Annotated in this window: 53 protein-coding genes and 1 riboswitch (2 of these 54 cut by a window edge); of the genes, 27 read left to right on the top strand and 26 right to left on the bottom strand. The window is 51.7% G+C overall.

What is annotated here, in order from left to right; all coding sequences use genetic code 11:
• Positions 1 to 128, bottom strand: partial view of a TonB-dependent vitamin B12 receptor BtuB gene (btuB, locus tag ETV65_RS22870; protein WP_129955345.1) — the 5' portion only. 1,750 nt of this gene lie to the left of the window's left edge; only the first 128 of its 1,878 coding nucleotides appear in the window; its start codon is at positions 126 to 128; its stop codon lies beyond the left edge, outside the window.
• A 70-nt stretch (positions 129 to 198) separates the two neighbouring features.
• Positions 199 to 472: riboswitch (cobalamin riboswitch) on the bottom strand.
• Positions 473 to 613: 141 nt separating this feature from the next.
• Here btuB and trmA point away from each other — a divergent pair.
• The gene (gene trmA / locus ETV65_RS22865; RefSeq protein WP_129955343.1) at positions 614 to 1,714 is read left to right on the top strand and encodes a tRNA (uridine(54)-C5)-methyltransferase TrmA; all 1,101 of its coding nucleotides are present in this window, start codon (positions 614 to 616) and stop codon (positions 1,712 to 1,714) included.
• Positions 1,715 to 1,779: 65 nt separating this feature from the next.
• Here the strand turns inward: trmA and ETV65_RS22860 are convergent, their stop codons facing one another.
• The 4 genes from ETV65_RS22860 to fabR form a co-directional block, all read right to left on the bottom strand.
• On the bottom strand, positions 1,780 to 2,919 hold the full coding sequence (locus ETV65_RS22860; protein ID WP_129955342.1) for a glycoside hydrolase family 88 protein: 1,140 nt from the start codon (positions 2,917 to 2,919) through the stop codon (positions 1,780 to 1,782).
• Between the two features lie 24 nt (positions 2,920 to 2,943).
• Positions 2,944 to 4,530 carry an MFS transporter gene (locus ETV65_RS22855; RefSeq protein ID WP_129955340.1) on the bottom strand — a complete coding sequence of 529 codons (1,587 nt, stop codon included), beginning with the start codon at positions 4,528 to 4,530 and terminating at the stop codon, positions 2,944 to 2,946.
• 274 nt (positions 4,531 to 4,804) lie between these two features.
• Entirely contained in the window at positions 4,805 to 5,164 is a 360-nt protein-coding gene (locus ETV65_RS22850; protein WP_129955338.1) for a YijD family membrane protein, read from the bottom strand.
• 20 nt (positions 5,165 to 5,184) lie between these two features.
• On the bottom strand, positions 5,185 to 5,820 hold the full coding sequence (gene fabR, locus ETV65_RS22845) for an HTH-type transcriptional repressor FabR (protein WP_165383770.1): 636 nt from the start codon (positions 5,818 to 5,820) through the stop codon (positions 5,185 to 5,187).
• Between the two features lie 212 nt (positions 5,821 to 6,032).
• Between fabR and sthA the strand changes: the two genes are divergently transcribed.
• Positions 6,033 to 7,433 carry a Si-specific NAD(P)(+) transhydrogenase gene (gene sthA, locus ETV65_RS22840; RefSeq protein WP_015699169.1) on the top strand — a complete coding sequence of 467 codons (1,401 nt, stop codon included), beginning with the start codon at positions 6,033 to 6,035 and terminating at the stop codon, positions 7,431 to 7,433.
• Here the strand turns inward: sthA and oxyR are convergent.
• The gene (gene oxyR / locus ETV65_RS22835) at positions 7,416 to 8,339 is read right to left on the bottom strand and encodes a DNA-binding transcriptional regulator OxyR (RefSeq protein WP_129955334.1); all 924 of its coding nucleotides are present in this window, start codon (positions 8,337 to 8,339) and stop codon (positions 7,416 to 7,418) included. The genes sthA and oxyR overlap by 18 nt on opposite strands.
• Before the next feature lie 160 nt (positions 8,340 to 8,499).
• Here oxyR and ETV65_RS22830 point away from each other — a divergent pair, with 160 nt between their 5' ends.
• Positions 8,500 to 9,261 carry a glutathione peroxidase gene (locus tag ETV65_RS22830; protein ID WP_129955332.1) on the top strand — a complete coding sequence of 254 codons (762 nt, stop codon included), beginning with the start codon at positions 8,500 to 8,502 and terminating at the stop codon, positions 9,259 to 9,261.
• A gap of 113 nt (positions 9,262 to 9,374) precedes the next feature.
• On the opposite strand, the gene argH is transcribed toward ETV65_RS22830, so the two are convergent.
• The 3 genes from argH to argC all read right to left on the bottom strand — a co-directional run bounded on the left by argH (position 9,375) and on the right by argC (position 12,762).
• Positions 9,375 to 10,748: an argininosuccinate lyase gene (gene argH / locus ETV65_RS22825; RefSeq protein ID WP_129955330.1), complete on the bottom strand. Its 1,374-nt coding sequence runs from the start codon at positions 10,746 to 10,748 to the stop codon at positions 9,375 to 9,377.
• Between the two features lie 104 nt (positions 10,749 to 10,852).
• A complete protein-coding gene (gene argB / locus ETV65_RS22820) occupies positions 10,853 to 11,626 on the bottom strand; it encodes an acetylglutamate kinase (RefSeq protein WP_129955328.1) in 774 nt (257 codons plus the stop codon).
• A 131-nt stretch (positions 11,627 to 11,757) separates the two neighbouring features.
• The gene (gene argC / locus ETV65_RS22815) at positions 11,758 to 12,762 is read right to left on the bottom strand and encodes an N-acetyl-gamma-glutamyl-phosphate reductase (protein WP_129955326.1); all 1,005 of its coding nucleotides are present in this window, start codon (positions 12,760 to 12,762) and stop codon (positions 11,758 to 11,760) included.
• Between the two features lie 137 nt (positions 12,763 to 12,899).
• Between argC and argE the strand changes: the two genes are divergently transcribed.
• Together argE and ppc are read left to right on the top strand one after the other, a co-directional pair.
• Positions 12,900 to 14,051, top strand: coding sequence for an acetylornithine deacetylase (argE, locus tag ETV65_RS22810; protein WP_129955325.1), 1,152 nt, complete (start codon positions 12,900 to 12,902; stop codon positions 14,049 to 14,051).
• 305 nt (positions 14,052 to 14,356) lie between these two features.
• Positions 14,357 to 17,002 carry a phosphoenolpyruvate carboxylase gene (gene ppc, locus ETV65_RS22805; RefSeq protein ID WP_129955323.1) on the top strand — a complete coding sequence of 882 codons (2,646 nt, stop codon included), beginning with the start codon at positions 14,357 to 14,359 and terminating at the stop codon, positions 17,000 to 17,002.
• A gap of 71 nt (positions 17,003 to 17,073) precedes the next feature.
• Here the strand turns inward: ppc and metF are convergent, their stop codons facing one another.
• The 3 genes from metF to metB all read right to left on the bottom strand — a co-directional run bounded on the left by metF (position 17,074) and on the right by metB (position 21,860).
• Complete coding sequence (metF, locus tag ETV65_RS22800; RefSeq protein ID WP_129955321.1) at positions 17,074 to 17,982, bottom strand: methylenetetrahydrofolate reductase; 909 nt, start codon at positions 17,980 to 17,982, stop codon at positions 17,074 to 17,076.
• A 279-nt stretch (positions 17,983 to 18,261) separates the two neighbouring features.
• Positions 18,262 to 20,697 (bottom strand): bifunctional aspartate kinase/homoserine dehydrogenase II, encoded by a 2,436-nt coding sequence (locus tag ETV65_RS22795; protein ID WP_129955319.1) that lies wholly within the window; start codon positions 20,695 to 20,697, stop codon positions 18,262 to 18,264.
• 2 nt (positions 20,698 to 20,699) lie between these two features.
• A complete protein-coding gene (metB, locus tag ETV65_RS22790) occupies positions 20,700 to 21,860 on the bottom strand; it encodes a cystathionine gamma-synthase (protein ID WP_129955318.1) in 1,161 nt (386 codons plus the stop codon).
• Between the two features lie 329 nt (positions 21,861 to 22,189).
• On the opposite strand from metB, the gene metJ reads away from it, so the two are divergent.
• On the top strand, positions 22,190 to 22,507 hold the full coding sequence (metJ, locus tag ETV65_RS22785) for a met regulon transcriptional regulator MetJ (RefSeq protein WP_004392248.1): 318 nt from the start codon (positions 22,190 to 22,192) through the stop codon (positions 22,505 to 22,507).
• A gap of 152 nt (positions 22,508 to 22,659) precedes the next feature.
• Here the strand turns inward: metJ and rpmE are convergent, their stop codons facing one another.
• Positions 22,660 to 22,872, bottom strand: a complete 213-nt coding sequence (rpmE, locus tag ETV65_RS22780; RefSeq protein WP_129955316.1) for a 50S ribosomal protein L31 — start codon at positions 22,870 to 22,872, stop codon at positions 22,660 to 22,662.
• A 201-nt stretch (positions 22,873 to 23,073) separates the two neighbouring features.
• On the opposite strand from rpmE, the gene priA reads away from it, so the two are divergent.
• The 7 genes from priA (at position 23,074) to rraA (ending at position 31,158) form a co-directional block, all read left to right on the top strand.
• Positions 23,074 to 25,269, top strand: a complete 2,196-nt coding sequence (gene priA / locus ETV65_RS22775) for a primosomal protein N' (protein WP_129955314.1) — start codon at positions 23,074 to 23,076, stop codon at positions 25,267 to 25,269.
• Positions 25,270 to 25,472: 203 nt separating this feature from the next.
• On the top strand, positions 25,473 to 26,501 hold the full coding sequence (cytR, locus tag ETV65_RS22770; RefSeq protein WP_129955312.1) for a DNA-binding transcriptional regulator CytR: 1,029 nt from the start codon (positions 25,473 to 25,475) through the stop codon (positions 26,499 to 26,501).
• 99 nt (positions 26,502 to 26,600) lie between these two features.
• Entirely contained in the window at positions 26,601 to 27,536 is a 936-nt protein-coding gene (ftsN, locus tag ETV65_RS22765) for a cell division protein FtsN (RefSeq protein ID WP_129955310.1), read from the top strand.
• A 115-nt stretch (positions 27,537 to 27,651) separates the two neighbouring features.
• On the top strand, positions 27,652 to 28,182 hold the full coding sequence (hslV, locus tag ETV65_RS22760; protein ID WP_015699184.1) for an ATP-dependent protease subunit HslV: 531 nt from the start codon (positions 27,652 to 27,654) through the stop codon (positions 28,180 to 28,182).
• 11 nt (positions 28,183 to 28,193) lie between these two features.
• Complete coding sequence (hslU, locus tag ETV65_RS22755) at positions 28,194 to 29,528, top strand: HslU--HslV peptidase ATPase subunit (RefSeq protein ID WP_129955308.1); 1,335 nt, start codon at positions 28,194 to 28,196, stop codon at positions 29,526 to 29,528.
• A 97-nt stretch (positions 29,529 to 29,625) separates the two neighbouring features.
• Positions 29,626 to 30,552 carry a 1,4-dihydroxy-2-naphthoate polyprenyltransferase gene (locus tag ETV65_RS22750; protein WP_129955307.1) on the top strand — a complete coding sequence of 309 codons (927 nt, stop codon included), beginning with the start codon at positions 29,626 to 29,628 and terminating at the stop codon, positions 30,550 to 30,552.
• A 120-nt stretch (positions 30,553 to 30,672) separates the two neighbouring features.
• Positions 30,673 to 31,158, top strand: a complete 486-nt coding sequence (gene rraA, locus ETV65_RS22745) for a ribonuclease E activity regulator RraA (RefSeq protein WP_129955306.1) — start codon at positions 30,673 to 30,675, stop codon at positions 31,156 to 31,158.
• A gap of 64 nt (positions 31,159 to 31,222) precedes the next feature.
• Here rraA and zapB read toward each other — a convergent pair whose 3' ends face one another.
• Positions 31,223 to 31,462, bottom strand: coding sequence for a septal ring assembly protein ZapB (gene zapB, locus ETV65_RS22740; RefSeq protein WP_129955305.1), 240 nt, complete (start codon positions 31,460 to 31,462; stop codon positions 31,223 to 31,225).
• A gap of 577 nt (positions 31,463 to 32,039) precedes the next feature.
• Between zapB and ETV65_RS22735 the strand changes: the two genes are divergently transcribed.
• The 3 genes from ETV65_RS22735 (at position 32,040) to glpX (ending at position 35,613) form a co-directional block, all read left to right on the top strand.
• Positions 32,040 to 32,888: an MIP/aquaporin family protein gene (locus tag ETV65_RS22735; RefSeq protein WP_129955304.1), complete on the top strand. Its 849-nt coding sequence runs from the start codon at positions 32,040 to 32,042 to the stop codon at positions 32,886 to 32,888.
• 45 nt (positions 32,889 to 32,933) lie between these two features.
• Positions 32,934 to 34,457: a glycerol kinase GlpK gene (gene glpK / locus ETV65_RS22730; RefSeq protein WP_129955303.1), complete on the top strand. Its 1,524-nt coding sequence runs from the start codon at positions 32,934 to 32,936 to the stop codon at positions 34,455 to 34,457.
• Between the two features lie 145 nt (positions 34,458 to 34,602).
• The gene (gene glpX / locus ETV65_RS22725) at positions 34,603 to 35,613 is read left to right on the top strand and encodes a class II fructose-bisphosphatase (protein WP_129955302.1); all 1,011 of its coding nucleotides are present in this window, start codon (positions 34,603 to 34,605) and stop codon (positions 35,611 to 35,613) included.
• 54 nt (positions 35,614 to 35,667) lie between these two features.
• Here the strand turns inward: glpX and emrD are convergent, their stop codons facing one another.
• Positions 35,668 to 36,861, bottom strand: a complete 1,194-nt coding sequence (gene emrD, locus ETV65_RS22720) for a multidrug efflux MFS transporter EmrD (protein WP_129955301.1) — start codon at positions 36,859 to 36,861, stop codon at positions 35,668 to 35,670.
• Positions 36,862 to 37,170: 309 nt separating this feature from the next.
• Here emrD and fpr point away from each other — a divergent pair, with 309 nt between their 5' ends.
• Entirely contained in the window at positions 37,171 to 37,917 is a 747-nt protein-coding gene (fpr, locus tag ETV65_RS22715) for a ferredoxin--NADP(+) reductase (protein ID WP_129955300.1), read from the top strand.
• Positions 37,918 to 37,931: 14 nt separating this feature from the next.
• Here the strand turns inward: fpr and ETV65_RS22710 are convergent, their stop codons facing one another.
• Positions 37,932 to 38,354, bottom strand: a complete 423-nt coding sequence (locus ETV65_RS22710) for a DUF805 domain-containing protein (protein WP_129955299.1) — start codon at positions 38,352 to 38,354, stop codon at positions 37,932 to 37,934.
• Positions 38,355 to 38,512: 158 nt separating this feature from the next.
• Here ETV65_RS22710 and ETV65_RS22705 point away from each other — a divergent pair, with 158 nt between their 5' ends.
• Both ETV65_RS22705 and tpiA read left to right on the top strand, forming a co-directional pair.
• Positions 38,513 to 39,121, top strand: coding sequence for a DUF1454 family protein (locus ETV65_RS22705; RefSeq protein WP_129955298.1), 609 nt, complete (start codon positions 38,513 to 38,515; stop codon positions 39,119 to 39,121).
• A gap of 127 nt (positions 39,122 to 39,248) precedes the next feature.
• On the top strand, positions 39,249 to 40,016 hold the full coding sequence (gene tpiA, locus ETV65_RS22700) for a triose-phosphate isomerase (protein WP_129955297.1): 768 nt from the start codon (positions 39,249 to 39,251) through the stop codon (positions 40,014 to 40,016).
• A gap of 66 nt (positions 40,017 to 40,082) precedes the next feature.
• Here tpiA and ETV65_RS22695 read toward each other — a convergent pair whose 3' ends face one another.
• From ETV65_RS22695 to cpxP, 3 genes are all read right to left on the bottom strand, one after another.
• The gene (locus ETV65_RS22695) at positions 40,083 to 41,072 is read right to left on the bottom strand and encodes a sulfate ABC transporter substrate-binding protein (protein WP_129955296.1); all 990 of its coding nucleotides are present in this window, start codon (positions 41,070 to 41,072) and stop codon (positions 40,083 to 40,085) included.
• 183 nt (positions 41,073 to 41,255) lie between these two features.
• Positions 41,256 to 42,242 (bottom strand): 6-phosphofructokinase, encoded by a 987-nt coding sequence (pfkA, locus tag ETV65_RS22690; RefSeq protein ID WP_015699196.1) that lies wholly within the window; start codon positions 42,240 to 42,242, stop codon positions 41,256 to 41,258.
• A gap of 346 nt (positions 42,243 to 42,588) precedes the next feature.
• Entirely contained in the window at positions 42,589 to 43,098 is a 510-nt protein-coding gene (gene cpxP / locus ETV65_RS22685) for a cell-envelope stress modulator CpxP (protein ID WP_129955295.1), read from the bottom strand.
• 152 nt (positions 43,099 to 43,250) lie between these two features.
• Between cpxP and cpxR the strand changes: the two genes are divergently transcribed.
• From cpxR to trmL, 3 genes are read left to right on the top strand one after another with little or no spacing between them, the layout of a single operon-like run.
• Complete coding sequence (cpxR, locus tag ETV65_RS22680) at positions 43,251 to 43,952, top strand: envelope stress response regulator transcription factor CpxR (protein ID WP_129955294.1); 702 nt, start codon at positions 43,251 to 43,253, stop codon at positions 43,950 to 43,952.
• Complete coding sequence (gene cpxA, locus ETV65_RS22675) at positions 43,949 to 45,319, top strand: envelope stress sensor histidine kinase CpxA (RefSeq protein ID WP_129955293.1); 1,371 nt, start codon at positions 43,949 to 43,951, stop codon at positions 45,317 to 45,319. Before cpxR ends, cpxA begins: the two co-directional genes overlap by 4 nt.
• 37 nt (positions 45,320 to 45,356) lie before the next feature.
• The gene (trmL, locus tag ETV65_RS22670) at positions 45,357 to 45,830 is read left to right on the top strand and encodes a tRNA (uridine(34)/cytosine(34)/5-carboxymethylaminomethyluridine(34)-2'-O)-methyltransferase TrmL (RefSeq protein WP_129955292.1); all 474 of its coding nucleotides are present in this window, start codon (positions 45,357 to 45,359) and stop codon (positions 45,828 to 45,830) included.
• Positions 45,831 to 45,882: 52 nt separating this feature from the next.
• Here trmL and cysE read toward each other — a convergent pair whose 3' ends face one another.
• From cysE to ETV65_RS22645, 5 genes are all read right to left on the bottom strand, one after another.
• Positions 45,883 to 46,704, bottom strand: a complete 822-nt coding sequence (gene cysE, locus ETV65_RS22665) for a serine O-acetyltransferase (protein ID WP_120133124.1) — start codon at positions 46,702 to 46,704, stop codon at positions 45,883 to 45,885.
• An 87-nt stretch (positions 46,705 to 46,791) separates the two neighbouring features.
• Entirely contained in the window at positions 46,792 to 47,811 is a 1,020-nt protein-coding gene (gpsA, locus tag ETV65_RS22660) for an NAD(P)H-dependent glycerol-3-phosphate dehydrogenase (protein ID WP_129955291.1), read from the bottom strand.
• Complete coding sequence (gene secB, locus ETV65_RS22655) at positions 47,811 to 48,281, bottom strand: protein-export chaperone SecB (protein WP_129955290.1); 471 nt, start codon at positions 48,279 to 48,281, stop codon at positions 47,811 to 47,813. Before secB ends, gpsA begins: the two co-directional genes overlap by 1 nt.
• A gap of 64 nt (positions 48,282 to 48,345) precedes the next feature.
• Positions 48,346 to 48,597 (bottom strand): glutaredoxin 3, encoded by a 252-nt coding sequence (grxC, locus tag ETV65_RS22650; protein ID WP_013577603.1) that lies wholly within the window; start codon positions 48,595 to 48,597, stop codon positions 48,346 to 48,348.
• Positions 48,598 to 48,650: 53 nt separating this feature from the next.
• The gene (locus tag ETV65_RS22645; RefSeq protein ID WP_013577604.1) at positions 48,651 to 49,082 is read right to left on the bottom strand and encodes a rhodanese-like domain-containing protein; all 432 of its coding nucleotides are present in this window, start codon (positions 49,080 to 49,082) and stop codon (positions 48,651 to 48,653) included.
• 303 nt (positions 49,083 to 49,385) lie between these two features.
• Here ETV65_RS22645 and gpmM point away from each other — a divergent pair, with 303 nt between their 5' ends.
• From gpmM to ETV65_RS22620, 5 genes are all read left to right on the top strand, one after another.
• Positions 49,386 to 50,930 (top strand): 2,3-bisphosphoglycerate-independent phosphoglycerate mutase, encoded by a 1,545-nt coding sequence (gene gpmM, locus ETV65_RS22640; RefSeq protein WP_129955289.1) that lies wholly within the window; start codon positions 49,386 to 49,388, stop codon positions 50,928 to 50,930.
• A 145-nt stretch (positions 50,931 to 51,075) separates the two neighbouring features.
• On the top strand, positions 51,076 to 52,368 hold the full coding sequence (gene envC, locus ETV65_RS22635; RefSeq protein WP_129955288.1) for a murein hydrolase activator EnvC: 1,293 nt from the start codon (positions 51,076 to 51,078) through the stop codon (positions 52,366 to 52,368).
• Between the two features lie 2 nt (positions 52,369 to 52,370).
• Positions 52,371 to 53,300 carry a divergent polysaccharide deacetylase family protein gene (locus ETV65_RS22630; protein ID WP_129955287.1) on the top strand — a complete coding sequence of 310 codons (930 nt, stop codon included), beginning with the start codon at positions 52,371 to 52,373 and terminating at the stop codon, positions 53,298 to 53,300.
• A gap of 181 nt (positions 53,301 to 53,481) precedes the next feature.
• Positions 53,482 to 54,705: a glycosyltransferase gene (locus tag ETV65_RS22625; protein WP_129955286.1), complete on the top strand. Its 1,224-nt coding sequence runs from the start codon at positions 53,482 to 53,484 to the stop codon at positions 54,703 to 54,705.
• Between the two features lie 2 nt (positions 54,706 to 54,707).
• Positions 54,708 to 55,637 carry a hypothetical protein gene (locus ETV65_RS22620; protein WP_129955285.1) on the top strand — a complete coding sequence of 310 codons (930 nt, stop codon included), beginning with the start codon at positions 54,708 to 54,710 and terminating at the stop codon, positions 55,635 to 55,637.
• A 67-nt stretch (positions 55,638 to 55,704) separates the two neighbouring features.
• Here the strand turns inward: ETV65_RS22620 and tdh are convergent, their stop codons facing one another.
• A complete protein-coding gene (gene tdh / locus ETV65_RS22615; RefSeq protein ID WP_129955284.1) occupies positions 55,705 to 56,727 on the bottom strand; it encodes an L-threonine 3-dehydrogenase in 1,023 nt (340 codons plus the stop codon).
• Between the two features lie 9 nt (positions 56,728 to 56,736).
• Positions 56,737 to 57,671, bottom strand: partial view of a glycine C-acetyltransferase gene (gene kbl, locus ETV65_RS22610; protein WP_129955283.1) — the 3' portion only. The gene runs 262 nt beyond the window's last position; only the last 935 of its 1,197 coding nucleotides appear in the window; the start codon falls outside the window, past its right edge — the gene reads right to left on this strand; its stop codon occupies positions 56,737 to 56,739.

Here is a 57,671-nt window from a genome sequence, read left to right as displayed (position 1 = left end):
GGTTGTGGAAAACGGTTGGCAGTAACGATCATGTCATCGCTGCTGTTTGTGGAAGTGTTGTCCTGCGCCCACCCTGAAAAAGCCGTGACGGATAATGCCGTCAGCAGCACATGCTTTTTAATTGTCATAAATCGAGCATCCAAACTTAATTGGCGGATGCCGCAGAGGATCACCGACGGTATTTCGCGACGACGATGATTAATGCGACGTAACATCGGCAGGTCTTCGGACTTAGGATTTGCAGGCTAATTAATTACATCGTAATCAATTAAAATATCCGCACCGGGCGATGACTTCCCATTTCCTCTTCTCTCTTGCCTTTATATAAAAAGGGAAAGAGAAAAAAGAAACAGTGTCTGCATAATAAAGAATGCTATCGCCGTGATTTCCCCATACCGCTGCGCGCCAGTTCCGGATTCACACCGGATTCCCTTTTAACTCAGTCAATGAGGCCGAAACGCAATCCTACGATCAACCCATTTGGAAATCCAGACATCCGTAATGTCGGATGAACTTTCCTGATATAAATACAACAAAGGTAGACATAGGGGAGACTTTCCCTACAATCCCCCGCAAAGTTTGCCCATTTACTTCCTGTTAGACGAGATAACCGATGACGCCTGAAAACCTGCCCATTGAACACTACGACGACCAGCTGGCGGAAAAGACCGCACGTCTCACGGCGATGATGTCGCCTTTTAATGCGCCGCAGCCTGACGTTTTCCGTTCTCCTGTCAGCCATTACCGTATGCGCGCCGAGTTTCGCGTCTGGCATGATGAAGGCGATTTGTACCACATCATGTTCGATCCGCAGACCAAAGCCCGCGTGCGTGTGGATCAGTTCCCGATCGCCAGCGAATTGATTAACCGTCTGATGCCAGTGCTTATCGCGGCCATCAGGCAGGATCCGGCATTGCGCCGCAAGATTTTTCAGATCGACTATTTATCGACCCGCAGCGGCAAAATCATCGCCTCGCTGCTTTACCACCGTAAGCTTGATGACGAATGGCAGCAGGCTGCCAGTACTCTGCGCGACCACCTGCGCGCCGAGGGATTTGATATCCATCTGATTGGCCGTGCCGCCAAAACCAAAATCATGCTCGACCAGGATTATGTCGACGAGGTCCTTCCGGTGGCTGGCCGCGATATGATTTATCGTCAGGTGGAAAACAGTTTCACCCAGCCAAACGCTGAGATGAATATTCAGATGCTGGAATGGGCGCTGAAGGCCACGGAAAACTCGACCGGCGATTTGCTTGAGCTTTACTGCGGTAACGGCAACTTCTCGCTGGCTCTGGCGCGTAACTTCCGCCGGGTGCTGGCAACAGAAATCGCCAAGCCTTCCGTGGCTGCGGCACAATTCAACATTGCAGCTAACCAGATTGATAATGTGCAAATTATCCGCATGGCGGCTGAAGATTTTACCCAGGCGCTCAATGGGGTGCGCGAATTCCGTCGTCTGCAGGAGGTGGATTTAAGCGGATATGAATGCAACACGATTTTTGTCGATCCGCCACGCAGCGGACTGGATGACGAAACCGTGAAAATGGTCGCGGGCTACGAACGTATTCTTTATATCTCCTGCAATCCGGAAACACTGTGTGCAAATCTGGAAACGCTGAGCAAAACGCACCGCATCACGCGTCTGGCGTTGTTTGATCAGTTCCCGTACACCCACCATATGGAATCGGGTGTGCTGCTGGAAAAATTCTGACGGCGAATACAAAAAACGGGCACCTTCTGAGTGCCCGTTTTTATATCATTCCGTTATCCACAATATTATAAATAAACACGCATATATTCTGACAGACACAGGATAGCCATCGCCTGCCCGTAAGGCATTGAGGTCAGCGCGATTTCACGGTAAAAATCGAGATCGTTACCCATCGCCGTACCGAATGACGTTTGCGTCAGTTCCCCTGCGGGATTGATGTGCTTAATTACGCCCTGAATGGCTTTTTCCGCTACCGGCGCATATGACGCGTCAATATAGCGTTTACGCACGGCTTTCAGAATGCCGTAGGCGAAACCGGCAGTCGCTGAGCTTTCAAGATAAGACTGCGGGTCATCAAGCAGCGTATGCCACAAACCGCTATCGTCCTGACATTTTGCCAGCGCACTGACCTGACTTTCCAGCACCTGCAATAAATAGCGGCGGGTGGCGTTGTTTTCCGGCAAATCCACCAGTTCAAGAAATTCCGGGATAGCAATCGTCAGCCAGCTGTTACCGCGCGCCCAGCGGGCCTGAGCAAAGTTATGATGGCCGTCAAATGTCCAGCCGTGGAACCACAGACCAGTCTCGCGATCCATGAGATATTGCACGTGCATCAGGAACTGATACGTCGCTTCTTCGACAAACTCCGGGCGACCCAGCAATGTACCGATTTTCGCCAGCGGCAGCACGCTCATCATCAGCGTGTCGTCCCACATTTGCTGATGATTTTCGTTGTTATAAACAATGTGCTGCATCGCACCTTTGTCTGTGCGCGGCATTTCGTACATTACCCATTCAGCCCAGCGCTCCAGATAAGGACGCCATGCCGCATTGCCGGTTTCCTCGTAGCGATACGCCAGCGTCAGAAACGGGCTCATGGTATTAACGTTCTTGGTCGGTGTACCTTCCGCCAGACGCGCAGTAAACCAGTCATCTATCACCGCACGCATTTTTTCGTCGCCGGTCTGTTGATAATACTGATAAATTCCATAAAGCCCGATGCCGTGCGTCCATTCCCAGCCCGCCCAGCCTTTGGTATCAATCACGCGGCCATCGTCCAACCGCAGCAGGAACTCACCGGTTTTATCTTCGATATTCACCAGATTGTTGGTCACGTTGTGGATCAGCGATTTCAGTTCCCCGCGAGAAATGAAATGTTCCGGCTGTCGCAGCAAAGCACTGTGTTTAACTTCAAAAACTTTCATGGTGTTCTCCTGTGAACTCAAAATTTATAAACGTCCCTGGACCGGCATTTCGGCAGTATTTTCACGGGTAAGCTTTTCAGGGGGCGGGTTATTGCGATGCAGATAACCGATGTTGTTATTACCCCACAGCGATTCATATTTCATCCCCGTCAGCATTTCGACCGTAGCGCGGTCTTCCGGCGTAATTTGCTCCGGCACGATACGGTTAGCATCACGCATTTTCTGCGTTTCGCGGGTCAGCACGCCGTGTGTTTTCTGGTTAAGACGGAAGAACAGAGAGATGGTGAAACCGATACTGAGCATCAGCAGGGAACCCACCACCAACACGCCAAGGATAGTATGACCGACTGCCGGAACTTGCTGGCTTTGTCCGGAAACAAACCCGGCCAGTTGTAAGATAATACCCACCAGCATCACCGCACCGGCCTGTGACGCCTTACGGGTCAGTGTCATCACGCCGGCGAAAATCCCTTCGCGGCGCTGGCCGGTGATAGTTTCATCAACGTCAGCGATATAGGTGTAAATGTTCCACGGCACGTAGTTGATCCCCCCACGGCCCAGACCGGCCAGCGCGGAAATTAACAACAATAATGACATCGAGTCATTCATGCCTGCGTAATAGAGTAAGCCGTAAGAGATAGCGGCCAGCCCGAACAGAGAAACAGCCAGACGATAAGAAGGTGCAGGGCCAAAGCGGATACACAGTGGGATCATGCCGATCACCGCCACAAATTGCAGGATGGCCATCATGCCCATAAGGTTGGAGGCCGTGGCAGCACTTTGCATCAGCACGAACACCACGTAATAGGTGAACACGGCGTTAAACACGTCCTGCGCGATATACCCGCCCAGATATAACCCCAGATGCTGACGGAAAATTTTGATGCGCAGCGTCGAGGATAATTCGACTTTCAGGCGTTTCAGGCTTTGCGCCAGGGTCAGTTGCTGACGTTCGCGCTCAATTTTCTTCGTGGCTTCAGATTTGAGCTCTTCCGGTCTTTCCCAGGTAAAGAAATACACCAGCGTCAGAACGAATGCGCAGATTACGGCAAAGACCAGGCTCGAATAGAAGAAGGAGATGGCGTTATCTTTACCAAAATGCTGCAACAGAATACCCGGCAGGAAGGCCGCCAGAATCGCTGACAACTGTGCCAAAGCAATACGGGCGCCGGAGAATTTAGTTTTCTGTTTGAAATCATCGGTCATTTCCGGCACCAATGTTTCATACGGCACCAGAATCATCGTGTAAACAATATCAAACAGCAGATAGGTCAGCAGATAATAGGCATATCCCATATCGCCCACCCACATGAAGCTGTAGCTGAACACGCAGGGAATGCCTAACAGGATGAAGAATTTGCGGCGACCAAATCGCTTACCGAGCCAGGTATTGCCGAAGTTATCGGTGAGATACCCCATCAGCGGACTCAGCACAGCATCAGCGACGCGTGCGGTGGCAAAAATAAATGTCGCTTCGATGGGCGAGAGCCCGCAGAACGTGGTGTAAAAATAGAGCAGCCACGCTGCGGTCAGGGCTGTCGTCCCCGCCCCCAGAAAATCGCCTGACCCGTAGGCGATGTAATTAAAGAATCCGATTTTACGTGTTTTCATTGCCGTGTTGCCTCTGTTAAATCACCTATAGGCGTAGGCGGAATGCGAACGAAAATATTTCGTCCGGCCATGATTCAAATTAACGGGGAGCAGGAATGAAAACCTTTTGGTTTTTGCCACTCAAGCGAACTTTATGGCAAAAAAATGAAGAAGTGGGCGATCAATCTCTAAATATTGAACATCGGTTTGATATTAATGAAATGACAGTTCATTAACTGGCGGGAAATAATAAAAGGCAATCCGCAGATTGCCTCGTTGGGTTATCAGAAAGGGACTACTGCGAGGAAGACTTACGTTTTTTAAGCTTCAGACCTATCCAGAAGATCAGCGCCACACAAATCACCGACGGCACGAAGTTCGAGCCCAGTTCAGGGTATTCCGCGCGCACAATGGTGCTGTACAGCAACAGCCCCAGCAGAAAGCAAGCCGCGGCTAAAACCGGTAACCCTTTCGGCATTTCACTGCGGTGGTAACGAACGTGCAGGCAATACACCGCTAACACCAGAGAAATGATCGGGAAGATCGAAAACGTTACGACAGAACTGAATAACGCATCGAAAGTGCCATTAATCGACAGCCCGGCAATCAAAGCCAAAACCAGAGTGCCATTATCCTGGTTCGGTTGTTCGGTCATTTTCTTTACCTCTGGTCATATTATTGAGGGGGAGTCACGGCCGTCCGTTCCTGCTGACGGCGATACCAGTAATATGCGCCTTTGGAAATCATCCGCAGCTGCAATACCAGCCGCTCTTCCAGCTGGCGGCGCTGTGCAATATCCACATCCAGCGCTTCCGCACCGGCGTTAAAAACGATGATAACCATCGCCTCAGCCTGCGCTTCGGTAAAACTGCGCGGCATATGGTTTTCGAGTTGCAGATAATCGGCAAGTTCCGCAATAAAATGCTGAATTTCGCGGGCGACGGCGGCACGAAACGCCGATGACGTACCGGAGCGTTCACGCAACAACAGACGAAATGCGTTGGGATTGTTACCGATGAATTCCATAAATGTGGAGACTGAGGTGCGGATCACGCTGCCACCTTTCGCAATGCGCTGGCGTGCCTGGCGCATCAGCTGACGCAGCATCAGCCCGCTTTCATCAACCATTGTCAGGCCCAGTTCATCCACATCGCGAAAATGCCGGTAAAAGGAGGTTGGCGCGATGCCTGCCTCGCGGGAAACCTCACGCAGACTCAGACTCGCAAAGCTGCGCTCGGCACTGAGCTGGCTGAAAGCCGCCTCAATCAGTGAACGACGCGTGCGCTCTTTTTGTTGTGCTCTTACGCCCATAACCTTCATCCGGATAGTATTCTTCTTTTTGATTATTCGCCTGATATCGCTTCACTATATCAAAATTTTTAGTGGTCGGAGCCAAAGATACAACAGCATAAAGTGGGTCAGAATGTTGCTGCATTACCATTAAATGACAACTGCATGTGGGGTAAATAGGTGTAATATGTTACTTTCTCGTTGTGATTTTGTATAAAAATAGGTTTCGAACTATGCCACAGCACTCACATTTTGATGCCATCATCATTGGCTCAGGTCCTGGCGGAGAAGGCGCTGCCATGGGACTGGTTAAACAAGGCGCCCGGGTTGCTGTCATCGAACGCTATAACAATGTCGGTGGCGGATGTACTCACTGGGGAACCATCCCTTCCAAAGCATTGCGCCACGCCGTCAGCAGAATCATCGAATTTAACCAAAACCCGCTCTACAGCGATAACTCCCGCACAATGAGCTCCACTTTCCCGGACATCCTGCGTCACGCCGATTCAGTGATTAATCAGCAAACACGTATGCGCCAGGGTTTCTATGAGAGAAACCAATGCCAGCTGTTCTCGGGTGATGCCAGTTTTGTGGATGCCAATACCATCAGTATCCGCTACGCCGATAACACACACGAAGTGATTACCGCAGATAACATTGTGATTGCCTGCGGCTCGCGCCCGTACCGGCCTGCCAATGTCGATTTTGGTCATCCGCGCATTTACGACAGCGATTTGATCCTCGAACTGAGCCATGAACCACGCCACGTGATTATTTACGGCGCGGGGGTGATCGGCTGCGAATATGCGTCAATCTTCCGCGGTCTGAACGTCAAAGTAGACTTAATCAATACCCGTGACCGCCTGCTGTCTTTCCTCGATCAGGAAATGTCAGATGCGCTGTCCTATCACTTCTGGAATAACGGTGTGGTCATCCGCCACAACGAAGAGTTCGAGATGATCGAAGGCGTGGAAGACGGTGTGATCATGCACCTCAAATCCGGTAAAAAAGTGAAGGCTGATGCGCTGCTGTATGCCAACGGACGCACGGGTAACACCGATAAACTGGGTCTGGAGAATATTGGTCTGGAAGCTGACAGCCGCGGGCTGCTGAAAGTGAACAGCATGTATCAGACTGCGCTGTCACATATTTATGCGGTAGGTGACGTCATTGGCTATCCAAGTCTGGCATCAGCGGCTTATGATCAGGGCCGGATTGCCGCGCAGGCCATGATTCAGGGCGAAGCGAAAGTCCACCTTATCGAAAACATTCCGACCGGTATTTATACCATCCCTGAAATCAGTTCCGTGGGTAAAACCGAGCAGGAACTGACGGCGATGAAAGTGCCATACGAAGTGGGCCGCGCACAGTTTAAACATCTGGCACGCGCACAAATTGCGGGTATGAACGTGGGCAGCCTGAAGCTCCTGTTCCACCGGGATACCAAAGAAATTCTGGGGATTCACTGCTTTGGTGAACGTGCGGCCGAGATTATTCACATCGGCCAGGCGATTATGGAACAGAAAGGTGAAGGTAATACTATCGAGTATTTCGTTAATACCACCTTCAACTATCCGACCATGGCAGAAGCCTATCGCGTTGCGGCACTGAACGGATTAAACCGCCTTTTTTAACACTGCAGTTCGGTCCATGTAAGGCTGCATGTGCTCTTTGATGGCTTCCGCAAGTTGCTCGTAACGCCCGCGCAGTGGCGAACCGGGACGATATACCAGCGCGATTGTGCGTCGCGGTTCCGGTTTGTCACACGTCAGATACGTCACTCCGTCACGGCTGCGCTCATTGGGCACAGCCAGGGATGGCAGCAAGGTAATCCCGCTGCCCGCCGCCACCATATTACGCAGCGTTTCCAGACTGGTTGCCCGGAAATGGGTATCTTCATCCGCCCCCGCCTGGAAGCAGAAACCGAGTGCCTGATCACGCAGGCAATGCCCGTCTTCCAGCATCAGTAATTTTTCACCCGCCAGATCGGCCATCGCCACACGATCGCGCGATGCCCACGGATGATCATCGTAGATCGCCAGCCTCATCGGCTCATCAAACAACGGCACTTCAATAAACGCTTCGCTCTCTTTTACCAGCGCCAGAATCGCACAGTCGAGTTTTCCGCTGTCAAGCTGAGACAGTAACTGATGGGTTTGCGCCTCATGCAGATACATTTCCAGTTTCGGGAAGGTTTTATGCAGCGAGGGGATAATCTGAGGCAGCAGATAAGGCCCGACTGTCGGGATCAGGCCGATATGCATCGGGCCGGACATCGCTTCGCCTTGTTGGCTCGCCATCTCTTTCAGAACTTTCACTTCACGCAACACCGTGCGCGCCTGATCCACCAGCAACAAACCGGCTTGCGTAAACAGCACTTTGCGGCTGGTTCTTTCAAGCAACATAACGCCAAGTTCATCTTCCAGTTTACGTATCTGACCACTTAATGTCGGCTGGCTGACATGGCATGAATCTGCTGCGCGTCGAAAATGACGAAACTCAGCCAGTGCCACCAGATACTCTAGATCACGAATGTTCATTTTTCCTCCAGTCCCTAAAAGGCAATGCGATAGTCGTTAACGATAGATAAGATAGCAATCAACGATTATATCTATCAACTACTATCGTGAATAATGCTTTCCAACAAGGCAGAAATGCCGAAAAAACTTTCTATTTTATTGATTAATTAAGAGGTTATTCATGTTTGCAAGCCAGGAAGGTAGACACGTACCGCACGTTACTTTTCACACCCGACAGGGCGATCAATGGGTAGATCTCTCCAGCGACAATCTGTTTAAAAATAAAACAGTGATCGTATTTTCATTGCCGGGTGCATTCACCCCGACCTGTTCTTCGAGTCACCTGCCACGTTACAACGAACTGGCTCCGGTGTTTAAAAACCACGGCGTCGACAGCATCCTGTGCGTTTCCGTGAATGACACCTTCGTGATGAACGCCTGGAAAGCCGAACAGAACGCCTCCAACATCACTTTCATCCCGGACGGTAACGGTGAATTCACCAAAGGGATGGACATGCTGGTAGAGAAAGCGGATTTAGGCTTCGGCCCGCGTTCATGGCGTTATTCCATGCTGGTACGCAACGGTGTCGTCGAGAAAATGTTCGTTGAGCCAAATAAGCCAGGCGACCCGTTTGAAGTGTCTGATGCTGACACCATGCTCAAGTATCTGGCACCAGAATTTAAAGTGCAGGAATCCGTGTCCGTATTCACCAAACCGGGCTGTCCGTTCTGTGCGAAAGCCAAACAAATGTTGCAGGAACGCGGCATTCAGTATGAAGAAATTGTATTAGGTAAAGACGCGACCACCGTCAGCCTGCGCGCCGTGACGGGCCGGGCAACAGTGCCGCAAGTCTTTATCGGTGGACGCCACATCGGGGGAAGTGACGATCTGGAGGTTTACCTCCATTCAGAAACACAAGACGTGTGCGAAGTGGCACAGTAAGCGTCAATAAGGATCTGCTGTAAGAAGTAAGGCAAGAAATCCCTGCATTACCGACAAAAAAGCAAAGTAAGACTACGTGAATTTTCGGCGGATCTATGATCCGCCTTTTTTATTTACGCTAAACGCGCCTTCGCATCAGCAATCGCCTGTGCAACCTGCTGCGGAGAAACACCGCCTTTAGCGGCTCGTTTGTCGAGACAAGATTGCAGTTCGAGAATGGCGTAAACATCGTCGCCAATCACGCTGCTGAATTTCTGCAAATCTGCCAGCGGTAATTCTTCCAGCGCTTTGCCCTGATTAATCGCTTCCACTACCGCTTCACCCACAATATGGTGCGCCTCACGGAACGGAACACCCTTGGCAACCAGATAATCTGCCAGTTCGGTGGAGTTAGCATAGCCCTGTTGCGCGGCTTCTTTCGCCCTTGGGCGTTTTACCTGAATACCATCCAGCACCAGCGATGCCATGTTCAGACAATCCATCCAGGTATCGAGTGCGTCGAACAGCCCTTCTTTATCTTCCTGCATGTCTTTGTTGTACGCCAGCGGAAGACCCTTCATCGTCATCATCATACCGGTAAGCGCGCCCTGCACACGACCACACTTACCACGGATCAGCTCCAGTGCATCCGGATTCTTCTTCTGTGGCATCAGGGAAGAGCCGGAGGTGACACGATCGGACAAATCGATAAACGCCGCTTCACCGGTATTGAAGAAAATCAGGTCTTCTGCAAAACGTGAAAGGTGAACCATGCTGATGGCCGCGTTGGAAAGCAGCTCCAGAACATGGTCACGATCAGAAACACTGTCGAGGCTGTTACGTGTCGCAGAAGCGAAACCTAACCAGCCAGCCAGTTGTTCGCGATCCATCGGATAGGCAGTACCGGCCAGTGCGCCACAGCCCAGCGGACTGACGTCCAGACGAGCCAGCGTGTCTTTCAGGCGGCTTTCATCACGCGCCAGCATTTCAACATACGCCATGCACCAGTGCGCAAACGTCACCGGCTGGGCGCGTTGCAGATGGGTGTAACCCGGCATCACGGCGTCCTGATTGGCTTCGGCCGTGGCGACCAGCGCCTGCTGCAAATGATGCAGCGCCTCACGCAGTTCAACCACCTGTGTTTTACACCACAGTTTGATGTCAGTCGCGACCTGATCGTTACGGCTGCGGCCGGTGTGCAATTTCTTACCGAGATTGCCAACTTTGTCGATCAGTTTGCCTTCAACCCAGCTATGAATATCTTCGGCATCACTGGCTAAAATAGCGCGGGGATTGGCACGGACTTCTTCCAGCAACACAGTCAATGCGTCTTCCAGCTGAAGCTGTTCGTCAGCGGTTAATACATTCACAGTCACCAGCGCTTTGGACCAGGCTACCGAGCCCACAATATCCTGCTCCGCCAGCCGGTAATCGAAACGCAGTGAGTCATTCAGTTCTTTAAACCGCTGATCTGCTGCCTGAGTAAAACGTCCGCCCCAAAGTGCCATTTTCCTGCTCCTGAAATTTTTTATGCAAAAGGGCGCAATATGGCTGCGCCCTGACAAAAGTGTGTACCGAATGCGCGTCAGATTTAAACCTGCCGGGAGGTGAATTACCCCAGAATGCGTGTTCCGATCGCGACGCCATTAAACAGTGCGGGTAATTGCTCAGCGTGACGCCAGCTGGCGATATCCACAGGACGTCCGAGAGAACGTGCAGCGTCCAGCGCAGCGTTAACTTTGACGATCATGCCATCGGTGATAATACCCTGCCCGATAAGCTGTTCGGCTTTCTCTGCACTCATTTCCGGAATACGCTGGCCTTTGCCATCAAGAATTCCGCTGACATCAGACAGCAGGATCAGATCCGCGCCCAGCGTGGCCGCCAGTGCAGTTGCTGCCTGATCGGCGTTAACATTCATCAGCTCACCGGTTGCGGTGATGCCAATAGAACTGACAATCGGCAGGTAGCCTGCGCCATGCAATGTGTTAATCAGCGCCGGATCACCCGCTTCGGCTTTACCGACGAAGCCCAGTGATGCATCCAGTTGCGTAACGCTGACGGTGCCGCCGTCAGCCAGAGACAGGCCAACCGCGTTGATGTGATTTTTGACCGCCCACGCCAACAGAGTTTTGTTCGCGCTGCCGGCGAGTGCACCCGTGATAATGTCAATCTGATCAGCCGGTGTCACGCGCAGACCGGCTTTTTTCACGACAGGCAGATTCAGCTTTTTCATCAGCTCGTCAACCAGGCAGCCACCACCATGAACAATAACCAGCGGGCGGTGATATTCCTGGCGATAAGCCACTATTGCCATGAACAGCCGCTCAAGTGCTTCTTCATTGTCCAGCAACACACCACCTAACTTGATGACTAACGGATTCATAGCTGTTCGCGCCCCGACCGGTTGAGAATGTTAATTAATAACAATACGTTTAATTTAATCTAACACCCCTGCGCGTCTGAATAAACGCTCAGGGGCGGTTGTTTTCTGTTTACAGTCAATCTGACGGCTGGTTAAAGCAATGATTGTGTTTCCGGGAAGCCGAAACGGATATTCATGCACTGAACTGCCTGAGCAGACGCGCCTTTGAGCACGTTATCTTCCGTCGCTACCACAATCAGATGTTCACCTTTCACCGCAAAACCGATATCGCAGAATGGCAGACCGACCACATCTTTCAGCGCCGGGACGCCTTTGGTGTACAAACGCACCAGCGGTTTATCGTGATACGCATTATGGAAGGCTTCCGCCACGTCCTGCTCCGTCACACCCGCGTTCAGACGGCAGGTGATAGTCGCCAGAATACCGCGCGGAAAATTGCCCAAATGCGGCGTGAAAATCACCGGCACGCCAAGATGTTCGGCAATTTCTGGCTGATGACGGTGGCTGAAGAGTTTGTAAGGCTGAAGACTGACTTCGCAGAAACTGTTGCCGAGTGTCGCTTTACGGCCAGCGCCGCTGACACCGCTGGTGGCATTGATGACCGGCCACTGGCTGTCATTAAGCAAACCATTGTCGATAAGGGGTTTGAGCGCCAGCTGTGACGCGGTCGGGTAACAGCCCGGAACAGCAATCAGCTGTGCGTCTTTTAATTTGTCAGCCTGCCATTCGGCCAGACCGTATACAGCCTGATCGAGCAGTTCGAGATGCTGATGCTCAAAGCCGTAGAATTCAGTGTAAAACTCAGGTTTGCTGACGCGGAAAGCACCGGACAGGTCAAACACCACGCAGCCCGCCGCCAGAAACTGTGGTGCTAAATCGTGGCTGACTTCATGCGCTGTCGCCAGAAAAACAACATCGACACCTTTCGCTGCTTCAGCCACATCAGTCAGAGGCAAAACAGGCAAATCGACGATGCCTTTTAATTGAGGATGCAAATCAGAAAGTAATTTTCCTGCATCTGCACTTTGCGCTGAAACCGTTAAACCGGTTATGTTCATCTGTGGATGGCGATTCAGGTAAGCAGCGAGTTCAGCTCCGGCATAACCTGTGGCACCAACAATCAGCGTATTCAACATAGGGCTTGTTCACCTTCTCAATTTTGGGGTAGGGCCGGATGAATTTTTTTCCGGTTTCCTTACGCGCTGGCTTATTGTATTTTTATTCACAATTATTGCATGAATATGAATACTACCCTAACTAAAGGCTGTCAACAGTGAAGATGAAATTACCTCCTTTTATTGAGCTCTACCGGGCGTTAATCGCCACCCCTTCCATCAGCGCGACAGATGCTGCACTGGACCAGAGCAATGAAACGTTAATCAATTTACTGGCAGGCTGGTTCGGTGATTTAGGCTTCAAAGTCGAAGTGCAACCCGTTCCAGGAACACGGCATAAATTCAATATGTTAGCCAGTACTGGCGAAGGCGCGGGTGGTTTACTGCTGGCAGGCCATACCGATACCGTTCCGTTCGATGATGGCCGCTGGACACGTGATCCTTTCACCCTGACCGAGCATGAAAATAAGCTCTATGGTTTAGGGACTGCCGACATGAAAGGTTTCTTCGCCTTTATCCTCGATTCACTGCGCGATGTTGATCTGACTAAACTGACTAAACCGCTGTATATTTTGGCGACTGCGGATGAAGAAACCACGATGGCCGGTGCCAGTTATTTTTCCAAAAACGCAAAGATCCGCCCTGACTGCGCCATCATCGGTGAACCTACTTCGCTCAAGCCGGTTCGTGCACACAAGGGACATCTGTCAAATGCTATTCGTATCACCGGTCAGTCCGGCCACTCCAGTGATCCGTCCCGCGGCGTGAACGCTATTGAACTGATGCACGAATCGATTACCCATTTAATGACGCTGCGCAATACGCTGAAAAGCCGTTACAACCACAGTGGTTTCGTGATCCCGTACCCGACCATGAACTTTGGTTATATCAACGGCGGCGATGCGCCAAACCGCATTTGCGCGTGCTGCGAAATGCATATGGATATCCGCCCGCTGCCGGGTCTTACGCTGACTGAGATTGAGGGTCTGCTGAACGAAGCGCTGGCCCCGGTCAGTGAACGCTGGCCGGGACGTATTGAGATTGAAGAACTGCATCCGCCCATCCCGGGTTATGAATGTCCGCCGGATCACCCGCTGGTACAGGTAGTCGAAAAACTGCTGGGTGTGGAAACAGAAATTGTTAACTACTGCACCGAGGCACCGTTTATTCAGGAACTGTGTCCGACACTGGTACTCGGACCGGGTTCTATCGATCAGGCGCATCAGCCAGATGAATATATTGATATGGCGTTCATTAAACCGACTCGCGAGCTGATTTCTCAGGTCGTTCATCATTTCTGCTATCACTGATACTGAATGACGCACTGATGAAGAAACAAACAGGGCGCTTACGGGCGCCCTTTGATACTGTACAACGTTGCTATTGAACAAAAGCAGGATTAGCCAAACTGATATCGTCGCGGTTGTAATTAAATTTCAGCGACATGGCCAAAAAGACCATTTTTCACGTGAGTGATGAGGGGTTTTTGGGTTAAAACAAGTGCTGCATTTAAAAGTATGGCCAGGTTGGCAGGGTGAACGGGGCAAGAATGCCTGACGGGTGAAAGTTATTTACAGAATATAAAAATTAAACGAGAGAACGGGTCAGAGGTAATATGAACGAACAATATTCCGCAATGCGAAGTAATGTCAGTACCTTAGGTAAATTGCTAGGCGACACGATCAAAGATACGTTGGGAGAGCATATCCTGGATCGTGTTGAGAAAATCCGTAAGCTGTCGAAATCCTCCCGTGCCGGAAACGACGCGGATCGACAAGAATTACTGTCAACGTTGCAAAATCTCTCCAATGATGAGCTGCTGCCTGTTGCCCGTGCTTTTAGCCAGTTTCTGAATTTAGCCAACGTGGCTGAACAATATCACAGCATTTCGCCACATGGCGAAGCGGCCAGTAATCCTGAAGCCCTGGCACAATTGTTCGATCGCCTGAAATCCAAAAATCTCTCAGAACAACAGCTGCGTGATGCTGTCGACCAGCTTTCTATTGAACTGGTACTGACCGCGCACCCGACAGAAATTGCCCGCCGCACACTGATCCACAAACTGGTCGAAGTGAATAACTGCCTCAAGCAGCTCGACCATAACGATCTGGCCGATTACGAACGCAAACAAATCATGCGTCGTTTGCGTCAGTTGATCGCGCAGTCATGGCACACCGATGAAATCCGCAAAAACCGGCCTTCTCCTGTGGATGAAGCTAAATGGGGCTTTGCGGTCGTTGAAAACAGCCTGTGGGAAGGCGTACCTGCTTTCCTGCGTGAACTGAACGAACAACTGGAAACGTCACTGGATTATAAAATGCCCGTGGAAGCCGTGCCGGTTCGCTTCACTTCATGGATGGGCGGCGACCGCGACGGTAACCCGAACGTGACGGCCGATATTACCCGCCACGTACTGTTGCTGAGCCGCTGGAAAGCGACTGACCTGTTCCTGCGTGATATCGCGGTGCTGGTATCAGAATTGTCGATGACCGAATGTACGCCGGAACTGCGTGAGCTGGCGGGAGGGGCGGATATCATCGAACCTTACCGTGAAATCATGAAACAGCTGCGTGCTCAGCTGACCAATACGCAGGTTTATCTGGAAGCTCGTCTGAAAGGCGAACGCGTTGCGCGCCCTCATGATTTATTGGTGAAAAATGACCAGCTGTGGGCACCGCTATACGCCTGTTACCAGTCGCTGCAAGCCTGCAATATGGGCATTATTGCCAACGGCCAGTTGCTGGATACCCTGCGCCGCGTGCGCTGCTTCGGCGTGCCTCTGGTGCGTATCGACGTGCGTCAGGAAAGTACCCGCCACACCGATGCTATCGCTGAAATCACCCGCTATCTCGGTCTGGGCGATTATGAAAGCTGGTCAGAATCCGATAAACAGGCTTTCCTGATCCGTGAACTGAATTCAAAACGTCCGCTGGTGCCACGTCACTGGGAACCGAGTGCCGACACCAAAGAAGTGCTCGATACCTGTCAGGTGATTGCCGAGGCACCGGAAGGCTCGATTGCAGCGTATGTCATTTCGATGGCGCGTACACCGTCTGACGTGCTGGCCGTACACCTGCTGCTCAAAGAAGCCGGTTGTCCGTTCCCGATGCCTGTCGCGCCGCTGTTCGAAACGCTCGACGACCTGAACAATGCCGACGATGTCATGAAACAGTTGCTGAGCATTGACTGGTATCGCGGTTTCATTCAGGGCAAACAAATGGTGATGATTGGCTATTCCGACTCCGCAAAAGACGCGGGCGTGATGGCCGCATCATGGGCACAATACCGTGCTCAGGATGCTCTGATCAAAACCTGCGAGAAAGCCGGGATTGCCCTGACACTGTTCCACGGACGCGGCGGTTCTATCGGCCGTGGCGGTGCACCGGCACAGGCAGCGTTGTTATCTCAGCCTCCGGGCAGCCTGAAAGGCGGCCTGCGCGTGACCGAACAGGGCGAAATGATCCGCTTCAAATTCGGATTGCCGGAAGTCACTATCAGCAGCCTGGCGCTGTACACGTCTGCGATTCTGGAAGCCAACCTGTTGCCACCGCCTGAGCCGAAGCAAGCCTGGGTAGATATTATGGAACAGCTGTCTGACGTGTCCTGCAAAATGTACCGGGGTTATATCCGCGAGAATAAAGACTTCGTGCCTTACTTCCGTGCAGCAACTCCGGAACAGGAACTGGCGAAACTGCCGCTGGGTTCACGACCGGCGAAACGTAAAGCCAGTGGTGGCGTCGAAAGCCTTCGCGCCATCCCGTGGATTTTCGCCTGGACGCAAAACCGTCTGATGCTACCAGCCTGGCTGGGCGCCGGTGCCGGTTTACAGGCCGTGGTCGATGGCGGGAAACGTGACGAGCTGGAAACCATGTGCCGCGACTGGCCGTTCTTCTCCACCCGCATCGGCATGCTGGAAATGGTATTTGCGAAAGCGGACCTGTGGCTGGCAGAATACTACGATCATCGTCTGGTAGAGAAAGAGCTGTGGCCGCTCGGTCAGCAACTGCGCGATCAGCTGGCAAGCGACATTAAAGTGATCCTGGCGATTTCTAACGACGATCACCTGATGGAAGATTTACCATGGATTGCGGAATCTATCGCCCTGCGTAACGTCTACACTGACCCGCTGAACGTATTGCAGGCTGAATTGCTGCACCGTTCCCGCGAGCTGGAAAAAGACGGTAAGCAGGATGCGAATGTAGAGCAGGCGTTGATGGTGACGATTGCCGGCGTGGCAGCGGGTATGCGTAATACCGGCTAGTGTCTGCTGAAGCTATCTAAAGAAAAACCCGCGAATTCGCGGGTTTTTTGTATTCAGCGTAGGGCAAAATATTAGGCGCGAACCGGCACGTCAATTTCCGGACGCACACCCAGTGTGTGGCAAATTGCGTAACTCATTTCTGCACGGTTCAGGGTATAGAAATGGAAGTCCTTTACACCTTCACGGCTGAGGATTTTCACCATGTCCATCGCGATGTTGGCGCCAACCATTTTGCGGGTTTCGGCGTCGTTATCCAGCCCTTCGAACAGGCTGTTCATCCAGTGCGGTACACGCACATTGGTCATCGTCGCAAAGCGGGTCAGCTGTTTGAAGTTGGACACCGGCAGAATACCCGGCACAATTTCCACATCAATCCCCTGACCGGCGCAGCGGTCACGGAAACGCAGATAGCTTTCCACATCGAAGAAAAACTGCGTAATAGCGCGGTTCGCACCGGCATCAATTTTGCGTTTCAGGTTAATCAGATCTGACTGTGCGCTTTTAGCTTCAGGATGCACTTCCGGATAGGCCGCAACGGAAATATCAAAGTCACCCACTTCTTTCAGCAACTTTACCAGATCGGTGGCATACATTTCCGGCTTGCCGCCGCCTGCCGGTAAATCACCACGCAGAGCTACAATGTGACGAATGCCACTTTCCCAGTAATCCTGTGCGATTTGACGTAGTTCATCACGGCTGGCATCAATACAGGTCAGATGCGGTGCAGCTTCCAGACCGGTACGTTCTTTAATGCCTTTGATGATGCTGTGTGTACGGTCACGTTCACCGGAGTTTGCCCCGTAGGTGACAGAAACAAACTTAGGCTTAAGGCTGCTGAGGCGGTCAATAGAACTCCACAACGTATCTTCCATCTCGCTGGTGCGTGGCGGGAAAAATTCGAAAGAAACGTTAATCTGACCCTGTAACTCTGCCAGATTCTGGTTCAGCGCTTCGCGCTGGTTTGCGTGGAAAAAGCTCATAAACACTACCTCATGGATCACTGCGTTTTGATTATGGTTCGTTATAATGGACGTTTGGACGTCTAAACGTATAGATAGAAAATGACGGAAAGCGGGCAAAGTGTCAACGTTAAAATGAGGCCAGGGGATGATTAATATTCACGCTTTCTGAAAGAATTTCATTTTGAGGACGTTTTGCTGGGGGGAATTAAGCTCCTCCCCCTGCGAAGGGGGAGGCTGGGAGGGGGTTTAGCAGACCACTTCGCCCCCCATTCCCATGAGAAGGACAGGCGCAGGGAATTACAGAAGTTGCGTCAAGCGGTTAAGATCAGACTGCAACGCACCTGCGGTGACGTCACGCCCTGCGCCCGGCCCGCGGATCACCAGCGGATTATCACGATACCAGCGGCTTTCGATAGCAAACACGTTATCGCAAGGCAGCAACGCAGCCAGAGGATGGTCGTCGCGCACGGCTTCAACACCCACACGCGCTTTGCCATTAGCATCGAAACGCGCCACATAGCGCAGCACAAGACCCATTTCGCGGGCCGCTTCCAGACGTTGCAGCATTTGCTGGTTCAGCGCCTCACCGTCTTCGAAGAACTGATCAACCGATCCGGTCACACAGCTTTCCGGCACCAGCGATTCCACACGAACCTGCGTCGGTTCAATATCATACCCGGCCTCACGCGCCAGGATAACCAGCTTGCGCATGACGTCCTGACCGGATAAATCATCGCGCGGATCAGGCTCCGTTAACCCCTGCTGCCAGGCTAAATCCACCAGTTCGGTGAACGGCAGCGTGCCATCGAATTGCAGGAACAGCCATGACAAGGTACCGGAGAAAATTCCGCTGATGGCCAGAATGCTGTCACCGCTTTCACGTAAATCGCGCACCGTATGGTTGACCGGCAAACCGGCACCTACCGTGGCGTTATACAACCAGTGGCTGCCAGTTTTGGAAAACGCGTCGCGGATCTGACGATATTTATTCGTATCCGATGCCCCCGCCAGTTTATTGGCGCTGATAACATGGAAACCGTAACTGGCAAAATCCAGATACTGATCTGCCAGTTCAGCGCTGGCGGTGACATCGAGAACCACTAAATCGTCATAAGGATGCGCACGCATCCACAGGAACAGCGATTCTTCATCGTGTGCCTGCGCTTCATCATCAAAGAAAGCCAAAGCACGGCTGGCGTCCAGCCCGTCGTAATTGAGCAGGCTACGCTTGCTGTCAACCACACCCGCCAGTACAAACTCAAAACCGCTGCGGGCAGAAATATTCTTTTGTTCACGGGCGAACAGTTCCAGCCAGCGTGAACCGATATTGCCTTTACCAAACAGCATCAGACCGATTTGCTTTTCAGCACGGAACAGCGTTTTGTGCAGCCCCTGAATCAGGTGCGCGGTCGGGCCGATACGCAGCACGGCCACCAGACTGATACCGTCTTCGGCCTGCCAGATAAACTCCACCGGCTGATCTTTCATCTCCTGATAGAAACGGTGACTGTGCAGCGGGTTCTTGCACACGCCCGCACCGACCAGCGCCACCAGCGCCAGCCCTTCACGCAGCGTCAGACGCGCCGGAAGGGCCGCATCTTCGAGAACCTGCAACGCACTGCCCGCCACTTCAGAGGTGTAGCACAGTTGCAGTAAATTACGATCAGGATGAATGCCGGTACACAGCGGTTTGATCTGCGCCCGTTTGAGCAGCAGTTCGACATCTTTTTGCGCCAGACCGAAATCATGACCTGACGGAATGACCATTTCGATCAGACAAATATCATCGTGACTGGTGACAATTTTCGCACCGGTGCCGGAAGCCAGTACACGTTCGATACGCGTTGATCCTTGCTCCGGCTGATAACTGCAACGCAGCTGTAAATCGATATCGCTACCGGAAACCGGTTGAAGAGTACGGGTGTGAAGAACCGGTGCGGCCAGGCGTGCCAGTTCACTGGCTTCATCGAGACGCAACAAGGGCAGCAGACAGGCATCTTTTACTTTACGCGGGTCAGCGCTGTAGACGCCGGCCACGTCACTCCAGATGGTCACGCGACTGGCATTCGCCAGTGCACCAATCTGGGTGGCGGAATAGTCACTGCCGTTACGGCCAAGCAGCACGGTTTCACCCGCGTCGCTGCGGGCAATAAAACCGGTCACCACCAGATATTGCTGAGGGTGCTGCGCGAGAAGTTGTTGCAGCAGCGGGTAAGAACGGCCTTCATCAACCTGAGGTTGTGCAGCACGTTCAGCCCGCAGAAATTCACGGGCATCCAGCCAGGCGGCCGGTAATTCCAGTTTGCATAACACCGCAGACATCAGGCGTGCGGACCAGACTTCGCCGTGCCCTACCACTTCAGCATAAATTGCATCGGTCATTTTGCCGTCAAGCAAAACAGCCAGACGTTCGAGATCATGAATAAAAGAAGCAATAAGCGGTTCGGCCATTTCCGGCGGCAACAGGCCGGTTATCAAATCACTCTGATAACGGCGCAAAGCTTGCTGAACCTGATGCGCGGAAAGTCTGTCTGTCTGGCTGAGCTTCAGCCAGCTGATCAGTTGGTTAGTTGTACTGCCAGCCGCCGACACCACCATCATGTCACCCGGCTTCGCATACTCGGCCATAATACCGGCGACGCGCAGATAACATTTCACGTCGGCCAGACTGCTACCACCAAACTTGTGCAACTGACGGCTTCCCGCCGGCGCTGCAACCGCTATTGCATTCATACTTACCTCGTTGCCACTGACTGGAATGCATTTTCCAGATCAGCAATCAAATCTTCGCTGTCTTCAAGACCTACAGAAATACGGAGCAAGCTGTCAGAAATCCCGGCGGCTTTGCGCGCTTCCGGCGCCATGCCAGCGTGTGTCATGGTCGCGGTATGAGAAATCAGGCTTTCGACGCCCCCCAGTGATTCTGCGAGGGTAAATAACTTCAATTCTTTCAGGAAATGGCGCAACTGAGCTTCATCTCCGTTAAATTCAAAACTGATCATGGCACCGAAGCCACGTTGCTGACGGCGGGCAATTTCATGTCCCTGGTTTTCCGGCAGCGACGGATGATACAGCTTTTTAACCTGCGATTGTTTCTGTAAATAAGCCACAATCGCCAGGGCATTTTCCTGTTGCTGTTTCACACGAACCGTTAATGTGCGCAAACCCCGCAATAACAGGTAGCTGTCAAAGGCTGCGGCGGTCACGCCAATGTTGTTCGCCCACCATGCCAGCTCTGTCGCGTGTTCTGCGGTCTTAGATATTACCGTACCGGCGACCACATCAGAATGCCCGTTCAGATATTTAGTACAGGAATGGACGACTAAATCCGCACCAAGCTGCAACGGGTTCTGCAACGCCGGGCTGAGGAAGGTATTGTCCACTACCGTCAGAGCACCGGCGGCACGTGAGGCATCGCAAATCGCCTGTATATCCACCACACGCAGCAAAGGGTTGCTCGGGGTTTCAATCAGCACCAGCTTCGGTTTTTCTTTCAGCGCATCCGCCAGCGCCTGCGGATCACCCTGATCCACAAACAGTACGCGATACGCGCCACGTTTGCTCAGACTGTCGAACAGACGATAGCTACCGCCGTAGCAGTCATGCGGCGCAATCAGTAAATCGCCAGGTTTCAGGAATACCGTACACACCAGGTGAATGGCAGACATCCCACTGCTGGTCAGAACCGCACCGGCACCGCCTTCCAGATCAGCCAGCGCCCGCTGGACAACATCGCGTGACGGGTTGCCGCGACGGGAATAGTCATGCGCTCTTGGCTGGTTGAAATCTTCAAAGTTATAGGTGCTGGAAAGGTAGATTGGCGGAACTACACAACCATATTGCTGATCATTGTTCAGGCCACTGCCCACGGCAATGGTGGCTTGCTTGTGCGTCATAATCGTTTATTCCTGACGAATTGCGAAGGATGAGGATAGAAAGAGTAACCGCCGGAGATATAGACGTCAATACATCTGGACATCTAAACTTCTTTGCGTATAGATTGAGCAACAGCGCAATACCCGCTAAAATTATGCCATTAATGAAGATGTCAGGCAGATGTGTCGCGCCGGAAGATTTAAGCGCAAGGTAGCAAAATGAACAGTGCCGCAGGGAAAACGTGAGATATCCCTGTTAAATTCCGACATTTACTTAGTGAGAACAGGGAAAATCGGGCATAATCACGCGGTTTTCAGAATTTTATTTTTTGATAAATTTAAGGTGTCCCATGGCTGAGTGGAACGGCGAATATGTCAGCCCTTACGCTGAACACGGTAAGAAAAGCGAACAAGTTAAGAAAATCACGGTATCCATTCCGCTGAAAGTCCTCAAAATTCTCACCGATGAACGCACCCGTCGGCAGGTGAACAACCTGCGTCATGCGACCAACAGTGAATTATTATGTGAGGCTTTTCTGCATGCCTTCACCGGCCAGCCTTTGCCGAATGACGAAGACCTGCGTAAAGAACGCAGTGACGAAATACCGGAAGCGGCGAAGATCCTGATGCGTGAATTGGGTGTGGATCCTGATACCTGGGAATACTGATCGCTGCAACGCAGAGATATGCTGAAAAGACCGTGCGACCCCGTCGCGCGTTTTTTCAGTATCTTTGTGAGAAAAAAATTGTTTGTCAGGAAGTGAAACGGCAGGCAACAAAAAAGGCGCCAAAGGCGCCTTTTTTTGCTCTCAAGCGAAGCTTATTTGCTGCTTGGAACGCTGAAACGCTTGTTGAAGCGGTCAACGCGGCCACCGGTAGCCACTTCACGTTGCTTACCAGTGTAGAACGGGTGACATTCGCCACAAACGTCCAGGTTCAGATCGTGACCCACAGTTGAGTGAGTTTTGATAACATTACCGCATGAGCAAGTTGCAGTAATTTCTACATATTTAGGGTGAATACCTTGTTTCATGGAAAACCTCTTCTTAAGGCCGCGTCGCTATCCAACCCTGTTCTGTCAGACACCACGCGTAGTGGATGATAGGCTTTGAGTACGAAATGCACCAAAGGCGGCGAATCATACAGAATCTCTGAGTACCGCGCAATGATGTTCATGCATTTCGAAGGACACAGTGTACACTATCTCGTCATTTTTTTATAGTCTGGACCCCCAATGCCTGTTGCCCACGTTGCTTTACCTGTCCCGCTCGCCCGTACTTTTGACTATCTGTTGCCGCCTGATATGCAGGTTTCACCGGGTTGCCGGGTCAGTGTGCCTTTCGGTAAACGTGACGCCATCGGCATCGTGACCAAAGTCAGTGACTTCAGCGAATTTGGCCTGGAAAAACTGAAACCGGTACGGGAAGTCCTCGACAGTGCCAGCCTGTTTACCCCCGATTTGTGGCGCATCCTGTTCTGGGCTGCCGACTATTATCATTATCCGATCGGCGAAGTGCTGTTCCATGCGTTGCCGGTGTTATTACGTCAGGGTAAAGCCGCTGAACTTACGCCGCTGTGGCAATGGTTCGCCACCGAGCAGGGGCGGGCCACGCCGCTCGACAGCCTGAAACGGGCACCCAAACAGCAGCAGGCAATGGCCGCACTGATGCAAAAACCGTTGTATCGTCATCAGGTCGCCGACCTGGATCTTACTGATACCGCCTTGCAGGCACTCCGTGCCAAAGGGCTGACGGATTTACGCAGTATCGCGCCCGCCACGCACGACTGGCGGCTGGATTTCTCGGTGATCGGTGAGCGTTTACGGCTCAATACCGAGCAGGCCACCGCCGTCGGTGCGATCCGCAGTGAAGATCAACAATTTTCCGCCTGGTTGCTGGCCGGTGTGACCGGCTCGGGTAAAACCGAAGTGTATCTGAGTGTGCTGGAAAACATTCTGGCGCAAGGTCGGCAGGCGCTGGTGATGGTGCCGGAAATTGGCCTGACGCCGCAAACCATCGCGCGTTTTCGCGAGCGTTTCAGTGCGCCGGTGGATGTACTCCATTCCGGTCTGAACGACAGCGAACGCCTCGCCGTCTGGCTGCGGGCGCGCAATGGCGAAGCAGGCATTGTGATTGGCACCCGCTCGTCGCTGTTTACGCCGTTTGCACGCCTTGGTGTCATTATCATTGATGAAGAACACGACAGTTCTTATAAGCAGCAGGAAGGCTGGCGCTATCACGCCCGTGATCTGGCGGTATACCGCGCTCACGCTGAAAATATTCCGATTATTATGGGCTCGGCAACCCCGGCTCTGGAAACGCTGCACAATGTTGAACGGGGAAAATATCGCCAGCTCAGACTGACCAAACGAGCCGGAAATGCCAAACTCGCCCGGCAAAATCTGCTGGATTTAAAAGGGTTGCAGCTAAAAGTCGGGCTGTCTCAACCGCTGATCCAGAAAATGCAGGAACACCTGAAGGCCGATAATCAGGTGATGTTGTTCCTCAACCGCCGTGGCTATGCGCCTGCCCTGCTGTGCCATGAGTGCGGCTGGATAGCCGAATGTCAGCGCTGCGATCACTATTACACCCTGCACCAGAATCAGCGTCAGCTGCGCTGCCACCATTGTGACAGTCAGCGCGCCGTGCCGCATCAGTGTCCGCATTGCGGCTCAACACAACTGGTCTCGGTCGGCGTCGGTACAGAACAGCTGGAAAATGAACTGGCACCGTTGTTCCCGGATACGCCTATCACGCGGATTGACCGCGATACCACCAGCCGTAAAGGTTCACTGGAACAGCATCTGAGTGAAGTCCATCGTGGCGGCGCACGTATTCTTATCGGTACGCAAATGCTGGCAAAAGGGCATCACTTCCCTGACGTCACGCTGGTATCACTGCTGGATGTAGACGGTGCCTTGTTCTCAGCGGATTTCCGTTCTGCCGAGCGCTTTGCCCAGCTTTATACGCAGGTGTCAGGCCGTGCCGGTCGCGCAGGTAAGCAAGGGGAAGTGGTATTGCAAACTCACCATCCCGAACATCCTCTACTGCAGGTATTGTTGCAACAGGGCTACGACGAGTTTGCCAGACAGACGCTGGCGGAACGCAAAAGCGTCTTCCTCCCTCCCTATACCAGCCATATTATGATCCGTTCGGAAGACCACGATAATCAGCAATCGGCGCTGTTTCTTCAGCAGTTACGCAATCTGATCGAATCCAGTCCGCTGAAAGATGATTCGCTGTGGATCCTGGGGCCGGTTCCTGCGTTACAAGCCAAACGCAGCGGACGCTTCCGCTGGCAGCTTTTATTGCAGCACCCTTCACGTCGCGTTTTGCAGCATCTGATCAAAAGCTCCCAGCCGCTGATTTTAAGTCTGCCACAAGCCAAAAAAGTGAAATGGACCCTGGATGTCGATCCGATTGATAGCTGATCTCCAAAGCAAATATGCATAAAGAGTCAGGTTTTTTGCGTGATGGATCGAAAAAAGCATCTGCGTCACACTTTTAATGCAAATTAGGTAACAAATCCTACTCACATTCTGTTTAGAATGTGATGAGCTACACATCATGCGTAGCCAGGTGAGGAATGTTGATGTTGTTGTGTCAGTTTGATGCTGTTGCAAGGAGAGAGACGTTGGAGCACAAGAAAGAATTACCCGCCGCAACAATGAAAGATGTGGCTGAACAGGCAGGCGTTTCAACAGCAACCGTATCCCGTGCGTTAATGAATCCGGAGAAAGTCTCCGCCGCGACCCGTCAGAAAGTTGATCAGGCTGTGATGGCCGTAGGGTATTCTCCTCATGCACTGGCCCGCAATCTGAAACGTAATGAATCACGCACTATTCTGGTGATCGTCCCCGACATTTGCGATCCGTTTTTCGCCGACCTGATCCAGGGGATCGAGCGTACAGCCGCCGAAAGCGGTTATCTGGTGTTGATCGGAGATTGTGCTCACCAAAATCAGCAAGAGAAAACCTTTATCAATCTGATTATTACCAAGCAAATTGACGGTATGCTCCTGCTTGGCTCTGATTTACCTTTCGATGCCAGTAAAGAAGAACAACGCAACTTACCGCCGATGGTGATGGCCAATGAATTTGCGCCGGAACTTGAACTGCCGACAGTCCATATTGATAACCTGACAGCCGCGTTCGAAGCCGTGCATTATCTTCTTAAACTGGGGCATCAGCGTATTGCCTGCATCGCCGGCCCGAAACATATGCCGTTGTGCCAGTACCGTTCGCAAGGTTATGTACAGGCACTGCGCCGCAACGGACTGAGTGTCGAGAGTTCGCTGACCATTGATGGCGATTTCAGCTATGAATCGGGGGCGCAAGCCGTCACCGAGCTGATGGCACTGCCCGTCCCGCCGACGGCGATTTTCTGTCACAACGATGTGATGGCGATTGGCGCTATGTTCCAGGCGAAAAAAATGGGTCTGCGCATTCCGCAGGATTTGTCGGTTGTCGGTTTCGATGACATTAAGGCCAGCCAGTATACCGATCCTCCGCTGACCACTGTTGCGCAGCCGAGATTCCAGCTTGGCCGTCAGGCCATGTTATTATTACTTGAGCAGTTACAGGGGAATCCGGTACAAAACGGTTCACTGTTGCTTGATAGCGAGCTGGTGGTGCGGGAAAGCACCGCTGCCCCCAAAGCGTGAGTCCGTTTTTATGTTCTTCGACAGTTTTAGTTTCAGTAAATGTTCAGGGTTGAGTAACATGACGCACTTCTTCATTCATCACGACACAGCGAAACGATAGTGGCACAAAGAGACTATGTAAGCCGTGGGCGCTCAGGAGCGCGGCGGAAAAGTACCAGCCGGAGTAAAAAACGCAGTTCCACGACGATCTCCAAAACCATGGTGGTGTTAGCCGTTGCGGTACTGGTGGTGTTTGTCGGTGGCCTCTATTTTATTGCGCACAATAAACGTGAAGAAGCGACAGTGTTGCCAACGCACGCTGTCCGTCCGGGTAACGGATTGCCGCCTAAGCCGGAAGAACGCTGGCGTTACATTAAAGAATTGGAAAACCGCCAGATGGGCGTGACCACGCCGACAGAACCGACAGCGGGCGGGCAGGTCGAATCCAAAACACAACTGACGCCGGAACAGCGCCAGCTTCTCGAACAGATGCAGGCCGATATGCGCCAGACGCCAACACAGTTGTCTGAAGTGCCGTATAACGACCCTAACCAGGTGGCGCAGGCGCCGGCACATACTCAGCGCCAGGTTCAACAACAGCAGCCAACATACGCACAGCAACAACCAGTGCAAACTCAGCCGCGCCAGGTTCAGCCGCAGCCGACGTATACGCCACAAACGCAGCCGGTACGCGCGCCGCAAGCTCAGGTGCAAGCGCAGCCAAAACCGAAGCCACAGGTTAAAGAGCCGGTGAAAGAAGTACCGAAACCGCAACAGCCAGCCGCCATTACTCAGGCTGAGCCGGAAAAACCAAAAGCACAGGAAAAAACCCAACGCTTTATGGTGCAGTGTGGTTCTTTCAAAGGTACGGAACAGGCAGAATCGCAGCGCGCGAAGCTGGCATTTGAAGGCTTTGAAGGCCGGATCACTACCGGCGGTGGCTGGAACCGCGTGGTGATCGGCCCTTACAACAATCGCTCCGGTGCAGACAACACCTTATCCCGCCTGAAGAGCGCAGGCATCTCCGGTTGCATACCCCTCGCAACCGGGGGTTGAAAACCCGTAATCCTTCCCCAATCTATACTTTCAATATGCCTCGTAAGCTTGTGAGACACCCGACGTGTCCCCCAAGCCTGCGGGGATCTTTTCAGTCTGCAACGAGGAACCGCTCGTGACAACAATTGTAAGTGTACGCCGCAACGGCAAGGTCGTTATCGGTGGTGATGGCCAGGCCACATTGGGAAATACCGTCATGAAGGGCAACGTCAAAAAAGTACGTCGCCTGTATAACGACAAAGTGATTGCGGGCTTTGCTGGCGGCACGGCTGATGCCTTCACGCTGTTTGAGCTGTTCGAGCGCAAGCTGGAAATGCATCAGGGTCATCTGGTGAAAGCTGCCGTTGAACTGGCAAAAGACTGGCGAACCGACCGCATGCTGCGACGTCTGGAAGCCCTGCTGGCCGTCGCGGATGAAAACGCGTCGCTTATCATCAGCGGTAACGGCGATGTTATCCAGCCGGAAAACGACCTGATCGCCATCGGTTCCGGTGGCCCGTATGCCCAGGCCGCGGCACGCGCATTGCTGGAAAATTCCGAGCTTGAAGCGCGCGACATCGTTGAAAAATCGCTGAGCATCGCCGGTGACATCTGCATCTATACCAACCATTTCCACACTATCGAAGAATTATCTTCTAAAGCGTAAGGATCGAAATTATGTCTGAGATGACCCCGCGCGAGATTGTCAGCGAATTAGACAGTTACATCATTGGCCAGGATAAAGCGAAACGCGCCGTGGCCATTGCTTTGCGTAACCGCTGGCGCCGCATGCAGCTCGATGAAGCGCTGCGCCATGAAGTCACCCCGAAAAATATTCTGATGATCGGCCCGACCGGTGTCGGCAAAACCGAAATTGCCCGTCGTCTGGCGAAACTGGCTAACGCGCCGTTCATCAAAGTAGAAGCGACCAAATTCACTGAAGTCGGTTATGTGGGTAAAGAAGTGGATTCTATTATCCGCGACCTGACCGATTCGGCTGTGAAAATGGTGCGTCTGCAAGCTATTGAAAAAAACCGTTATCGTGCTGAAGAACTGGCCGAAGAACGTATTCTGGACGTACTGATCCCGCCGGCTAAAAATAACTGGGGGCAGCCTGACGAAGCGCAGGAACCTTCTGCTGCGCGCCAGAACTTCCGCAAAAAACTGCGTGAAGGCCAGCTCGACGACAAAGAAATTGAAATCAGCCTGGCATCCGGCCCGATTGGCGTTGAAATCATGTCTCCGCCGGGCATGGAAGAAATGACTAATCAGTTGCAGTCGATGTTCCAGAGCATGGGTGCTCAGAAACAGAAACCACGTAAACTGAAAATCAAAGAAGCGCTGAAGCTGCTGATTGAAGAAGAAGCGGCGAAACTGGTGAACCCGGAAGATCTGAAAGAACAGGCGATCGAAGCCGTTGAACAACACGGTATCGTGTTTATCGATGAGATCGACAAAATCTGTAAACGTGGCGGTCAGAGTTCAGGCCCTGACGTATCCCGTGAAGGTGTTCAGCGTGACCTGTTGCCACTGGTGGAAGGCTGCACGGTGTCTACCAAGCATGGCATGGTGAAAACCGATCATATCCTGTTCATCGCGTCCGGCGCATTCCAGACGGCCAGTCCGTCAGACCTGATCCCAGAATTGCAGGGTCGTCTGCCCATTCGTGTGGAACTGCAGGCGCTGTCGACTGAAGACTTCGAACGTATCCTGACCGAGCCAAGTGCTTCGCTGACACATCAGTACAAAGCATTGATGGCGACCGAAGGCGTAACCATTGATTTCACCGCTGACGGTATCCGGCGCATTGCAGAAGCCGCATGGCAGGTAAACGAAACCACAGAGAATATCGGTGCGCGTCGTCTGCACACCGTTCTGGAGCGTCTGATGGAAGATATCTCTTACGACGCCAGCGAAAGTAACGGAATCTCCATAAACATTGATGCAGATTATGTTAGAAGCCACCTTGACCAGCTGGTAGCTGATGAAGATCTGAGCCGTTTTATCTTATAATTTGCTCATACGTTCCGAAAGTGATCTTCAGGGAGGCGTTTGCCTCCCTGATTTTTTTTAGATTTCGGACTGATTCTTCACCTGAGCGAAATCATCTATGAGCATAATCACTTCCTGCACACCGACGACGCCCGCCCGCGCCTGGCTGGAAAGCTTGCGCCCGAAAACCTTGCCACTGGCGTTTGCCTCTATCGTCATGGGTTCTGCCATTGCCAGCCTGCAAAATACCTTCCATCCGCTTATTGCATTGCTGGCACTGCTGACTGCCGGCTGTCTGCAAATCCTGTCGAATCTGGCGAATGACTATGGGGACGCAGAGAAAGGCAGCGATACCCCGGATCGCGTCGGCCCTCTGCGCGGAATGCAAAAGGGGCTGATTACCGCTGCGCAGATGAAGCACGCCATTATCCTGACCATCGCGCTGACCATAATTTGCGGTATCGCGCTCATCGCCGTGGCCTGCCATAAACCCAGTGACGTGGTCGGGTTTTTGGTTCTCGGCTTGCTGTCGATTGGTGCGGCGATTACCTATACCGTCGGCACACGGCCTTATGGCTACATGGGGCTTGGCGATATTTCCGTTCTTATTTTCTTCGGCTGGATCAGTGTCGCGGGGACGTTTTATTTACAGGCAGGCTATTTCGACTGGATCGTGATGCTTCCGGCGACGGCAACCGGTTTGCTCTCCACCGCCGTGCTCAATATCAATAATTTGCGCGATATCGAAACCGACAGTATCAATGGCAAGAATACACTGGCGGTTCGCCTCGGGCCGGTTAACGCCCGCCGTTATCACACTATCATCCTGACCGCCGCCGTGCTGTGTCTGCTCATTTTCTCCGCCGTATACCTGCATCATTGGACCGGCTGGCTGTTTATTCTGGCGATTCCGATGCTGGCGAAACATGTGGCGCGGGTGATGAAATCCACAACATCCACCGAAGTCCGCCCGTTACTGGAACATATGGTAAAAACGGCGTTGCTGACTAACGTCTTATTTGCAGTAGGACTGTTACTCAATTGAACAAAGTTGGCCTGATGTGCGTTTATCAGGTCACTTTTCACATTTAACAATTGATGATTTTGCCAACATCCGCCGGAAAGGGATATACTGAGCATTCATGCAGCAACCAGATGAAAACCTATGAAATACGATACTTCCGAACTTTGCGACATCTACCATGAAGAAGTGAATGTCGTCGAACCCTTGTTCTCCAACTTTGGCGGCCGTACTTCATTTGGCGGGCAAATCACTACCGTGAAATGCTTCGAAGATAATGGCTTGCTTTATGACCTGCTGGAAGAAAACGGCCGTGGCCGTGTGTTAGTGATTGATGGCGGCGGTTCTGTGCGTCGCGCACTGCTGGATGCCGGACTGGCACGCCTCGCGTTCCAGAACGAATGGGAAGGCATCGTGATTTATGGTGCAGTCCGTCAGGTTGACGATCTCGAAGAGTTGGACCTGGGTATTCAGGCGATGGCCGCTATCCCGGCTGGCGCAGGCAGTGAAGGAATCGGCGAAAGCGACATTCGTGTCAATTTCGGCGGCGTCACCTTCTTCTCCGGCGACCATCTTTATGCCGATAATACCGGTATCGTGCTGTCAGAAGACCCGCTCGATATAGAATAATTTTCTTCTGTGCACAACAAAAAAGGACGCCTTGGCGTCCTTTTTTATTTGGAATATGAAGTGATTAAACTTCTTCCATTTTTCCCAACAGTGCACGCAGACGATCCTGCCATACGTGTTGTTCTTCTTTCAGCTGCGCATTTTCACGCACCAGAGACTCATGATTGCCGCTGGCTTGCTGAACTTCCTGAGACAGGGCGTTGTTCTGCTCTTTCAGTTCTTCGATTTCCATCTGCAACAGAGTAATGGTATCGATCGCTTGCTGAACTTTAGCTTCTAATTTCTCAAATACTTCAAATGACATTTTTCGGTCCCCTTATGTTCGCAAGGCGCACATCTTATGTTCTGCCGCATCGTCCGGACACGGCTCAAAAATTCCTGCACTCCGTCGATTTTTATAACGAATTCATCAGAGAATTGCATAAAACCGGCAGGTGTCTTAACGGGTGATTGTATGTAGCCAGCTTTGATCTGTCTACCCGCAACCCCTCTATCCACGCAGTCTGTTGCAATTTTACAGTGCCGGGTATCAGGAAATGCCTAAAAAGCAGCGTCACACGCCAGAAATAGCCTTTAATGCCGAATAACCGTAGCCACCGTAAAACACGTAATAGTGATGCTCGTTTGTCAGCAACGCGCGCTGAAAATGTTAAATCCAGGCCTTTTGGCGCGGCATCATGGCCCGACAATACGCGAAATCGCTCATTTTTATGACGCAACACACAAAATTTGATTTCGCTATTTCTCGTTTATGCTCGTTAACGATAAATTCACATTACGTTCTCATTTAATGATGAACGCCAAAATCCGATTACGTTCACAAACGATATAACAGAAAAACTATAACTAACCATTAACATCATCCTTAGCAGGATCAAACTATGAGCCAAACCATGAGTTCCACATTAAAAGGTCAGTGCATCGCTGAGTTTCTGGGTACCGGGCTTATCATTTTCTTTGGTGCGGGCTGTGTCGCAGCAATGAAACTTGCCGGGGCAACCTTTGGCCAGTGGGAAATCAGTATCATCTGGGGTCTGGGTGTGGCAATGGCCATCTACCTGACAGCCGCCATCTCCGGTGCACACCTGAATCCGGCGGTGACCGTTGCACTTTGTTTGTTTGCAAACTTTGAAGGACGCAAAGTTCTGCCTTACATCGTGGCACAGGTCGCCGGTGCTTTTTGCGCCGCTGCACTGGTTTATGGCCTTTACTACAATCTGTTCTTCGATTTTGAGCAAAGCCACAATATGGTCCGCGGCAGCGTCGAAAGTCTGGATCTGGCCGGTATTTTCTCTACCTATCCGAACCCGCACATCAGCGTATTGCAGGCGTTTCTGGTAGAAACGGTGATTACAGCCATTCTGATGGCGTTAATCCTCGGCCTGACTGATGATGGCAACGGTATTCCACGTGGCCCGCTGGCACCGCTGCTTATCGGTATCCTGATCGCGGTTATCGGTGCATCCATGGGGCCACTGACCGGATTCGCCCTGAACCCGGCCCGTGACTTCGGTCCGAAAGTGTTCGCCTTCTTCGCTGGCTGGGGCAAGGTTGCCTTCACCGGTGCGCGCGATATTCCTTATTTCCTGGTGCCAATTTTTGGCCCGTTGCTCGGGGCTTCTCTGGGTGCCATCGCCTACAAGGCGCTGATTGGTCGCCATTTGCCAAATCAGATTAATGAACCGGCAGAAGAAAAAGCACCTCAGCCATCCAAACAACGTAAGGCCTGATCGGCTAAACTGTTCCACAGCTTACTCATTCGTAGGATGAATATTATGTCAGCAGATACGACTCACGAAAAAAAATACATTGTTGCACTCGACCAGGGTACAACCAGTTCACGCGCCGTAGTTCTGGATCACGATGCCAATATCGTCAGCGTGGCACAACGCGAGTTCACCCAGATCTACCCGAAATCGGGCTGGGTTGAGCATGACCCGATGGAAATCTGGGCATCGCAAAGCTCGGTGCTGGTGGAAGTGTTGGCAAAAGCCGACATTAATTCCGATCAGATTGCCGGTATCGGTATCACCAACCAGCGCGAAACCACCATTGTGTGGGAAAAAGAAACTGGCAAGCCAATCTATAATGCGATTGTCTGGCAATGCCGCCGCACTGCTGACATCTGCGAAACGCTGAAAAAAGACGGTCTGGAAGAATACATTCGCCACAACACCGGCCTGGTTATCGACCCGTACTTCTCCGGTACCAAACTGAAATGGATCCTCGACCACGTTGAAGGTTCACGTGAACGCGCTAAACGCGGCGAACTGCTGTTCGGCACCGTCGACACCTGGTTGGTCTGGAAAATGACGCAGGGTCGTGTTCACGTGACGGATTACACTAACGCCTCACGTACCATGTTGTTCAACATCCATGACCTTCAATGGGATGAGCGTATGCTTGAAGCGCTGGATATTCCGCGTGAAATGCTGCCGGAAGTTCGCCCTTCTTCTGAGATTTACGGCCAGACCAACATCGGGGGTAAAGGCGGTACGCGTATCCCTATCGCCGGTATCGCCGGTGACCAGCAGGCGGCCCTGTATGGCCAGCTGTGTGTCCAACCGGGTATGGCGAAAAATACCTACGGCACCGGTTGCTTCCTGCTGATGAATACCGGTACTGAAGCGGTAGCGTCTAAAAATGGTTTGCTGACTACCATCGCCTGCGGTCCGCGCGGCGAAGTGAACTATGCGCTGGAAGGTGCTGTGTTTGTCGGCGGTGCGTCCATTCAGTGGCTGCGAGATGAACTGAAGCTTTTCAGCGATGCAACCGACTCCGAATATTTCTCCATGAAAGTGAAAGACACCAATGGTGTTTACGTGGTGCCCGCCTTCACCGGCCTCGGCGCGCCTTATTGGGACCCGTATGCCCGCGGCGCTATCTTCGGTCTGAGCCGTGGTGCGAACAGTAACCACATTATCCGCGCGACGTTGGAATCTATCGCCTACCAGACCCGCGACGTGCTGGATGCGATGCAGGCCGACTCAGGCGCTCGTCTGCAGGCGCTGCGAGTGGATGGCGGTGCGGTTGCCAATAATTTCCTGATGCAATTCCAGTCAGACATTCTCGGCACCCGTGTAGAGCGCCCGGAAGTGCTGGAAGTGACCGCGCTGGGTTCTGCCTACCTCGCCGGTCTGGCCGTCGGTTTCTGGAGCGATCTGGAAGAGGTGCGCAGCAAAGCAACTATCGAACGTGAATTCCGCCCAAGCATTGAAACGACGGAACGTAATGTCCGCTATAAAGGCTGGCAAAAAGCGGTGGCACGTGTTCGTTCCTGGGAAGATCACGACGAGTAATCGCCGGGTATTTTATCGCCAACACCTCTTTCTGAAACTCCCCGCCTGGGGAGTTTTTTTATGTGCCTTTTCCCATTGTGCTAAAATCTGCGGCACAGATGAGCCTCGTCTCACCGACCTCTTTTTTCTTTCTACAGGCTTTCCAATGAAACGTGAATTAGCAATCGAGTTCTCCCGCGTGACCGAAGCTGCTGCGCTGGCTGGTTACAAATGGCTGGGGCGTGGTGATAAAAACCTTGCCGATAATGCTGCCGTTCAGTCCATGCGTATCATGCTCAATAAAGTTGATATTGATGGCACCATCGTGATTGGTGAGGGGGAAATTGATGAAGCGCCGATGTTATACATCGGCGAAAAAGTCGGTACCGGCAATGGCGATGCGGTAGATATTGCTGTCGACCCGATTGAAGGCACACGTATGACGGCCATGGGGCAATCCAACGCGCTGGCCGTGCTGGCCGTGGGCGACAAAGGTTCCTTCCTCAATGCGCCGGACATGTACATGGAAAAAATTGCCGTCGGGCCGGGCGCGAAAGGAGCGATTGATCTGCAACTGACACTGGCTGAAAACCTCGCAAATATTGCGAAGGCGCTGAATAAGCCGCTCACCGAACTGACTGTCGCGGTTTTAGCGAAACCACGCCACGACGATGCGATCCGCGAAATGCTGGCGTCAGGCGTGCGAGTGTTCGCGTTTCCGGACGGTGATGTGGCGGCGACGATCCTGACCTGTATGCCGGAAAGCGAAGTGGATGTGCTGTATGGCATCGGCGGCGCACCGGAAGGGGTAATTTCTGCCGCCGTAATCCGCGCACTGGATGGCGATATGCAGGGCCGGCTACTGGCACGGCATGACGTGAAAGGCGATACACCGGAAAACCGTCGTATCGGCGAAGAAGAGCTGACGCGCTGTAAAGTGATGGGAATTGAAGCCGGTAAGGTGCTGCTGCTTGATGATATGGCGCGTAACGATAACGTGATTTTCTCCGCGACCGGTATTACTAAAGGCGACCTGCTGGAAGGCATCAGCCGTCAGGGGAACATGGCGACCACCGAAACACTGTTGATACGGGGTAAATCACGCACTATCCGCCGTATCCGCTCCACCCATTACCTCGACCGTAAAGACGCGGCGTTGCACGCATTTATTATCTGATCATTCCTTCCGGTCATCAAAAAGCAGGGCCATCAGCGCCCTGCTTTTGCACTATCAGGCCGTATGCCCTTCATGCTGACTGCGGTTCGACATCGGCCACCAGCACAGCAAAATCAGCACTGCCATGGCAAACATCAGTAACCCGAGACTGAACTGACCGGTTTGCGGCAGCATTGCTGACATCCAGGCTACCAGCCCTGAACCCATATTCTGTAAACCACCGACCAGAGCACCCGCAGCGCCTGCCAGATACGGGAAAGGCTCCATTGCGCCGGTGGTCGCCAGCGGGAATAACATACCCGCGCCGAAGAAGAACAGCGAAGCTGGCACCACCAGCGTCCAGATATTCATGATACCCAGCCAGCCGGGGATCCACATCGCCAGACCAGCCAGCAGACAACTGATGACCGAATGCCACATCAGTTGCTGGAAACTTTTCTCTGTACGCCCGGCATACCAGGCACCAAAGAAAGCTGCCGGGATCGGCAGGATAAACAGGACGCTGACCATCACACCGCTCAGCCCGAGAACGCCGCCCATCAGCACTCCGCAACTGGCTTCAAACACCGCCACGCCGGCCAGCGCACCGACCAGCATCACCAGATAACGGCTGAAATTGGCATCGGCCAGCAATAAACGCAGACTGCCCAGCATTTTGCGCGGCGGATGATCGGCAGTGAATTCAGGACGGGTTTCCGGCAACCAGCGGTACATCGAAAAAGCCACTCCTGCGCACAGGATAAGCAGAAACCCAAAACTTGCACGCCAGCCCAGCCACGCCGACAAAGCGCCGCCGATCACCGGTGCCAGCAGAGGACTGACCAGAATGCCCATGTTCAGCAGACTGTTGGCATGGCGTAACGCGCCGCCGCTGTATAAATCACGTGGCATGGTTCGCGCCATCACACCTGCTACGCCGGTGCCCAGCCCCTGAATGGCTGCAAAAGCGATCAGCATATTCAGGCTCGTTGACATCATCGCGCCCGCCGCGCCAAGCAGGAAAATTATCAGGCCGGTCAGGATCACCGGTTTACGGCCAACGTTATCGGAAAGCGGACCATAAACCAGTTGCGAGCCGCCGTATGTCAGCAGATATGCCGCCATTACCCGCTGCACGGCACCGGGTTTTACGGCAAGACTGGCGGCCATGTCCGCAATATTCGGCACATAAATGGTCTGTGCCATTTGCCCGACAGCCACCAGCAAAATGAGCATAATAAGCAGGTGAATATTTTCCAGTTTTTTCATTTTTCAGTTCATTATCGGATAAGTATGGAAAAGAGCAGAATAAATAACCCATCATTTCAGCCAGACACCGGCGGCGCATAAGTTAACAAATTAAGATGAATAAGCGAGTACTGCGGGGAAGACTTCTGTCAGTTCGCTGGCAGCGGCGGGAACCACTTCTGTAACGCTGGGTGTACAGAAATCGATACTGACTAACCGGTAATAAACAGGCTGATAACATTTAACCGATACGGGATCGGGAAAATTTGAAATAAAATCAGGACATAATTTCGCACCACGTGAACAAACCAGAAACCACGGGAGTTTTTTATGGCTGATTGGGTGACAGGAAAAGTCAAAAAAGTTGAACACTGGACTGACAGTTTGTTCAGCATCACGGTCAATGCGCCCGTTGACCCTTTTACCGCAGGCCAGTTCGCCAAACTTTCACTGGATATTGACGGTGAGCGGGTTCAGCGCGCTTATTCCTATGTGAATCCGCCCTCAAGCGGTGAGCTGGAATTCTATCTGGTCAACGTGCCGGAAGGAAAACTCAGCCCGCATCTGCATGTGATGCAGCCCGGAGATGAAATCAACATCACCAGGGAAGCCGCCGGATTTTTCGTCATTGAAGAAGTGCCCGAATGCGAAACCTTATGGATGCTGGCAACGGGCACCGCCATCGGGCCGTATCTGTCGATTTTACAGGAAGGTACGGGGCTGGAACGGTTCAAAAATATTGTTCTGGTTCATGCGGCACGCTTTGCTGCCGATCTGAGTTATCTGCCGTTGATGCAGCAACTGCAACGCCGTTATGAAGGCAAACTGCATATACAGACCGTGGTCAGTCGCGAGGAAATTTCAGGCTCGCTGACCGGGCGAGTTCCTGCGCTGATTGAAAGCGGTGCGCTGGAAGCAGCTGTCGGCCTGAAAATGCTGGCAGAGGACAGCCACGTGATGTTGTGCGGCAATCCGCAGATGGTTCGCGATACACAGCAGTTACTCAAAGACACGCGGGGTATGCGCAAACACCTCAAACGTAAACCGGGTCATATGACCAGCGAGCATTACTGGTAAGCAGTGACTGAAAACTAGCGAAATTTAACGTCGTCCGGTTCCGGGCCAAAACGATTTGTGCCCGGCGTGCCGGTAAACGCACCGCAGTCGATCAGCAACATAATGAAAATCACTGAAGGCGCCAGCCGTCCCAGAACCCAGCTCCATATCTGCGGCATCGCCGCTGCCCAGTTCCCCGCCACCAGCATCCACGCCAGCACAAACAACAGCGCCCACCAGGCAGATTTATTACGGTCATGTAATCTTTTCACCAGCACAGCCGCCGTCGGCCACAGTAAAACCACCAGCGCGAATCCGGCGGACTGATAGGTAATCCATTCCTGTGCGGCAAAAAAGAAGTCAGCCACCATCAGGATCAGCCAGCTGACCATCCACATCCAGAAATCACGTCGGCCCAGGCGGCCGTTAAAAGAAAATAGTGCATGCTGTAACGTCATTGACAGTCCGTTCCGTAAAGTACAATGGGAGTAAATTGTTAAACCAGCCGGAGTGTACCCCACGGACAACAACGACGAGAATCTTTACGCACTCCTTTTGACATTACCCCCCGTTCCCCGCTTTAATCGGTTTGTTGAAATAAAATAAGAAACGCCCTATGACTGTTGCTCAATCCTTATTACGACTGGCACTTCCCGCGCTGCTTATGCTCACCGGCCAGAATATTGCACTGGCCGATCCGCCGGCAGAGCACGCCGGCGCGGAAGAAATGCCAAAAGCCCCTTACCTGCTTGCCGGTGCGCCAACCTTTGAAACGACGCTGATCAATTTTCGCGCCAGATATAATGAAGCTAATCCGACTCAGCAGATTGGCGAGTTCCGTTCTATCAGCGATAAGTCTCCCAACAGTTTCCTGACCCGCGCTGCCAGCAAAATTAACGAAAATCTGTATGCGTCGACCGCGCTGGAAAAAGGCACCGGCAAAATAAAAACGCTGCAAATTACTTACCTGCCGATTCAGGGGGCTGAAGAAAAAGCCGCTCGCACCCTGGCGATAAGCTATATGGCCAACCTGATGCGTCAGTTCGACGCCACACTATCCACTGAGCAAAGCGTGGCGAGAGTGGCTTCTCTGATCGAGAAAGGCAAAGGTCAGCAGTTTTATAAGCAGGAAGTAGGCGCAGTACGTTTTGTCATTTCAGACAATGGCGAAAAAGGTCTGACATTCGCCGTTGAACCGGTCAAGCTGGCGCTTGCTGAGCCATGAGATGACGGTTTTTAATGACAAAAAGCAAAGCCTTTATGACCAATGATCTCTATACTGTTGCACAGGTAATCTGCTTATTTGGCAGAAATTTTAATCGACACTCGCGTCCCCTTTTGGAGGAAAAAACATGCGACATCCATTAGTGATGGGTAACTGGAAGCTTAACGGCAGCACCCACATGGTTAACGAACTGATTGCTGCTCTGCGTACTGAACTGAGCACAGTTGTAGGTTGTGGCGTTGCAATTGCTCCACCAGAAGTTTACCTGTCACAGGCTAAACACGCTCTGGCTGGCAGCCGTATTGCGCTGGGTGCTCAGAACGTTGATGCGAACCTGTCCGGCGCATTCACTGGTGAAATCTCTGCCGACATGCTGAAAGACATCGGTGCGAAATACATCATCATCGGTCACTCAGAACGCCGCACTTACCACAAAGAAAGCGACGAGTTCATCGCGAAAAAATTCGGTGTGCTGAAAGACGCTGGCCTGACTCCTGTTCTGTGCATCGGTGAAACCGAAGCAGAAAACGAAGCAGGCAAGACTGAAGCCGTTTGCGCGAAACAACTGGATGCGGTGCTGAACACTCTGGGTGCAAAAGCATTCGAAGGCGCTGTTATCGCTTACGAACCTGTCTGGGCGATCGGTACCGGCAAGTCTGCCACCCCGGCTCAGGCTCAGGCGGTTCACAAATTCATCCGTGACCATATCGCAAAACAAGATGCTGCGGTTGCAGAGCAAGTGATCATCCAGTACGGCGGTTCTGTTAACGCGGCCAATGCTGCTGAACTGTTCACCCAGCCAGACATCGATGGCGCGCTGGTTGGCGGTGCGTCACTGAAAGCAGATGCTTTTGCTGTGATCGTCAAAGCCGCTGCTGAAGCTAAACAAGCGTAAGCTGTTTCTTCCGCACAATAAAAAACCCCGGCATGCCGGGGTTTTTTATTGTCTGTAAAAGCGCGATTAACGTTTGGTGATTTGGTCGAAAATTCCGTCGGTCGCGAAATGGTCTTTCTGCGCCTGAGCCCAGGTACCTGCAACCTGATCAATGGTGAACAGTTTCAGTTTCGGGAATTCAGCCGCGAATTTCTTCTCGACTTGCGGATCACGCGGACGGTAATAGTTTTCTGCTGCGATGGTCTGGCCTTCCGGTGAATACAGGTACTTCAGGTAGGCATCCGCCACTGTACGGGTGCCACGCTTATCCACCACTTTATCGACTACGGAAACCGTTGGCTCCGCCAATATTGATTCGCTTGGCGTGACGATTTCAAACTTGTCTTTGCCGACTTCTTTGGTCGCCAGCAGCGCTTCGTTTTCCCATGCGATCAGCACATCACCGATACCGCGCTCAACGAAGGTGTTGGTTGCGCCACGAGCACCGGAATCCAACACTTCCACGTTTTTATACAATGCTTTCACGAAATCCTGAGCCTTCGCTTTGTCATTGTTGTTGTGATGCAACGCATAACCCCAGGCAGCCAGATAGTTCCAGCGTGCGCCGCCAGACGTTTTAGGATTCGGCGTAATCACCGACACACCCGGTTTGATCAAATCATTCCAGTCATGAATTTGTTTCGGATTACCTTTACGCACCAGGAACACAATGGTAGACGTATACGGCGCAGAATTGTCCGGCAGGCGGGTGATCCAGTTTTTATCAATACGACCGCGCTCGGCAATGGCATCAACGTCATAAGCCAGCGCCAGTGTCACTACATCCGCTTCAATGCCATTAATAACTGACGTAGCCTGTTTGCCTGAGCCGCCATGCGACTGGCGCACAGTAACCGTATCACCGGTTTTACCCTGCCAGTATTTGCTGAACGCCTTATTATATTGTTCATAGAACTCACGGGTTGGATCGTATGACACGTTCAGAATCTGAATATCTTTGGCAATCGCTCCCGTTGCTACCAACAGTAATCCCAAACCTGCAGCCCATTTACGCATCGTACTCTCCCGAAATAGTTTCTATGGATTTCATTTATTTGTTCGTTAAAGAGAGCGTGCCAGATAAAAATGAAACACATAAAGAATAAAAGGTTTTTTTCTATTACTTTATGGAATAAACAAAAGGCGGGCGAAAAAAAACCTCCCGCCAGGGAGGTTCTTCTAAACACGCAATAAACTGAATCAGAAAAGTTTTTTCGCCGTGTCGTACCAGTCTTCTTTGAACTTGCTTTTCTTGTTCTCTGGCGCGATACAAATCGAGATTAATTCGTGAACCATTTTCTCGTTTTCTACACCCACACAGAAACCGCCCTGAGAATAGTCGCGGTCTTCTTCCAGCAGCAGGTCAACAGCATAAGCGCCCATGCGGGAAGCCAGGATACGGTCATAAGCGACCGGTGCTCCGCCACGCTGAATATGGCCTAAGACAGTGCCACGCGTTTCACGACAGGTTTCTTTCTCGATGTATTTAGCCAGTTCTTCGATGTTATCTAACTTCTCGGTGATGGCGACAATCGCGTGTTTTTTACCTTTCGCGATACCGGCTTTGATTTCAGCAACCAGATCATCACGTTTAAATTCAACTTCAGGGATAGCGATAAATTCACACCCCCCGGCAATCGCTGCCGCTAAAGTCAAATCACCGCAATAGCGGCCCATCACTTCAACAATAGAGATACGCTGGTGTGAGGATGAGGTATCACGTAAACGGTCAATCGCCTCAACCACAGTGCCTAATGCGGTGAAAAAACCGATAGTGTAGTCAGTCCCGGCAACATCGTTATCGATGGTACCTGGCAGGCCGATACAACGGATGCCACCTTCTTTCGTCAGCAGGTCTGCACCCGCATATGAACCGTCACCGCCGATAACCACCAGGCCATCAATACCGCGGTCTTTCATATTCTGTAGGGCAACTTTACGCATTTCTGGATCACGGAATTCCGGAAAACGTGCTGAACCCAGGAAAGTACCACCACGGTTGATCATATCGGAGACGCTGTAACGATCCAGTTTGCGCATGCGGTTTTCATACATGCCGAGGTAGCCATCTTCAATACCGTAGACTTCCAAATCTGCAGATAAAGCGGCGCGGACAACGCCACGGATCGCAGCATTCATGCCTGGGGCATCGCCACCACTTGTCAGTACACCAATTTTTTTGATCATGACTACCTCTGAACTTGTAGATGCAATTTCTTAAGAATCTTGAGCCAGCCTGTTGGGCGAATTTTTCTTATGCAGCCAAAAGGGCTTATTAGCGTTTGAGCCTATAGTATAACAAAACACCGGTGCTGAATTGATTCAAGTCAGCAAGAATACGCATACACCGCTCGGTACATCGCAATTTACTGATTCATACGGCTTTTACAAGATATTTCCCGTTCGTTACGCGCAGATTTCCACCTTGTTAATTTCCTATTTGCAGATCCCACCAAAATTGAAGGCAAAAAAAACCCCACCTTTCGGTGGGGGAAGACAGGGATGGTGTCTATGGCAAGGAAAAACAGGGATCTTACTCGGTCGTGCTGGTACTACTCGTCTTCTGGGCAGAAGAGGGCTGTAATCCAGATAACTGCATTTGCATCTGTTTCATGCGCTGCTCGTGTTTCTGGTTCAATACATTTTTTTGCTCAGGGGTCAGCAGATTAAACATCTGGTTGCGGATGCGGGCCATTTCGACCTGACGATCCACCTGCTCCTGAGCCATCAATTCAGCTTGCGCACGGACGGCGGCCTGATCGAACTTTTCGGCGGTAACCAATCGGTGCATCGTTTCTATCTGTTCTACATTTACATTAGGCAAATCTTTTCGAGCCTGGTGCATCAGGTCACGCATTTGCTGGCGCTGCTGTTCAGTGAGATTAACACCATCAAACATAGTGTTGCGTTCCAGAGGCTTCTCCAACATCGTGCTATCATGTTCTGCTGGCATCGCCGACACTGGTTTTGCGCCATCTGCTAAAACGACACCTGAACTGAGTGTCAGAAGCGTGGCCAAACCAAATGAAGCTGCCTTAAACATCACATACTCCTAAAGTCTTTATCGCTTCATCGCGAATCATTGAAAAGCAGTCTAAACCTGCTGCTGCAAACAAGCGTCAGTGCTTGTAAAAGTACGTAAAGTCATGGAATAGCGGCAATTGATGACGTATTTTGCGTCTAGAGGTAAATACAATGAATAAAATTTTGTTAGTTGATGACGACCGTGAACTGACTTCACTTTTGAAAGAATTGCTCGAAATGGAAGGCTTTAATGTTGTAGTGGCTTACGATGGTGAGCAGGCATTAGAGAAAATCGATAATACCATCGATCTTCTGTTACTTGACGTGATGATGCCGAAGAAAAACGGCATTGAAACCCTTAAAGAATTACGCCAGCGCCATCAGACGCCAGTGATTATGTTAACCGCTCGTGGCAGTGAATTAGATCGTGTTCTTGGCCTTGAGCTGGGTGCCGATGACTATCTGCCAAAACCGTTTAATGACCGCGAGCTCGTGGCTCGTATCCGGGCCATGTTGCGTCGCTCTAACTGGAGCGAACAGCAGCAAAGCAATGAAAACAGCGGCTCACCGACGCTCGAAGTGGACGGGCTGCAACTCAACCCAGGCCGTCAGGAAGCCAGCTTTAACGGGGAAGCGCTGGATTTAACCGGCACTGAATTCACCCTTTTGTACTTACTGGCAAAACATCTTGGACAAGTTGTTTCCCGCGAACACCTTAGTCAGGAAGTGCTGGGGAAACGTCTGACGCCGTTTGACCGTGCTATTGATATGCATATCTCGAATCTGCGCCGTAAATTACCTGATCGCCAGGATGGTCATCCGTGGTTTAAAACCCTGCGTGGACGGGGTTATCTGATGGTTTCTGCTTCATGATAAACAGCCTTACGGCACGTATTTTTGCCATTTTCTGGTTCACATTAGCCTTAGTGCTGATGCTGGTATTAATGGTGCCGAAACTCGATTCACGCCAGATTACACCGCTGCTCGATAACGAGCAGCGGCAAGGCCTGATGATTGAACAACACGTTGAGGCTGAACTGGCGACCGATCCTGCAAATGACCTGATGTGGTGGCGCCGCTTGTTCCGTGCCATCGACAAATGGGCTCCGCCAGGTCAGCGCCTGTTGCTGGTGACCAGCGAAGGGCGGGTGATTGGCGCTCAGCGCAATGAAATGCAGATCGTGCGTAACTTTATCGGCCAGTCTGATAACTCAGATCGCCCGAAGAAGAAAAAATATGGCCGCGTCGAAATGGTGGGCCCTTTCTCCGTTCGTGACGGCGAAGACAATTACCAGCTTTATCTGATGCGCCCCGCCAGCAGTTCCCAGTCTGACTTTATCAACCTGATGTTCGACCGCCCGCTGTTGCTGTTAATCGTCACCATGCTGATCAGCGCCCCGCTGTTGCTCTGGCTGGCCTGGAGCCTGGCGAAACCGGCGCGCAAGTTGAAAAACGCCGCTGATGATGTTGCACGCGGCAATCTTAAGCAGCATCCGGAACTCGAAGCAGGGCCACAGGAGTTCCTCGCGACCGGTGCCAGCTTCAACCAGATGGTCAGCGCACTCGAACGGATGGTCACGGCGCAACAACGGCTGATTTCCGATATCTCACATGAACTCCGTACCCCGCTGACGCGTTTGCAACTGGCAACCGCGTTGATGAGACGTCGTCATGGTGAAGGGAAAGAGCTGCAACGCATCGAAAATGAGGCTCAGCGCCTTGATGGCATGATCAATGACCTGCTGGTGTTGTCACGCAGCCAGCATAAAAATGAATTATCGCGCGAAACCCTAAAGGCACACGAATTGTGGGCTGGAGTGATTGACGACGCACAGTTTGAAGCCGAACAAATGGGCAAAACACTTGAAGTCACATCACCACCTGGCCCGTGGAAACTGATCGGTAATGCGGCGGCGCTCGACAGCGCGCTGGAGAACATCGTGCGTAACGCCCTGCGTTATTCGAATCATCATATTGTGCTGAACTTCGCCCACGACAACGAAGGGATCACCATCACCGTAGATGATGACGGCCCCGGCGTAAGTGAGGAAGATCGTGAGCAGATTTTCCGTCCGTTCTACCGTACTGATGAAGCGCGTGACCGGGAATCCGGCGGTACCGGCCTTGGGCTGGCTATCGTCGATACCGCTGTTCAACAGCACAGAGGCAAGGTAAAAGCCGAAGACAGCCCGCTGGGCGGCCTTCGTTTGATTATCTGGCTGCCGCTGCACCAGCGTTAAGTTTCTGCTATTCTGCGTCCCTTTATCAGGGGGACGCATGCTTAACATTGTTTTATTTGAACCAGAAATCCCGCCCAACACCGGCAACATTATCCGCCTGTGTGCCAACACCGGATGCCAGCTTCACCTCATCGAACCTTTGGGTTTCGGCTGGGACGATAAACGTCTGCGCCGCGCCGGGCTCGATTACCATGAATTCGCCAATATCAAGCATCACGCTAATTATGATGCCTTTCTCAGTAGTGAAAACCCACAGCGCCTGTTTGCACTGACAACCAAAGGCACGCCAGCACATAGCGCCGTCAGCTATCAGGAGGATGATTTCCTGCTCTTCGGCCCAGAAACTCGCGGCTTGCCGGCATCCATACTGGATAACCTGCCAGCACAACAGAAAATCCGCATTCCCATGCGCGCAGAAAGCCGCAGCATGAACTTGTCGAATGCTGTGTCCGTTGTGGTTTATGAAGCCTGGCGTCAGTTGGGATATCCGGGCGCATTGCTGAAAGAATAGCGTATTGGAAGTGAAGAGGATGGCATGCAGATTCATGCCATCTGAAAGCCTGTCAGATGCCGTCGCCGAATTCAAAACCCTGCACAATACCGTTGAAATGCTGATCCATATCCATGGAAGGCCGCTCGCTTTCCGGCCGCCCGACAATACGCGCCGGAACGCCTGCAGCCGTGGTATGTGGAGGAACTGATTGTAATACGACTGAACCCGCACCGATTTTTGCGCCAGCACCCACTTCGATGTTGCCGAGGATTTTCGCACCGGCACCAATCATGACGCCTTCACGAATTTTAGGGTGTCGGTCACCGCAGGTTTTCCCTGTACCACCCAGTGTCACAGATTGCAGAATCGACACGTCATTTTCCACCACGGCCGTTTCACCGATGACAATGCCGGTGGCGTGGTCAAACATGATGCCACAGCCAATGCGTGCCGCCGGGTGAATATCTACGCCAAATGACACTGAAATCTGATTCTGGAAATAAATTGCCAGCGCTTTGCGATCCTGCTTCCATAGCCAGTTACCGATGCGGTAAGCCTGCAGCGCGTGGAACCCTTTAAGATAAAGCAGCGGTGTGGAATATTTGTCGACCGCGGCATCACGCTGATGCACAGCCAAAATGTCGCGGGCAGCGGACAGGATCATTTGTTCGTCGTTGCGATAGGCTTCTTCGACAACTTCACGGATCGCCATCGCAGGCATAATCGGATTGCCCAGTTTGTTGGCCAGAATGTAGCTCAACGCGCCGCCCAGCGTTTCATGTTTTAGCAACGTCGCATGGAAAAAACTGGCCAGCATCGGTTCACACTCAGCCAGCGCTCTCGCCTCTGATTTAATGTTATTCCAGACCAGTTCTAATTCTTCTAACGACATCACTTTTCCTTACGACTTTGCAAGTTCGGGTAATAAAAAGCCGCCCTGTGGGGAATACCAACAAGGTGGCTATTCTGCAAATGCCTTTCAGTGGCTGTGTTTTTCGTCCTTGCTCGCACGGGCAAGCAGACTGATTGCTGCTTCACGCGCATCTTTACCGCAATACAGCACCTGGTAAATCTGTTCCGTGATCGGCATTTCAACATTATTTCGCTGCGCCAGAGCCCGCACTTCTTTTGTATTGCGATAGCCTTCAACAACCTGGCCGATGGTGTCCTGAGCAGTCTGAACATCTTTGCCTTGCCCCAGCATAATGCCGAAGCGACGGTTGCGGGACTGGTTGTCTGTGCAGGTTAACACTAAATCACCCAAGCCTGCCATGCCCATAAATGTGGCTGGGTCAGCGCCTAAAGCGGAACCCAGGCGGGTCATTTCTGCCAGACCACGGGTAATCAGCGCGGTTCTTGCATTAGCCCCAAAGCCGATACCATCAGACATCCCGGCACCAATCGCGATAACATTTTTAATCGCACCGCCCAGTTGAACACCGATAAAATCGGGGTTGCTGTAAACACGGAAGCTTTTGCCACAGTGCAGCAATTGCTGCAAATCTTCGGCAAAACGGGTATCCGTTGCGGCCAGTGAGATTGCCGTTGGCATGCCGGCCGCCAGTTCTTTAGCAAATGTCGGCCCGGAAACGACGGCTAATGGAATTGCATCGCCGAGTTCTTCGCGCGCGACATCTTGCAACAAACGTCCGGTTTCGGCTTCCAGACCTTTCGTCGCCCACACCACGCGCGCATCAGGGCGCAGATGCGGTTTCAGCTGGCGTAATACGTCACCAAATACATGGCTTGGCACTACAACCAGTACATTACGACTGGCAGCTAACGCGATAGAAAGATTGGTTTCGAGCAACAGATTATCGGGGAAATGAACATCAGGAAGGAATTCCTGATTACAACGGGCGCGCTGTAACGCATTGATGTGGTCGGGATTATGTCCCCACAGCACAACGGGATGACCATTTCTGGCAAGAGTAATCGCTAAAGCGGTGCCGTACGAGCCGGCACCGATCACTGTCATTGACGCATTGACGGTTTTCATCAGGCATCCTGATGCGGTTCAGCACCTTCGCCTTCAGCTTGCTGTTGCAGATAGTTCATGAACAGAGCGTCAAAGTTAACAGGTGCCAGATTCAGTTGCGGGAAGGTACCGCGGGAAACCAGGCTGGTGATGCACTCACGGGCATACGGGAACAGAATGTTCGGGCAATATGCCCCCAGGCAATGTGCCATCTGGTTGCCATCAATACCGGAGATAGTGAAGATACCACCTTGCTGAACTTCGCACAGGAACGCAGTTTCGTCGCCCAGGGAAGACGTTACGGTCACACGCAAGACGACTTCATATACGCCGTCAGCCAGCTGGCTGGAAGCAGTATCAAGATCCAGTTTAACTTCTGGCTGCCAGTCTTGCTGGAAAACCTGAGGCGCATTTGGCGCTTCAAAAGAGATGTCTTTGGTGTAGATACGTTGGATCTGGAAAGCCATCTCGGTGTTATTTTGTTCTGACATGTGAGTAGTACCCTCGGGTTAATAGTCCTTTTAAACACTTAATGGAAAACAGGCGCCGCCTTTATTAACCCAGCATTGGGTCAAGGCCACCGCGTGCATCAAGTGCATGTAAATCATCACAACCGCCTACGTGTTGCCCATCGATAAAAATCTGAGGAACGGTTGAACGACCGCTACGGGCGATCATTTTTTCACGTTTATCCGCGTCGCCGTCGATAGCGATTTCATCGAATGAAGCCCCTTTGCTATTAAGGAGAGCCTTCGCACGATGGCAGTAAGGGCAGGTTGCCTTGGTGTAGATTTCAATTTTGGCCATGGGTTCCACCTCAGAGTCGTAAAATTTATTGCCGTAGCAGTTTGCTTAATGTCTTATTTACCGCGCACTAATGGCAGATTTTCACTGCTCCAGCCGCTGATACCTTCTTTGAGTGTAAAGACGCGTTCAAAACCCGCAGCAATAAGGCCTTCAGCCGCAGTGCGGGAAGTCTGGCCTGTGGCACAAACCACGATAACAGGCTGTGCTTTATGTTTGGTCAGTTCACCCAGGTTGTTGTTCTTGATGTCGGCAGACAACACATTTTGTGATTCAGCGATGTGGCCTTTGCGGAATTCTTCACGCGCGCGGACATCGACAACAATGGCGTCTTCTTTGTTAATCAGGCGGGTTGCTTCGCCACGGGTGATCTCTTTTACTTTAGAAAAACGTGTTTTAAAAGTGGTTACAATTACTGCAATCAGTAACGCAACCCACGCCAGGCTGAGAACCGGATGCGCACTGATGAATGGCATAATATCTTGCATGGGGTGTAGCAACTCCCGTCAGTTGGGGGAAAATTCAAGGCTTCAGAGTATACCTGCGCGTCGGAGCAAATACAGCCAGTAAGCGCGGCGATTGCCACAATCTGCGGCACGTCTCGGAAAATTAACACGCCTTTATAGCGAAAGTTAACCCTCACCTCACCTCATCTTTGATCTCCTCCGGCTATTCACTTACCGCGCTGAGGTAAAATCAGCCGCCTTAAATGCCCTTAGCCGCGCCTGTTCAGACTGTTTCAGCTGGCGAGCCTAATGAGCATTTCATCTTTCAAACTGAGGTCAATTGACATGTCGAGCAACAAAAAACCGATGGTTCTGGTGATTCTTGATGGCTACGGGCATCGCGAAGAACAACAAGATAATGCAATTCTGAACGCCAAAACCCCCGTCATGGATAATTTGTGGGCCACTCATCCGCACACCCTCATCGCCGCATCCGGGCTGGACGTCGGTTTACCCGACGGGCAGATGGGTAACTCCGAAGTCGGCCATGTCAATTTAGGTGCCGGTCGCATCGTGTATCAGGATCTCACCCGTCTGGACAAAGAAATTAAAGAAGGTGATTTCTTTAATAATAGCGTACTGACTGGCGCTGTTGATCGTGCAATCGCCGCCGGCAAATCGGTTCATATTATGGGTCTGCTGTCTGCGGGTGGCGTTCACAGTCACGAAGATCACATTATGGCGATGATTGAGCTGGCGCAACGCCGTGGTGCGAAAGCCATTTATCTGCATGCCTTCCTGGATGGCCGCGATACCCCACCGCGCAGTGCTGAAGCAGCCCTGAAACGCTTCTCAGAAAAATTTGCACAGATAGGTACAGGCCGTATCGCGTCAATCGTGGGGCGTTATTACGCCATGGATCGCGACAACCGCTGGGATCGTGTGCAACAGGCCTATGACTTAATGTCACAGGCAAAAGGCGCATTCACTGCCGATAACGCCCTTGCAGGTCTGCAAGCCGCTTATGCCCGCGACGAAAATGATGAGTTCGTCAAACCGACTGTGTTGCAAGCCGCTGGCGAAGAAACTGCCGCAATCAATGATGGCGATGCGCTGGTCTTTATGAACTTCCGTGCAGACCGTGCACGTGAAATCACCCGTGCTTTCATTAGCCCGGATTTTGAGGGCTTTACCCGCGAAAAAGTGATTAATTTCGGCGATTTTATCATGCTGACCGAATATGCTGCAGACATCAATGCAGCCTGTGCCTATCCACCGGCATCCCTGAAAAATACGCTGGGCGAATGGTTGATGGCGCACGGGAAAACGCAGTTGCGTATCTCTGAAACCGAAAAATATGCCCATGTCACCTTCTTCTTTAACGGTGGCATGGAAGACTCATTTGAAGGCGAAGATCGTATCCTGGTGAAATCACCCAATGTGGCGACTTATGACCTGCAACCGGAAATGAGCTCTGCTGAACTGACGGAAAAATTGCTCGGCGCAATCAGCAGCGGTAAATATGACGCCATCATTTGTAACTATCCAAATGGCGACATGGTCGGCCATACCGGTGTTTACGATGCGGCTGTCAGTGCCGTTGAAGCGCTCGATAAATGTGTTGCTCAGGTCGTGGACGCAGTGAAAGCCGCCGGTGGTCAGTTGCTGATTACAGCCGACCACGGCAATGCGGAACAGATGCGTGATCCTGCCACCGGCCAGGCGCATACCGCACATACCAGCCTGCCGGTACCGCTCATCTATATCGGTGGAAATGCACAGGCTGTTGAAGGCGGTAAATTATCTGATATCGCGCCAACCATGCTTTCACTGATGGGCATGGAAATTCCGACGGAAATGACCGGCAAACCGCTGTTTATCGCCCGCTAATTGCTGTTAAAGCGTGTTAAAAAAGGTGTACTGACCTCCGTTGGTACGCCTTTTTTGTTTGTGCATCAGCCGGTTGATTAGTGTTACGATACGATAAGGGACAGCCATATTGTCTATCATCCACGGTCGACAAGCGGAAAAAAGTTTGAGCAAATTCATTCATTTCAGCCTGATGAGAACCCGCCTTTCCGCTCAGGACAAGGCCGTATCTGCCTTCCCATCTCCAGCCTTATTACTGTGCGTATCTCTGCTGTCTCTCTCTGTGAGCGTGCATGCTGACGACAATAAAGATCAGCTCAAAACCATTCAGCAAAACATTGCGGAAAAAGAGAAAAGCGTAAAACAGCAGAAACAGCAACGCGGCACTTTACTGCAGCAACTGCAGGCGCAGGAAAAAACCATCGCTTCAGCCAGCAGTCAGTTGCGCAGTACACAGTCTACCCTCGCCACTTTGGGAAAAGACATTTCCGGGCTGAATGCGTCCATCGATAAATTGCAAAAACAACAAAAGACGCAGGAAACTATTCTGGCAAAGCAGCTCGATGCCGCCTTCCGCATCGGGCAGCATAAGGGCCTGCAATTACTGCTGAGCAGCGAAGAGAGCGAACGCAGCGAGAGGATCCTGGCTTATTTTGGTTATCTGAATGAAGCACGACAGAAAACCATCGAAGATCTGAAACAGACCCGCACTACGCTGGCGGCACAGCGTGTGTCTTTGCAATCTAAACAAGCCCGGCAAAAAAGCCTGTTGGATGAACAGCAAACCCAGCAGCAGAAACTCGAACAGGCACGCGCCGCACGCAAACAAACACTGACCGCGCTCGAATCCTCATTGCAAAAAGATGAGCAGAGCCTGACTGAACTGCGCGCCAACGAATCCAGCCTGCAAAACAAAATTGCAGCCGCTGAGCGTGCCGCCAAAGCACGCGCAGAAAAAGAAGCGCGTGAAGCTGCGGCAGTCAGAGCGAAAGAGCAACAGGCGAAGAAATCCGGCTCCACCTACAAACCAACCCAAAGCGAGCAATCCCTGATGGCCCGTACCGGCGGTCTGGGCAGACCATCAGGTCAAAATATCTGGCCTGTTAATGGTTCGTTGATACATCGCTTCGGCGAACAGCTACAGGGTGAACTACGCTGGAAAGGGATGGTGATCTCAGCAAGGGAAGGCAGTGATGTCCGTGCGATTGCTGACGGACGGGTCATTCTGGCGGACTGGTTACAGGGATACGGGCTGGTTGTGGTTATCGATCACGGTAAAGGCGATATGAGCCTGTACGGCTACAATCAGGATGCGCTGGTCAGCGTAGGCGACCAGGTCAGAACCGGTCAGGCCATTGCTAAAGTTGGGAACAGCGGCGGACAGGGCCAGCCATCGCTGTATTTTGAAATTCGTCGTCAGGGCCAGGCAGTTAATCCACAGCCGTGGTTGGGAAGATAGCATTGCGATATAACAAGTCCGTTTTAGCTGCCGTTTGCGGTACTGCGTTCTTTGCCTGTCAGGTTCAGGCAGCGAAATTATCCATCCTGATCGATGACTTCGGTTATCGCCAGCATGAGGAAAACCAGGTACTTCAGATGCCAAAAGCGGTATCCGTCGCGATTTTCCCCAATGCACCCGATTCGCAGATGATGATGAACAAAGCGCACCAGCAGGGACGTGAGATTCTGATCCACCTGCCGATGGCACCGCTCAGCAAGCAACCTCTGGAAAAAGATACGCTCACACCTTCCATGAGTGCCGCAGAAGTGAAACGCATTGTCGATCAGGCGATCAGCAATATTCCCTACGCGATTGGTATCAATAACCATATGGGTAGCGCTATGACCTCCAGCCTGACCGGCATGGAAAATGTCATGCAGGCAATGAATGCTCACAACCTGTTTTTCCTTGATAGTATGACCATCGGCAACACCCAGTCAGTCAAAGCGGCTCAGGGCACCCGGGTGAAAGTGATTAAACGCAATGTCTTTTTAGATGATGTGCAGAATGAAACGGAAATCCGCCGTCAATTTGAACGTGCAATTCAACTCGCACGCAAGAATGGCTATGCCATCGCGATCGGGCACCCACATCCCACTACGGTGAAAGTGCTGCAGCAAATGTTGCCAAACTTACCTGCCGATATCGTTCTGGTCAGGCCAAGCGATCTGCTGAACGAACCCCAGCGCAGCGCAGCAACCCGCAAAGCCACGATCGGGCCAGTAAAATCATCGCGTAAAGGCATCAGTGTCTGTCGCCTCAGGCAACCCATCCCGCAGATTTATGCGGACAGCATGTTTAAAGTTCTGGGAGAAAGCCTGAAATCTTTACCTGCCTTGGAGTTTGTGGAACGGCAATATTCTGTGATGACAACTTTTACGCAAAACTAGGAATCGCACACATTGACGATTTCCTGATTATATTGATGGTAAGCATATCTCCGTTACCATTAACTAACTTATTGATATAGATGAGTTTACGAGCCAAACTAAAAAGTAGAGCTTCTGGGTTTTGCCTCATATAATAGGCGCTGTATATTTTTTTGACCGGACTGAGCAAGGGCGCTAACCGATGGGACAAGATCGATCTAAAATTCTGCTACTGGATAGTGGCAAGGAATGGGGAGGCGGTACTAACAGTATGTTAGAACTGCTGAAAAGAATCGATCGTGAAAAATTTGAAATCAGCTGTTGCTTTTATAACGATTATGCCCGGGACAACGGCGAAACTATCGGCCAGATTTTAAACTCACTGAATGTTCCGGTATTCTTTATTCCGCAGGTTAAACAACCTGCCTGGGCAAAAATCGTCAAAGAAGTATTAAGAACGCTGTTTTTCTTTAACAGTAACTTGCGTCAGAAAGCCATTTATTCCATCGACAAAATCTGGCGTATTAACCCCAACATCCGCAAAATTCACTCCCTGCTTGAACTCGGTCAGTTTGACATTCTGTATATGAATAATCAGCCCAGCTCGAATGTTGAAGGCTATTATTCTACTGCCGGTTTACCCACAGAAATCGTACAACATTGTCGTATTGAGCCGGTGCTCAGCCGGGAAATTGTGCGAATCGTTAACCAGTTCTGCCACAGCATTATCTCTGTTTCTCAGGGTGTGCAGGAACAACTGCTCAAACGCGGTGTACGCAAGGAGTTATGTTTTACCGTTTTTAATGGCATTGATATTCATCAGCCATTGCCTGACGGCAATAAAATCCGGGAAGAATTAGCGGCCGACAACGATACGTTCATCTTTGGCAGTATCGGTTCTCTGATTAACCGCAAAGCCCATCACTTCACGTTACTGGCGCTGGACAAATTTAACCGCGCATTTCCGGAAGCTAAATGGAAAATGGTGTTTGTGGGTGAAGGCCCGAACTTACGCCGCCTCATTCAGCAAGCTTCGGCTCTGAATATGATGGATAAAGTCATATTCACAGGCTTTCAGAGCAATGCGCTGGAATACCTGTCCGCGTTTGATACCTTTATTTTGGGTTCAAAAAGTGAGGGCCTGCCACGGGTCGTGTTGGAATCGATGCTGCTAAAAACACCTGTGATTGGATCGAATGTCACCGGAACGGCCGAACTGATTAAAAATGCAGAAACCGGCATGTTATTTGAGTATGGCGATATTGAAATGCTCTTTAACCATATGAAAACACTGTATCTCAATGCCCATCTGAGAAATGAAATCGCAGAGCAGGCAAACCTGATTGTTCGCGAAAAATTTGCAATTGAAAAATATGTCTCAGGCGTTGAAACCGTTTTAAGCAGTGTGAAAAAGAAACAAGGCTGAATATGTTCAAATTTCTAAATCCAAAATATCGTCACATACTTTCGCGCCATAATTTGCCGTATCCCGATACCGTCACGCCAGACAAACCCAAAAACAGTGTTACGTCAGTAGTGATCCCTTCTGCAGGGGCCGACTATATTGAAGAGGCGTGTCTGTGTGCAGAATTTGCCGATAAATTCGCGACCGCATTACAGGAAATCGTGATTGTTACCGATCAGGATGCCAGCCATTTCCGCCCGTTGCCTGAGAAAGTCCGCATCGTCACGCTTAACCCTGAGACCAAATCCGGTGATTATCGCTATAAACAAATTTATCTCAGTCGCCTGATCAAACTGATGGCACCTTTGCAGGCCAAGACTGACGGTATTTTGATGATCGATTCCGATCTGAATTTACTCAAAATGCCTGAAATTCAGTTGCATGAAAATCACATTTACTCAAGTTTCCGCCAGGGAAAGATGATTGCCAAACTGGACGGTTGTGATCCTGAGATAATCCCGGCGTATTACAAAAACAGCGTGCGCCCTTATATTGTTGATCATGTCAACGGCGCTTTCTTAGCCGCCACCCGTAAAACCTGGGAGCGTTTGTGCCCGCTGTGGATTATGTTTTTCAGAGATACCTGGAACCTTCTGCCAGACAATCAGCCACCGACTGATCAGCTACCTCTGGCCGCCATGCTGGATACACTGGATATCAAAAGCGTCAATCTGGGCGACTGGATGAACTGGCCGGTATCGAAAAAAATTGGCGGTACGCCATCGGTTATCCCGAAAGAAGTGATTGGCGCTCATGGCGGCTTCCCGCTGACAGAATGGCAAAAGTATCTGGCTTCACCGGATAATGAACTGTTATTCAAAGGGCAGGATTACACCCGTAAAGTACGTTATCTGACGGATGCCGAGAAAAAAACGGCCGATCCTGCGGCGTAACAACTGCGCCATTTTCAGCAAAAAGCCCGCTATTTCAGCGGGCTTTTTGCGTTCCCGGAGTACCGGATTACCAGTTGAGTATCACTTTGCCTGAATGCCCGGAGCGCATTGCATCAAACCCTTTCTGGAATTCATCAATAGGAAAATGGTGCGTAATGAGAGGGGTAAGATCTAATCCTGACTGGATCAGGGCGGCCATTTTGTACCAGGTTTCGAACATTTCCCTTCCGTAAATGCCTTTAATAAACAGCCCTTTGAAAATCACCTGATTCCAGTCGATCGCCATCTCAGTGGAGGGAATGCCCAGCATCGCAATCCGGCCTCCGTGATTCATGGCGTTGAGCATGCTGCGAAATGCGGACGGTGCACCTGACATCTCCAGTCCGACGTCAAACCCTTCCGTCATACCCAGTTCATCCATCACATTCTGCAAGCTTTGCTGACTGACGTTCACTGCCCGCGTTACGCCCATTTTACGCGCCAGTTCCAGACGGTATTCGTTCATATCTGTAATGACAACATGGCGGGCACCAACGTGTTTACAAATCGCAGCGGCCATGATGCCAATCGGGCCGGCCCCGCTGATCAGCACATCCTCACCGACCAGATCAAACGACAATGCGGTATGCACAGCATTCCCGAAGGGATCAAAAATCGCAGCCAGATCATCGGAAATATTGTCCGGGATTTTAAACGCATTAAAAGCAGGCAATACCAGATATTCCGCAAAAGCACCCGGACGGTTTACCCCGACGCCCTGCGCATTGCGGCACAAATGTGTGCGTCCTCCGCGACAATTACGGCAATGTCCGCAGGTAATATGCCCCTCACCCGACACCCGGTCGCCGATACTGAAACCTTTAACTTCCTGGCCGATACCCACCACTTCGCCGACATATTCGTGTCCGACAACCATCGGCACGGGAATCGTTTTTTGTGACCACTCATCCCAGTTGTAGATATGCACATCAGTGCCACATATGGCCGTTTTACGGATTTTGATCAGCAAATCGTTGTGCCCTAATTCAGGTACCGGCGCATCCGTCATCCAGATGCCTTCTTCTCGTTTGAGTTTTGCTAAGGCTTTCATCGACATTCCTCAGGCGATCACGCCAAGTTTTTTGCCAATACGGGTGAAGGCTTCAACGGCCTTTTCGATCTGTTCCGTGCTGTGCGCCGCTGACATTTGAGTACGAATGCGCGCCTGTCCCTGAGGCACCACCGGATAAAAGAAACCGGTGACGTAAATCCCCTCCTGCTGCAAAAGCGATGCAAATTCCTGAGCCAGACGGGCCTCGCCCAGCATCACCGGGATAATCGCGTGATCGGCACCCGCCAGCGTGAAACCAGCGGCGGTCATTTTTTCACGGAACAGTCTGGCGTTGCTGAGCAAACGTTCACGCAGGTCGTTGCCTTCTTCGAGCATGGAAAGCACTTTAAGCGAGGCGGAGACAATCGACGGTGCCAGAGAATTAGAAAAGAGGTAAGGCCGCGAACGCTGGCGCAGCCAGTCGATCACTTCCTGACGCGCTGCGGTATAGCCGCCGGAAGCACCGCCCAGCGCTTTGCCGAGCGTGCCGGTGATGATATCCACACGCCCCATCACATCACAATATTCGTGCGTTCCCCGCCCTTCGGCTCCGACAAAACCAACCGCGTGAGAATCATCGACCATTACCAGCGCGTCAAATCGTTCAGCCAGGTCGCACACGCCTTTCAGATTAGCAATCACACCATCCATCGAAAATACACCGTCGGTTGCCACCAGAATATGGCGGGCACCGTCGTCTTTTGCCTGCTGCAAACGGGTTTCCAGTTCAGCCATATTGTTGTTGGCATACCGGTAACGCCTGGCTTTGCATAACCGGACGCCGTCGATTATTGAGGCGTGATTCAGCGCATCCGAAATGATGGCGTCTTCTTCACCCAGTAATGTTTCGAATAACCCGCCGTTGGCATCAAAACAGGAGGAATAGAGGATGGCATCATCCATACCGAGAAAGTCAGCCAGACGGTGTTCGAGCTCTTTGTGCG

Origin of the sequence: Rahnella sp. RFA10(1/100) (assembly GCF_004195115.1) — a bacterium.
GTDB classification, from domain to species: Bacteria; Pseudomonadota; Gammaproteobacteria; order Enterobacterales; family Enterobacteriaceae; genus Rahnella; species Rahnella perminowiae.
This window is presented reverse-complemented; position numbering and strand designations above follow the sequence as displayed.

Coding starts and splice junctions, on each gene's coding strand:
- priA (WP_129955314.1), top strand. CDS start 23,074: ATGCCTGTTGCCCACGTTGCTTTACCTGTCCCGCTCGCCCGTACTTTT.
- ETV65_RS22645 (WP_013577604.1), bottom strand. CDS start 49,082: ATGCAAGATATTATGCCATTCATCAGTGCGCATCCGGTTCTCAGCCTG.
- ETV65_RS22830 (WP_129955332.1), top strand. CDS start 8,500: ATGTTTGCAAGCCAGGAAGGTAGACACGTACCGCACGTTACTTTTCAC.
- metJ (WP_004392248.1), top strand. CDS start 22,190: ATGGCTGAGTGGAACGGCGAATATGTCAGCCCTTACGCTGAACACGGT.
- ETV65_RS22620 (WP_129955285.1), top strand. CDS start 54,708: ATGTTCAAATTTCTAAATCCAAAATATCGTCACATACTTTCGCGCCAT.
- zapB (WP_129955305.1), bottom strand. CDS start 31,462: ATGTCATTTGAAGTATTTGAGAAATTAGAAGCTAAAGTTCAGCAAGCG.
- ETV65_RS22695 (WP_129955296.1), bottom strand. CDS start 41,072: ATGCGTAAATGGGCTGCAGGTTTGGGATTACTGTTGGTAGCAACGGGA.
- gpmM (WP_129955289.1), top strand. CDS start 49,386: ATGTCGAGCAACAAAAAACCGATGGTTCTGGTGATTCTTGATGGCTAC.
- ETV65_RS22625 (WP_129955286.1), top strand. CDS start 53,482: ATGGGACAAGATCGATCTAAAATTCTGCTACTGGATAGTGGCAAGGAA.
- ETV65_RS22855 (WP_129955340.1), bottom strand. CDS start 4,530: ATGAAAACACGTAAAATCGGATTCTTTAATTACATCGCCTACGGGTCA.
- oxyR (WP_129955334.1), bottom strand. CDS start 8,339: ATGAACATTCGTGATCTAGAGTATCTGGTGGCACTGGCTGAGTTTCGT.
- ETV65_RS22710 (WP_129955299.1), bottom strand. CDS start 38,354: ATGACGTTACAGCATGCACTATTTTCTTTTAACGGCCGCCTGGGCCGA.
- ETV65_RS22850 (WP_129955338.1), bottom strand. CDS start 5,164: ATGACCGAACAACCGAACCAGGATAATGGCACTCTGGTTTTGGCTTTG.
- gpsA (WP_129955291.1), bottom strand. CDS start 47,811: ATGAAAACCGTCAATGCGTCAATGACAGTGATCGGTGCCGGCTCGTAC.
- cysE (WP_120133124.1), bottom strand. CDS start 46,704: ATGTCGTTAGAAGAATTAGAACTGGTCTGGAATAACATTAAATCAGAG.
- cpxA (WP_129955293.1), top strand. CDS start 43,949: ATGATAAACAGCCTTACGGCACGTATTTTTGCCATTTTCTGGTTCACA.
- glpX (WP_129955302.1), top strand. CDS start 34,603: ATGAAACGTGAATTAGCAATCGAGTTCTCCCGCGTGACCGAAGCTGCT.
- rraA (WP_129955306.1), top strand. CDS start 30,673: ATGAAATACGATACTTCCGAACTTTGCGACATCTACCATGAAGAAGTG.
- sthA (WP_015699169.1), top strand. CDS start 6,033: ATGCCACAGCACTCACATTTTGATGCCATCATCATTGGCTCAGGTCCT.
- ETV65_RS22795 (WP_129955319.1), bottom strand. CDS start 20,697: ATGAATGCAATAGCGGTTGCAGCGCCGGCGGGAAGCCGTCAGTTGCAC.
- grxC (WP_013577603.1), bottom strand. CDS start 48,597: ATGGCCAAAATTGAAATCTACACCAAGGCAACCTGCCCTTACTGCCAT.
- cpxP (WP_129955295.1), bottom strand. CDS start 43,098: ATGTTTAAGGCAGCTTCATTTGGTTTGGCCACGCTTCTGACACTCAGT.
- ETV65_RS22750 (WP_129955307.1), top strand. CDS start 29,626: ATGAGCATAATCACTTCCTGCACACCGACGACGCCCGCCCGCGCCTGG.
- argB (WP_129955328.1), bottom strand. CDS start 11,626: ATGAATCCGTTAGTCATCAAGTTAGGTGGTGTGTTGCTGGACAATGAA.
- fabR (WP_165383770.1), bottom strand. CDS start 5,820: ATGGGCGTAAGAGCACAACAAAAAGAGCGCACGCGTCGTTCACTGATT.
- ETV65_RS22860 (WP_129955342.1), bottom strand. CDS start 2,919: ATGAAAGTTTTTGAAGTTAAACACAGTGCTTTGCTGCGACAGCCGGAA.
- rpmE (WP_129955316.1), bottom strand. CDS start 22,872: ATGAAACAAGGTATTCACCCTAAATATGTAGAAATTACTGCAACTTGC.
- emrD (WP_129955301.1), bottom strand. CDS start 36,861: ATGAAAAAACTGGAAAATATTCACCTGCTTATTATGCTCATTTTGCTG.
- ppc (WP_129955323.1), top strand. CDS start 14,357: ATGAACGAACAATATTCCGCAATGCGAAGTAATGTCAGTACCTTAGGT.
- ETV65_RS22735 (WP_129955304.1), top strand. CDS start 32,040: ATGAGCCAAACCATGAGTTCCACATTAAAAGGTCAGTGCATCGCTGAG.
- cpxR (WP_129955294.1), top strand. CDS start 43,251: ATGAATAAAATTTTGTTAGTTGATGACGACCGTGAACTGACTTCACTT.
- fpr (WP_129955300.1), top strand. CDS start 37,171: ATGGCTGATTGGGTGACAGGAAAAGTCAAAAAAGTTGAACACTGGACT.
- glpK (WP_129955303.1), top strand. CDS start 32,934: ATGTCAGCAGATACGACTCACGAAAAAAAATACATTGTTGCACTCGAC.
- ETV65_RS22705 (WP_129955298.1), top strand. CDS start 38,513: ATGACTGTTGCTCAATCCTTATTACGACTGGCACTTCCCGCGCTGCTT.
- pfkA (WP_015699196.1), bottom strand. CDS start 42,242: ATGATCAAAAAAATTGGTGTACTGACAAGTGGTGGCGATGCCCCAGGC.
- trmA (WP_129955343.1), top strand. CDS start 614: ATGACGCCTGAAAACCTGCCCATTGAACACTACGACGACCAGCTGGCG.
- tpiA (WP_129955297.1), top strand. CDS start 39,249: ATGCGACATCCATTAGTGATGGGTAACTGGAAGCTTAACGGCAGCACC.
- metF (WP_129955321.1), bottom strand. CDS start 17,982: ATGAGCTTTTTCCACGCAAACCAGCGCGAAGCGCTGAACCAGAATCTG.
- trmL (WP_129955292.1), top strand. CDS start 45,357: ATGCTTAACATTGTTTTATTTGAACCAGAAATCCCGCCCAACACCGGC.
- tdh (WP_129955284.1), bottom strand. CDS start 56,727: ATGAAAGCCTTAGCAAAACTCAAACGAGAAGAAGGCATCTGGATGACG.
- metB (WP_129955318.1), bottom strand. CDS start 21,860: ATGACGCACAAGCAAGCCACCATTGCCGTGGGCAGTGGCCTGAACAAT.
- argC (WP_129955326.1), bottom strand. CDS start 12,762: ATGTTGAATACGCTGATTGTTGGTGCCACAGGTTATGCCGGAGCTGAA.
- argH (WP_129955330.1), bottom strand. CDS start 10,748: ATGGCACTTTGGGGCGGACGTTTTACTCAGGCAGCAGATCAGCGGTTT.
- secB (WP_129955290.1), bottom strand. CDS start 48,281: ATGTCAGAACAAAATAACACCGAGATGGCTTTCCAGATCCAACGTATC.
- hslU (WP_129955308.1), top strand. CDS start 28,194: ATGTCTGAGATGACCCCGCGCGAGATTGTCAGCGAATTAGACAGTTAC.